At 43.2% G+C, this 54,638-nt stretch carries 46 protein-coding genes, 1 tRNA gene, 1 rRNA gene, 1 other RNA gene and 3 pseudogenes; 30 read left to right on the forward strand and 22 right to left on the reverse strand.

What is annotated here, in order from left to right; all coding sequences use genetic code 11:
* Positions 1 to 332, forward strand: a 332-nt coding sequence (locus LC586_RS24895) for a hypothetical protein (RefSeq protein WP_229487369.1), incomplete at its 5' end; no start/stop codon positions are given.
* Between the two features lie 88 nt (positions 333 to 420).
* On the opposite strand, the gene LC586_RS24900 is transcribed toward LC586_RS24895, so the two are convergent.
* The 4 genes from LC586_RS24900 to LC586_RS24915 all read right to left on the reverse strand — a co-directional run bounded on the left by LC586_RS24900 (position 421) and on the right by LC586_RS24915 (position 5,680).
* Complete coding sequence (locus LC586_RS24900; RefSeq protein WP_229487371.1) at positions 421 to 627, reverse strand: phycobilisome linker polypeptide; 207 nt, start codon at positions 625 to 627, stop codon at positions 421 to 423.
* Positions 628 to 850: 223 nt separating this feature from the next.
* Entirely contained in the window at positions 851 to 1,339 is a 489-nt protein-coding gene (apcB, locus tag LC586_RS24905; RefSeq protein ID WP_229487373.1) for an allophycocyanin subunit beta, read from the reverse strand.
* A 65-nt stretch (positions 1,340 to 1,404) separates the two neighbouring features.
* Entirely contained in the window at positions 1,405 to 1,890 is a 486-nt protein-coding gene (gene apcA, locus LC586_RS24910) for an allophycocyanin subunit alpha (RefSeq protein WP_229487389.1), read from the reverse strand.
* A 514-nt stretch (positions 1,891 to 2,404) separates the two neighbouring features.
* Positions 2,405 to 5,680 carry a phycobilisome rod-core linker polypeptide gene (locus LC586_RS24915; protein ID WP_229487398.1) on the reverse strand — a complete coding sequence of 1,092 codons (3,276 nt, stop codon included), beginning with the start codon at positions 5,678 to 5,680 and terminating at the stop codon, positions 2,405 to 2,407.
* 538 nt (positions 5,681 to 6,218) lie between these two features.
* Between LC586_RS24915 and LC586_RS24920 the strand changes: the two genes are divergently transcribed.
* Positions 6,219 to 6,749 carry a hypothetical protein gene (locus tag LC586_RS24920; protein ID WP_229487400.1) on the forward strand — a complete coding sequence of 177 codons (531 nt, stop codon included), beginning with the start codon at positions 6,219 to 6,221 and terminating at the stop codon, positions 6,747 to 6,749.
* Positions 6,750 to 6,858: 109 nt separating this feature from the next.
* Here the strand turns inward: LC586_RS24920 and LC586_RS24925 are convergent, their stop codons facing one another.
* Complete coding sequence (locus LC586_RS24925) at positions 6,859 to 7,593, reverse strand: 2-phosphosulfolactate phosphatase (protein WP_229487401.1); 735 nt, start codon at positions 7,591 to 7,593, stop codon at positions 6,859 to 6,861.
* Positions 7,594 to 7,779: 186 nt separating this feature from the next.
* Between LC586_RS24925 and LC586_RS24930 the strand changes: the two genes are divergently transcribed.
* The 12 genes from LC586_RS24930 to ssrA all read left to right on the forward strand — a co-directional run bounded on the left by LC586_RS24930 (position 7,780) and on the right by ssrA (position 17,710).
* A complete protein-coding gene (locus tag LC586_RS24930; protein ID WP_229487416.1) occupies positions 7,780 to 8,196 on the forward strand; it encodes a XisH family protein in 417 nt (138 codons plus the stop codon).
* A complete protein-coding gene (locus tag LC586_RS24935; RefSeq protein WP_229487425.1) occupies positions 8,184 to 8,513 on the forward strand; it encodes a XisI protein in 330 nt (109 codons plus the stop codon). Before LC586_RS24930 ends, LC586_RS24935 begins: the two co-directional genes overlap by 13 nt.
* Before the next feature lie 245 nt (positions 8,514 to 8,758).
* The gene (locus LC586_RS24940; RefSeq protein ID WP_229487427.1) at positions 8,759 to 9,940 is read left to right on the forward strand and encodes a class I SAM-dependent methyltransferase; all 1,182 of its coding nucleotides are present in this window, start codon (positions 8,759 to 8,761) and stop codon (positions 9,938 to 9,940) included.
* 529 nt (positions 9,941 to 10,469) lie between these two features.
* Positions 10,470 to 10,910 carry an ATP synthase subunit I gene (locus LC586_RS24945; protein WP_229487608.1) on the forward strand — a complete coding sequence of 147 codons (441 nt, stop codon included), beginning with the start codon at positions 10,470 to 10,472 and terminating at the stop codon, positions 10,908 to 10,910.
* 60 nt (positions 10,911 to 10,970) lie between these two features.
* Positions 10,971 to 11,732, forward strand: coding sequence for a F0F1 ATP synthase subunit A (gene atpB, locus LC586_RS24950; protein ID WP_181984851.1), 762 nt, complete (start codon positions 10,971 to 10,973; stop codon positions 11,730 to 11,732).
* 149 nt (positions 11,733 to 11,881) lie between these two features.
* The gene (atpE, locus tag LC586_RS24955) at positions 11,882 to 12,127 is read left to right on the forward strand and encodes an ATP synthase F0 subunit C (protein ID WP_012411162.1); all 246 of its coding nucleotides are present in this window, start codon (positions 11,882 to 11,884) and stop codon (positions 12,125 to 12,127) included.
* 322 nt (positions 12,128 to 12,449) lie between these two features.
* Positions 12,450 to 12,881, forward strand: coding sequence for a F0F1 ATP synthase subunit B' (locus tag LC586_RS24960; RefSeq protein ID WP_185585924.1), 432 nt, complete (start codon positions 12,450 to 12,452; stop codon positions 12,879 to 12,881).
* A gap of 193 nt (positions 12,882 to 13,074) precedes the next feature.
* Positions 13,075 to 13,647, forward strand: coding sequence for a F0F1 ATP synthase subunit B (locus LC586_RS24965; protein WP_229487429.1), 573 nt, complete (start codon positions 13,075 to 13,077; stop codon positions 13,645 to 13,647).
* Complete coding sequence (gene atpH, locus LC586_RS24970; RefSeq protein WP_229487431.1) at positions 13,644 to 14,198, forward strand: ATP synthase F1 subunit delta; 555 nt, start codon at positions 13,644 to 13,646, stop codon at positions 14,196 to 14,198. Before LC586_RS24965 ends, atpH begins: the two co-directional genes overlap by 4 nt.
* 204 nt (positions 14,199 to 14,402) lie before the next feature.
* Positions 14,403 to 15,923 (forward strand): F0F1 ATP synthase subunit alpha, encoded by a 1,521-nt coding sequence (gene atpA, locus LC586_RS24975; RefSeq protein WP_190911836.1) that lies wholly within the window; start codon positions 14,403 to 14,405, stop codon positions 15,921 to 15,923.
* Positions 15,924 to 16,044: 121 nt separating this feature from the next.
* Complete coding sequence (locus LC586_RS24980) at positions 16,045 to 16,992, forward strand: F0F1 ATP synthase subunit gamma (protein WP_229487439.1); 948 nt, start codon at positions 16,045 to 16,047, stop codon at positions 16,990 to 16,992.
* 328 nt (positions 16,993 to 17,320) lie between these two features.
* Positions 17,321 to 17,710: a transfer-messenger RNA gene (gene ssrA / locus LC586_RS24985) on the forward strand.
* Positions 17,711 to 18,374: 664 nt separating this feature from the next.
* On the opposite strand, the gene LC586_RS24990 is transcribed toward ssrA, so the two are convergent.
* From LC586_RS24990 to LC586_RS25000, 3 genes are all read right to left on the reverse strand, one after another.
* Positions 18,375 to 18,938, reverse strand: coding sequence for an IS630 family transposase (locus tag LC586_RS24990; protein WP_229487441.1), 564 nt, complete (start codon positions 18,936 to 18,938; stop codon positions 18,375 to 18,377).
* A 10-nt stretch (positions 18,939 to 18,948) separates the two neighbouring features.
* Positions 18,949 to 19,329 carry a helix-turn-helix domain-containing protein gene (locus LC586_RS24995; RefSeq protein ID WP_229487443.1) on the reverse strand — a complete coding sequence of 127 codons (381 nt, stop codon included), beginning with the start codon at positions 19,327 to 19,329 and terminating at the stop codon, positions 18,949 to 18,951.
* A 384-nt stretch (positions 19,330 to 19,713) separates the two neighbouring features.
* A complete protein-coding gene (locus LC586_RS25000) occupies positions 19,714 to 20,169 on the reverse strand; it encodes a helix-turn-helix domain-containing protein (RefSeq protein ID WP_118167290.1) in 456 nt (151 codons plus the stop codon).
* A gap of 1,192 nt (positions 20,170 to 21,361) precedes the next feature.
* Here LC586_RS25000 and LC586_RS25005 point away from each other — a divergent pair.
* From LC586_RS25005 to LC586_RS25015, 3 genes are read left to right on the forward strand one after another with little or no spacing between them, the layout of a single operon-like run.
* The gene (locus tag LC586_RS25005) at positions 21,362 to 23,101 is read left to right on the forward strand and encodes a diflavin flavoprotein (RefSeq protein WP_229487445.1); all 1,740 of its coding nucleotides are present in this window, start codon (positions 21,362 to 21,364) and stop codon (positions 23,099 to 23,101) included.
* Between the two features lie 23 nt (positions 23,102 to 23,124).
* Positions 23,125 to 23,289 carry a hypothetical protein gene (locus LC586_RS25010; RefSeq protein WP_229487447.1) on the forward strand — a complete coding sequence of 55 codons (165 nt, stop codon included), beginning with the start codon at positions 23,125 to 23,127 and terminating at the stop codon, positions 23,287 to 23,289.
* Positions 23,290 to 23,294: 5 nt separating this feature from the next.
* Positions 23,295 to 25,007: a diflavin flavoprotein gene (locus LC586_RS25015; RefSeq protein WP_229487609.1), complete on the forward strand. Its 1,713-nt coding sequence runs from the start codon at positions 23,295 to 23,297 to the stop codon at positions 25,005 to 25,007.
* A 150-nt stretch (positions 25,008 to 25,157) separates the two neighbouring features.
* Here LC586_RS25015 and LC586_RS25020 read toward each other — a convergent pair whose 3' ends face one another.
* Positions 25,158 to 25,412, reverse strand: a complete 255-nt coding sequence (locus tag LC586_RS25020) for a hypothetical protein (protein WP_229487449.1) — start codon at positions 25,410 to 25,412, stop codon at positions 25,158 to 25,160.
* 265 nt (positions 25,413 to 25,677) lie between these two features.
* Between LC586_RS25020 and LC586_RS25025 the strand changes: the two genes are divergently transcribed.
* The 3 genes from LC586_RS25025 (at position 25,678) to LC586_RS25035 (ending at position 31,756) form a co-directional block, all read left to right on the forward strand.
* Positions 25,678 to 26,823 (forward strand): TIGR03032 family protein, encoded by a 1,146-nt coding sequence (locus LC586_RS25025; protein WP_229487451.1) that lies wholly within the window; start codon positions 25,678 to 25,680, stop codon positions 26,821 to 26,823.
* 19 nt (positions 26,824 to 26,842) lie between these two features.
* The gene (locus tag LC586_RS25030) at positions 26,843 to 31,066 is read left to right on the forward strand and encodes a beta strand repeat-containing protein (protein WP_229487453.1); all 4,224 of its coding nucleotides are present in this window, start codon (positions 26,843 to 26,845) and stop codon (positions 31,064 to 31,066) included.
* Between the two features lie 510 nt (positions 31,067 to 31,576).
* Positions 31,577 to 31,756 carry a hypothetical protein gene (locus tag LC586_RS25035; RefSeq protein WP_229487455.1) on the forward strand — a complete coding sequence of 60 codons (180 nt, stop codon included), beginning with the start codon at positions 31,577 to 31,579 and terminating at the stop codon, positions 31,754 to 31,756.
* Positions 31,757 to 31,776: 20 nt separating this feature from the next.
* On the opposite strand, the pseudogene LC586_RS25040 reads toward LC586_RS25035, so the two are convergent.
* Positions 31,777 to 33,073: pseudogene (locus LC586_RS25040) on the reverse strand (dicarboxylate/amino acid:cation symporter).
* 193 nt (positions 33,074 to 33,266) lie between these two features.
* Between LC586_RS25040 and LC586_RS25045 the strand changes: the two are divergent.
* The 4 genes and pseudogenes from LC586_RS25045 to LC586_RS25060 all read left to right on the forward strand — a co-directional run.
* Positions 33,267 to 35,897, forward strand: coding sequence for a DNA polymerase III subunit alpha (locus LC586_RS25045; RefSeq protein WP_229487534.1), 2,631 nt, complete (start codon positions 33,267 to 33,269; stop codon positions 35,895 to 35,897).
* Between the two features lie 11 nt (positions 35,898 to 35,908).
* Entirely contained in the window at positions 35,909 to 36,130 is a 222-nt protein-coding gene (locus LC586_RS25050; protein ID WP_229487542.1) for a hypothetical protein, read from the forward strand.
* Between the two features lie 210 nt (positions 36,131 to 36,340).
* The gene (locus LC586_RS25055; RefSeq protein ID WP_229487558.1) at positions 36,341 to 36,580 is read left to right on the forward strand and encodes a hypothetical protein; all 240 of its coding nucleotides are present in this window, start codon (positions 36,341 to 36,343) and stop codon (positions 36,578 to 36,580) included.
* A gap of 265 nt (positions 36,581 to 36,845) precedes the next feature.
* Positions 36,846 to 36,956 (forward strand): annotated as a pseudogene (locus LC586_RS25060) (LD-carboxypeptidase); the annotation flags it as partial.
* Positions 36,957 to 36,976: 20 nt separating this feature from the next.
* On the opposite strand, the gene LC586_RS25065 reads toward LC586_RS25060, so the two are convergent.
* Positions 36,977 to 37,276 (reverse strand): hypothetical protein, encoded by a 300-nt coding sequence (locus LC586_RS25065; protein WP_229487560.1) that lies wholly within the window; start codon positions 37,274 to 37,276, stop codon positions 36,977 to 36,979.
* A gap of 16 nt (positions 37,277 to 37,292) precedes the next feature.
* Here LC586_RS25065 and LC586_RS25070 point away from each other — a divergent pair, with 16 nt between their 5' ends.
* A complete protein-coding gene (locus LC586_RS25070) occupies positions 37,293 to 38,546 on the forward strand; it encodes an acetate kinase (protein ID WP_229487618.1) in 1,254 nt (417 codons plus the stop codon).
* Here the strand turns inward: LC586_RS25070 and LC586_RS25075 are convergent.
* From LC586_RS25075 to LC586_RS25095, 4 genes and pseudogenes are all read right to left on the reverse strand, one after another.
* Positions 38,449 to 38,775 carry a hypothetical protein gene (locus LC586_RS25075; protein ID WP_229487562.1) on the reverse strand — a complete coding sequence of 109 codons (327 nt, stop codon included), beginning with the start codon at positions 38,773 to 38,775 and terminating at the stop codon, positions 38,449 to 38,451. The two genes, LC586_RS25070 and LC586_RS25075, sit on opposite strands and share 98 nt — an antisense overlap.
* 712 nt (positions 38,776 to 39,487) lie before the next feature.
* Positions 39,488 to 41,140, reverse strand: a complete 1,653-nt coding sequence (locus tag LC586_RS25085) for a vanadium-dependent haloperoxidase (RefSeq protein WP_229487564.1) — start codon at positions 41,138 to 41,140, stop codon at positions 39,488 to 39,490.
* A gap of 267 nt (positions 41,141 to 41,407) precedes the next feature.
* Positions 41,408 to 42,580, reverse strand: a complete 1,173-nt coding sequence (locus LC586_RS25090; protein ID WP_229487567.1) for a calcium-binding protein — start codon at positions 42,578 to 42,580, stop codon at positions 41,408 to 41,410.
* A 596-nt stretch (positions 42,581 to 43,176) separates the two neighbouring features.
* Positions 43,177 to 43,485: pseudogene (locus LC586_RS25095) on the reverse strand (IS4 family transposase); the annotation flags it as partial.
* Positions 43,486 to 43,679: 194 nt separating this feature from the next.
* On the opposite strand from LC586_RS25095, the gene LC586_RS25100 reads away from it, so the two are divergent.
* The 4 genes from LC586_RS25100 to ftsH3 all read left to right on the forward strand — a co-directional run bounded on the left by LC586_RS25100 (position 43,680) and on the right by ftsH3 (position 47,749).
* The gene (locus LC586_RS25100) at positions 43,680 to 44,465 is read left to right on the forward strand and encodes a hypothetical protein (protein ID WP_229487569.1); all 786 of its coding nucleotides are present in this window, start codon (positions 43,680 to 43,682) and stop codon (positions 44,463 to 44,465) included.
* 97 nt (positions 44,466 to 44,562) lie between these two features.
* Positions 44,563 to 44,982, forward strand: a complete 420-nt coding sequence (locus LC586_RS25105; RefSeq protein ID WP_229487579.1) for a GNAT family N-acetyltransferase — start codon at positions 44,563 to 44,565, stop codon at positions 44,980 to 44,982.
* Positions 44,983 to 44,999: 17 nt separating this feature from the next.
* Positions 45,000 to 45,794: an aminotransferase class IV gene (locus LC586_RS25110; protein ID WP_229487581.1), complete on the forward strand. Its 795-nt coding sequence runs from the start codon at positions 45,000 to 45,002 to the stop codon at positions 45,792 to 45,794.
* Between the two features lie 113 nt (positions 45,795 to 45,907).
* Positions 45,908 to 47,749, forward strand: coding sequence for an ATP-dependent zinc metalloprotease FtsH3 (gene ftsH3 / locus LC586_RS25115; RefSeq protein ID WP_229487591.1), 1,842 nt, complete (start codon positions 45,908 to 45,910; stop codon positions 47,747 to 47,749).
* A gap of 570 nt (positions 47,750 to 48,319) precedes the next feature.
* On the opposite strand, the gene LC586_RS25120 is transcribed toward ftsH3, so the two are convergent.
* From LC586_RS25120 to rsmA, 7 genes are all read right to left on the reverse strand, one after another.
* Positions 48,320 to 48,538, reverse strand: a complete 219-nt coding sequence (locus LC586_RS25120; protein WP_196528241.1) for a hypothetical protein — start codon at positions 48,536 to 48,538, stop codon at positions 48,320 to 48,322.
* Positions 48,539 to 48,937: 399 nt separating this feature from the next.
* Positions 48,938 to 50,119, reverse strand: a complete 1,182-nt coding sequence (locus LC586_RS25125; RefSeq protein ID WP_229487593.1) for a low temperature requirement protein A — start codon at positions 50,117 to 50,119, stop codon at positions 48,938 to 48,940.
* 274 nt (positions 50,120 to 50,393) lie between these two features.
* A tRNA-Gly gene (locus LC586_RS25130) sits at positions 50,394 to 50,465 on the reverse strand.
* 167 nt (positions 50,466 to 50,632) lie between these two features.
* Complete coding sequence (locus LC586_RS25135) at positions 50,633 to 51,250, reverse strand: sporulation/spore germination protein (RefSeq protein WP_229487595.1); 618 nt, start codon at positions 51,248 to 51,250, stop codon at positions 50,633 to 50,635.
* A gap of 265 nt (positions 51,251 to 51,515) precedes the next feature.
* Complete coding sequence (locus LC586_RS25140) at positions 51,516 to 51,845, reverse strand: DUF3082 domain-containing protein (RefSeq protein ID WP_229487597.1); 330 nt, start codon at positions 51,843 to 51,845, stop codon at positions 51,516 to 51,518.
* Between the two features lie 84 nt (positions 51,846 to 51,929).
* Positions 51,930 to 52,883, reverse strand: a complete 954-nt coding sequence (ispE, locus tag LC586_RS25145) for a 4-(cytidine 5'-diphospho)-2-C-methyl-D-erythritol kinase (protein WP_229487604.1) — start codon at positions 52,881 to 52,883, stop codon at positions 51,930 to 51,932.
* Between the two features lie 97 nt (positions 52,884 to 52,980).
* Complete coding sequence (rsmA, locus tag LC586_RS25150) at positions 52,981 to 53,829, reverse strand: 16S rRNA (adenine(1518)-N(6)/adenine(1519)-N(6))-dimethyltransferase RsmA (protein WP_229487606.1); 849 nt, start codon at positions 53,827 to 53,829, stop codon at positions 52,981 to 52,983.
* A 683-nt stretch (positions 53,830 to 54,512) separates the two neighbouring features.
* Here rsmA and LC586_RS25155 point away from each other — a divergent pair.
* Positions 54,513 to 54,638 (forward strand): 16S ribosomal RNA (locus LC586_RS25155); the annotation flags it as partial.

The following is a 54,638-nucleotide window of genomic DNA, read 5'->3' on the forward strand; positions in this document are numbered from 1 at the left end:
GTCTCGGCGTTTTTTTGTGCCTTTTTTGCTCATTCTCAATCAATTTTAGCGATCGCAACACCTGTCTAGTTTCTCATGTTTCATATCTAGCAAGCTTTTTGCCGTTTTCTATCCGTCGAACTCACGTTGTTGAGCGTACGCATTTACTTGTTGAGCGTACGCATTTGCTTGTTGAGCGTACGCATTTGCTTGTTGAGCGTACGCATTTACTTGTTGAGCGTACGCATTTGCTTGTTGAGCGTACGCATTTGCTTGTTGAGCGTACGCATTTGCTTGTTGAGCGTACGCATTTGCTTGTTGAGCGTACGCATTTGCTTGTTGAGCATGTTTAACTTTTGATTTTCAAAAATCCTAGCCACAAAAAAGAGGTCTTTACTGACCTCTTACAAATTCTCTAAAATAATGTTTTATCTACAGCAATTAAATCAAGCCAGTATTAGCGCCTTGCTTACCAGTTGCTAGTTCTACCTTGATGATTGTGCCACCTGCTTTTTGAATGCGTTGCTGTTCACGGAACCAGTTTTCATAAGGAACTAGCTTAGTGAAGTAAGTATTTTGGAGTTCGCGTTGAGTACGAATTCTGGTTTGGCTGGGAACTAGAGCAGTAATTTTAAACAAACGGGCCATGTTTTGAAAATCTCCTGTAAATTTTGTGAAAACTTTTTTTATCTCAAAATCTTGAGTGCAAATCTTTTAATCATTCAAAGGCTGGAAATCAAACATCAATACTAGACCACCAACACTCATCAGTGATAATTTACCAAGATAAGCAATATAACGTTCTAGCACTCACGGCTGATTTCCAGACCTTAATAAAGTCGCACCTAAATTCTTAAGCGCAAACTAGTTCTTAGCTTAAGCCAGAAGAGATATAGTCTAAGTAAACACCCATTTCCTTACCAGCATCAGAACCAACCAAGCTAGCGGTTACTTCCTTGATTGCTTGGATAGCTTGCACGGTAGCACCAACAGGAACTCCTAAAGAGTTGTAGGTTTCCTTCAAGCCATTTAATACACGCTCATCCAAAATGGAAGGATCGCCAGCTAACATAGCATAGGTGGCATAACGGAGGTAGTAGTCCAAATCACGGATGCAAGCAGCATAGCGGCGGGTGGTATACATGTTGCCACCGGGACGGGTGATGTCAGAGTATAGCAAAGATTTTGCTACAGCTTCTTTAACGATCGCAGCAGCGTTAGCGCTGATGGTGCTAGCAGCACGTACTCGCAGTTCGCCAGTAGAGAAATAGCCTTTTAGCTTCTGTAAAGCAGAAGAGTCTAGGTATTTACCTTGAACGTCTGCGGAGTTAATTACAGCGGTAATTGCGTCTTGAGCCATGTTGTTAATTCCTTATTTCCAACCGTATTGCAATACTTGTGTTTCGCCAGAGAAACAGCATCACCCTATAGCAGGGCACCAACTAAGTAGTCGAAGTAAGTACCAGCTTCAGCAGCATCATCACCAGACAGCAATGTACTAGCTACATTCTTCAGTCCACGGATACCTTCAGCAACACCATCGATAGGAGTTCCCAAGGACTTGTACAGTTCACGGGCACCGATAACACCAATTTCTTCGATGGGGGTAACATCACCAGCAACGATACCGTAGGTAACGAGGCGGAGGTAATAATCTAGGTCACGCAGACAAGTCGCAGTCAATTCTTGACCGTAAGCGTTACCACCAGGAGACACAACATCAGGACGCTTTTGGAACAGTTGATCGCCAGCTTGTTTAACCAGGCGTTCACGATTTTCTGTCAAAACTTGAGCAATCCGCACACGGCGCTCACCACTAGCAACAAAGGATTTGATCCGATCCAATTCACCAGGGCTGAGGTAGCGAGCTTCTGCGTCAGCATTCACGATAGCTTTCGTGACGATACTCATTAATGGATTCCTCCAAATACGAATGAAACCAGGATTTGATTAAACTAGTGCGACTTTAAATTCGGTTCACTGAGTTTCTTTTCTCGTTCTTTTAGATACAACAGTTTAATAACTGTTACGGCTAATGAATTACGAGTTTTCTTGAGTCAACACAAGTAAACAAGCCTTGAAACTCAGTTACCTTCCGCAAAACATTTTCCGGCATTCTGTTGAGCATTCATTACTGCTCTTAACACTTTGTAATATTGTTTTTCAGAATTTCGGGTTTTAGCTGTAATCTGAGAGCAATATTACGAAAGGTTACGAAGGGGGCAGGGGGCAGGGGACACAACGACTTGCTCAGTGCATCGCTGGGGACTGGGGACACAACGACTTGCTCAGTGCATCGCTGGGGACTGGGGACACAACGACTTGCTCAGTGCATCGCTGGGGACTGGGGATTGGGGATTGGGGGAAGGGAGCAGGGGGCAGGGGACAGGAAATAATCTGTTCCCTATTCCCTATTCCCTGTTCCCTATTCCCTATTCCCTATTGAGAAGCGGTTATAAGGTACAACATCTTCACCGAAGTAGCGGCTATATTCTGGGCTATCGATTATTGCTTCTACAGCAGCCGACAAACCACTATCAGCTAGCAGATTGTTATACTGGCGAATTTCTTCCTGATCTGCGGGTGTACGCCCCAACAAGTGACGGAAGAGGAACTCAATCACCTTGGCATGAGGATAAGGTGATAAGAAGCGTTGGCGATAGATTTCGGAACTAGCTAGTTGACGCACAAACTCCCGCACGGAAATTTCACCATTCTGGAGTTTGCCCTCTAGGTCAGTACGGCGGAAATTATCAGGCACTTCACCGCTAAATACATCCAACACTTGACAGTAAATGGCGTTAATTGCCTGTTGTCTTTCGGCTTGGTTTGTGGTTTCAGTTAGACGGTAAATACGTGCATGTTTACGCACACTCACTTCCACAGATTGTCCGTTCCCATCGTTGTAGGAACGACCCAGTTCAGCAAATGAGAGCTGACCATTTGTTTGCGTTGCTATATCTGCGATCGCCTGTGTCAAAAGCGGCGTATCGCTAGCTCCAACGCGGGCTTGCACTGGCTTGAAGCTCGGTACAACTACCTCATCGTTTTGCTTGGTAAGCTGGTTATACAGCTTCTCTGTATTCGGGAAGTTTGCCGCAGGTAGGGTCGGGAAGCGACGGTAAGGCACCGTATCCTCACCAAATACCTCGTTATATTCCACACTATTTACTAAAGCAGCAATAAAGGCACGAATACCTTGAGTAGCCAAAATCTGGTTATACTTGCGGATTTCTGCTTGGTCTAGTGGCGCACGTCCCAAGAAGTGTTTGGTTCCCAACTCAATCACTTTGGTGTTGGGGTAAGGTGTGTAGAACTCTTTCAGGTAGAGGTTCGAGTAACCCAAACCTTCAATAAATTCCTTCACACTAATTTCGCCGTTACCCAGCTTGCTTTCCCATTTTGTAAATTCGTTTTTGGCGATATAGGGTGCAATATCCCGTTCAAAAATCTGACGATACGCAGCGCTGATCAAAGTTTTTACAGCAACTTTGTCACTGGTATTCGCCACTAACTTGAAGATTTTGGTTTGTTCGCGTTGCTTGCTGACGCCTTGGTTAATGCGGAACTGAATATCTGGTTCTGACCGATTTTCTGTGACTGTACCCAGTGTCACAAAGCTCGGCGTTACTTCCTTCTGAACTTTCGCCGCAACATCTTCACGAATACTACCAACGCGCAATTGTCGCCCTGATACACCACCTGGAGTTAGATACCGTTCGTAAGGAATTGTATCTTCACCAAATGCTTCGCTGTATTCTACGCTGTTAATAATGGCATCAACCACCGCGTAAAAGCCCTGTTTAGCAGCAATGTCAAAGTACTTGTTGATTTCTTGACGACCATAAGTAGGACGACCCAACAAGCGACGGTGAATATACTCGATCGCTTTACAAACATAGAGCGATGACCAGTACAGATTGCGGAATACATCTGACTTAGCCAAAGCACGGATAAACTCCCGTACAGAGATGTCGCCGTTTTCCAGCTTGATTTCCAATACCTTTGGGCGCTGACCTTCGTAAAGATCACGACCGAAAACTTGCAGGTAAGCAGCTTTAATCAGTGCTTGCGTGGAGCTTTCAGAGAATCTGACGCTAGAACCTTTGGCTGCTTTTCTACCAATAGTACCAGGCAGTTGATCTAACTTGAACACCTTGGGGCCAAGAGTACCAGGAGCTTCACCCCGCGCGTTAGGATTGCTATTTTGGTTATTAATCCCTGCCCCTTGGTGAATCAGGATGCGCTTGGTATCCTTGCCAAAAGGAGCCGGACGGGTGCTGGGGTTGCGAGTTTCTTTCGGGAAAATCGCCCCAAATTGAATTTCCAAGGGGTCATTACCAGAACCGTAAGGATGTTGGTCTGGTAGTGGTTGTTCGTAAGCAGCAAATGTGGTAATAAACTGAGGTATCTTGCGGAAAGGCGCACTGTAGTTGAACAGGTCTTGCTGCGGCCCCCAGTTGCGACATTCTTGTGCTTCTTGACCAAGACCCCGGAGGTAGGGTACTGTCTCTTCGCCAAAATAGTCGCCGTATTCAGCAGAATCTACTAAGGCATCTACTAAGGCTGGCAGACCACCGTTAGAAATAATCGAAAAGTATTTTTGTACTTCTTCACGGCTACTTGGCCCCCGTCCCAAAATGTGACGGAAAGCCAGTTCGATGACTCGGCTGTTAATAAAAGGCTGGTAAAACTGTTTTTGGTAAAGGGGAGATTTAGCTAGACGACGGACAAATTCCTTTACGGAGATGTCGCCATTTTTCACCTTAGATTCTAGGTCAGATATAGACAAGCTATAAGCACGGGTAATATCGCGCTCAAAGATTTGCCGATAGGTCGCTTTCACGACCTCATTTTTTTCGCTACTTGACAACCCAGTTTTCATTACAAACTTGGGACGCCGTTCTGAGGCATTAAAGTAAATTTGCGGCAGTTCCAACCCTTGCTGGTCGCTAGAAGGGCGTTGGCGGACTTTATTTGAAGGTGTGGCTGCTTTGAATTCTGTTAGCAAAACATCCATGTACTGAGACACAATCTCTGTAGCCTCAGCATCCTTGCGGAAAAAGGAAAGTGACCCGGCTTTGATTTCTTGCAAAGCTACTAGCGTTGCTTCACCAGAGCAGGCATTTTCAATTATTTCCCGCAAACCCCGTGTGTTCACCGCTATGATGTTGGGGTCGCCAGCAACGATCGCATAGGTAGCGTAGCGCAAGAACCAGGATAAATCCCGCAAGCTCTTGGCCATGTTACTTGGCCCATATCGAGCAATGTTAATTGGTCTGAAACCCGGAGGTGTCGGGCCACTGGGGGATGAGTTAAATATTGATCGTAAATTTTCTAGGAACCCACCACGACTTTCAACGTAGGTTACAGTTCCCAGTTGCATCCCTTGCTGAACATTCGCACCAGCACTAACAGGTACTATTTCTATTTCTCTGGGCTTTTCTAAAAAAGCCATTGGCGAACCACCGACAAAAATCCGGTTGGCAGCGCGAGATACAATAATCTCGGCATTATCCGTCAGCGTCTGGGAAATTTCTAGACGCTTTGCACCAGACGCAAAATAGCTTGCCAGTTCATCTAATTCACCACTTCCCAAAAAGCGGTCTTGCTGCTCGGCTTGGGTAATTGTCGCTACAGCTAGGGTTTGATATAGTTGCGGACGCGCAACTGAGCTTCCACCACTTGCCTTAACACTCATCGGATTTCTAAAACTCCCATCATAATCATTTATGTGTTAAGTCTGGGTCGCTTTGAGGCTTGACACATCGGTGTGTCTGTGCTTTATAAGCTTGAGAGTACTGCCTGCAAAACTGCCAGTAAATTAACCCGGTTAGCTTTTAGATTAGAACGTTTTGCGTTCTCAAAGCTGGTTTATTAAGAACTGTGTAGAACCTGTAGCTTAGATACATCCAGTCTTAAGAGTACATACTCTTGTTTGGCTGAGACAAAATCTAAGTTTTGTAACTATGTAATAGGGTAGGCATGGTCTACTGATGCCGAAAACCTCTATTTTGATGTTTGTGGCAGTGTCCACCCTACGATTATTACAACTTATACAAAATTTTAGTTGAAAGCAAATTGCTTACAGCAATGTCGGTGGACAGTAGTCATTAGTCGATGTTAAGTTGTTTTTGCTACTGGCAAATGAATATTAATAAATAACGTAACCTGGAAATAATTCTTATTTTGTGGTGGTTTAAGCATTTGCTATTAGCATTCTTAAACCGGAAAATACGATGCATAAAAGTTCTAAATTTAACTATTTATTTAATGCTACCCTGTCCGCGATCGCAGTTATTTTGGCTGTCACTCCTGCAAATGCGCTTCCAGAGCAAAATATCAGTACCGTTGTGAGGTGGGCAAAGACCAGACCTCAACTACCAACTCTGAGATACAACAGCGAAGCCCACGGCTACGACGGTACAAAGGGAAATTTATACTTTTATGCGGATGTCACTTCTCAAAATGGGATAGTGACTAAAGAAGGTATAACCGTTAGTGGTAGCGATCGCCTCAAATTCACCACAAAAAATGCCAATGCAGTGAAACTGTTACAAAATATTTATAATTCTAATATTGCTAATGACTTCCAGAAATCCCGATCTATCACCAAAGTTGGACGTGATCAGTATTATCGCGGACAAAAGTTTGCTTACATCGCTGCTGAGGTACAGGGTGGGTCATCATTGCAGATAATTCCCTTGAATAAGTTGCAAGAGTTTATAGATAATGCCAAATATTGCCAAACCAATCAGTGCGACGTTTAATTAAGGATTTTCAAGAAATAAACTAACCACAGAGACGCAGAGAACACAGAGAGAAGAAATAGAGAGGATTTTTGTGTCAGTTTTGGGATATTTTTTATTTGGAAGTCTCTTAAGCCTGTAGCCTGGAATCTACATAAGCATTATCAGTAAACAAAGGCACGCAATTACTAACGTTGTAAGCGGCGGACAGTTCAACATCTGACTCAAAACCTTTTTCAATCAACTCTTTACCCGAACTGCATTTTTTCAAGTACCCCAGTAAATCCTGCTGGAAAGCTTGAAATGTTGTCACAGCCACTTCGGCTTCTGGTGATAGACTGCCATCTAAATAACTGAGAATTGCCCCAGCACCAATTAAATCTTCAAATGCAGGGCGGAGGCTACCATCTTTTTTCCACCTTTCACCAGCAGGAATCACAGCGATTTTATAACCATACTTTTGAGCAAACTGTGCTACAGCTTGGCAATTTCGCAAGCAACCAGCCAAAGTTGGTGTATTCCCTGTATGTAAAGTCAGAAAAGAACCATTAGGTGAAGGTAAAACTAGTCTAGTTCCAGTAGGAATCTGAGTCACCGATTTTGGCGAGAGAGAATATCCAGTTGTAGTCCAACGTTGTCTATGACTTGCTAACTCTGCTTGTACTGACTTGGCATAATCTATGACAGATTCATCTCTCATTGCGTAGGGAAAAATTATCGCGCCGTTGTTGGTGGCAATTTCTACGCAGGTAGAAAAAGATAGAATGTCAACTATTACAATTACATCACTGATAGGAGCAAGTTGAGCAACTCCTTGTGGGCCCCACTCACAGCGTAAATGGAATTCTGATTGGTTGTAAATCATTAGGGGTATATTTAAACCCTGGTTGAGTTAGACTAGAAACAATAACATTGTATAAATAAATGCCAGACATATTGATCAATAATTTGATTTAGGTAAACTTTAATTAGAGTAAGATAGACCCCTGAATTAATCAACATTAATTTATGAGCCAAAATATTTATATTGTTATTAAATATTAATTTTATTATGCCATCTAAAGATATATTTCATCAATCTGTCCGCACTGCTTTAGAAAAAGATGGTTGGATGATTACCCATGATCCACTGCATCTAAAAGTTGATGATATTGAATTTTTTGTGGATTTAGGAGCAGAAAGAGTATTAGCAGCACAAAAACAAGGTCAAAAAATAGCTGTAGAAATTAAATCCTTTGTAGGTGCATCTGGAGTAACGGAATTTCATCTCGCTTTAGGTCAAACCCTGAATTATCGGCTAGCATTAAAAAAAGAAGAACCAGAACGCATTTTATATCTATCTATTAGCCAAGATACATACCAAGACTTTTTTTCACGTCAATTTATTCAAGATTCTTTAAAAGAATATCAAATTAAACTTTTAATATTTAATTCCTTAAGCCAGGAAATTGTTTTATGGAAGGAATAAATTACTCTCAAATCATTCAGGATATTTTAAGTAACCATTCCGCTAATGACGTGGCTAATGGCACAGAGGTTCAATTGTTGTTTGACGCAGAACGCCATCATTATCAAGTTTTAAATATTGGCTGGAAAGAACAACGGAGAATTTATGGAGTCATCATTCATGTTGATATCAAAGACAAAAAAATTTGGATACAAAGAGATGGTACAGAAATTGGCATCGCTAATGAATTAATTGCTGCTGGTGTACCTAAAGAAGATATTGTATTAGGATTTCACGCTCCTTATAAACGCCAATTTACTGACTTTGCTGTTGGATAAATAGCAGGAAATAAACAATAGTAATCTTTGCCCTAAGAGACCATTTATAAGGTAAACCTTAAATTGCCGGGTGCGTTAAAGCAGCGCCAGAGGCACCTGGAAATATGGTGCGTTACGGCTAAATTAGACTTTCTCAAACCCTCAAATTACTCAGCCGTAACATACTTTACTTAATATTTACTTTATAAATAGGCTCTAATCATCCACTATCCGCTAAACTCAGAAATGCTGCGTTATTCCTCATCATGTCCGATTCCCAAACTGTTAGTGCTGCTGTTGCCAAACTCTACAATACCTACCCCTTTCCGCCAGAAGCTTTGTTGGATGAACCACCTCCAGGTTACAACTGGCGCTGGAATTGGCTAGCTGCTCATAACTTCTGCACCGGTCAAAAACCCCAAAGGCAAGATATTCGGATTTTAGATGCAGGTTGCGGTACTGGTGTGAGTACAGAGTACTTGGTTCACCTCAATCCTCAAGCTTCTGTTGTGGGAATTGACCTCAGTACTGGCGCTTTAGCTGTAGCAAAAGAGCGTTGTCAGCGTTCAGGGGCTACCCGCGTTGAATTTCATCACCTCAGCTTGTTTGATGTGGAACAGTTACCGGGTGAGTTTGATTTAATTAACTGTGTTGGTGTTTTGCATCATACCTCCGATCCAATTCGTGGTATTCAAGCTTTGACCAAGAAGTTAGCCCCAGGCGGCTTAATGCACATTTTTGTCTATGGGGAGTTGGGACGCTGGGAAATTCAACTCATGCAAAAAGCGATCGCACTTCTCCAAGGTGACAAAAAAGGCGACTACCGCGATGGCGTCCATGTCGGACGACAAATATTCGCTTCTCTACCAGAAAATAACCGAATTGTCAAATACGATAAACAACGTTGGTCATTAGAAAACCACAAGGATGAAAACTTTGCGGATATGTACGTTCATCCCCAGGAAATTGACTACAACATAGAGACGCTGTTTGAATTAATAGATGCTTCGGGATTGGAGTTTATTGGTTTCTCGAATCCGAGTTTCTGGGATTTGGAGAGACTTTTAGGCAAAGCACCAGAGTTAGTAGAACGGGCAAAAGAATTGAGCGATCGCCAGCTTTACCGCCTGATAGAATTACTAGATCCAGAAGTAACTCATTACGAGTTTTTCCTCGGTCGTCCTCCCCTTATCAAAGCTGATTGGTCAGACGATAACGCCCTATTGGCAGCGATTCCCGAACTTAATCCTTGTATTGAAGGATTTCCCAGTCAATGTTTCTTTAATTACGATTACCAGATTGTTAATTTATCTGTACCAGAGTTTGAGTTTATGCAAAAGTGTGATGCAAATTCAACAGTTGCGGAGATTTTGGCAGGTGGGCAACTGGGATTAGATGGGGTAAGAACGCTTCTTCAGCAGCAGCTAATTTTATTGACACCTGCTTAATTACACTGGATTTCGATACTGGGTTAATATTCGTCAATTTATACTCGTAGTGATGAGCGATCGCCCATCACCACTTTTAGCAAATTAATGTAAATTAAGAAAGTGCCTAAGAAACTAGGGTATTGTACATCCCAAAAGTTGGAGCTTTCTGGAATTCAGCAGTGGTGCGATCTTTAATGACTTGCCGCTACTTTACGATTTCTGATTTGCGGTACGTTCATACGCTCCTCAAGCACCAGTTGATTCTATTGACACCAACTTACTTCAAACTTTGGAGGATAATTATTCACTCAAAAAAACTGGAATTGGAAGAAATTTTGAATTTTTAGGCAGTATTTATTGATTATTCGCCTACACACTCCCTCACATGATCAGCCGCTCTCTCGCTTCTGTGAGCGCGATTTTACTGACTGCCTGATGTTGACAAGAAGTTAATTGTTTTTTCCTAAAGTATTGTTACCGGATCGTGATATGATTCAGCTGACTGAATGTGCAGTCATCATATTTAACTGTACTGGTTTCAAGTCCCGTGAGCTTGTCAGACGAATCAATTGCGCCCACTCCGACAACGCAACAAGATGCTAAAACTGGTTCTGGAGACACAGAATCAGGTAACTCCATGCAAGAGTTCCATGAACTCTTCCAGCGATTGTTGGTAATCACGCTTGTCTTGACGGGGGTTATTTTTATCTCTGTGTGGATTTTTTATTCCTTAAACATTGCCCTAAATTATTTAATTGGGGCGTGTACAGGTGTGGTTTACTTAAAAATGTTGGCTAGAGACGTTGAGCAGCTCGGTAGTCAGAAAACCAGTCTGAGCAAAACTCGTTTTGCTCTCTTTATTGGAGTAATGATCGTGGCAACTCAATGGCGTGAGCTACAGATTCTGCCCATTTTTTTGGGATTTCTAACTTACAAAGCCACGCTCCTCGTCTATATGGTGCAAATTGCGTTCATTCCTGATTCTTAAAAAGTTAGGCTCACAAAGATAGTAATCCCATCCTCGCTCGTTGGGGAAAATGCTTGAAGAATGCAAATGCTTAGTGTCTTAAACGCCTTTAATTCTTTTCCCCTCGCCGCATTAGAAGTAGGACATCATTTCTATTGGCAGTTGGGCAATCTTAAAATTCATGGGCAAGTTTTTCTCACCTCATGGTTTGTGATTAGTATTCTAGTAGTGGCTTCAATAGCTGCTACTCGCAACGCACAAAGAATTCCCAAGGGCATCCAGAATTTGATGGAATATGCCTTAGAATTTATTCGTGATTTGGCAAAAAACCAACTTGGTGAGAAAGAGTACCGCCCTTGGGTGCCATTTATTGGCACACTGTTCTTGTTTATTTTCGTATCGAACTGGTCAGGCGCACTAATTCCCTGGAAGCTCATCAGGCTACCTTCGGGCGAATTGGCAGCTCCCACCAATGACATCAATACGACTGTTGCATTGGCATTGCTGACCTCCTTAGCGTACTTTTACGCAGGTTTTAGCAAACGGGGTTTAGGCTACTTTAAGAAATATATAGAGCCAACACCTGTTTTATTGCCGATCGCAATCCTAGAAGATTTCACCAAGCCCCTCTCCCTAAGCTTCCGGCTATTTGGTAATATTTTGGCGGATGAATTGGTAGTAGCGGTGCTGGTGCTGCTAGTTCCTCTATTTGTACCTCTGCCTGTGATGGCCTTGGGTTTATTTACCAGTGCCATTCAAGCCCTGGTTTTTGCCACCTTAGCCGGAGCATACATTCATGAGGCAATGGAGGGGCATGGCGGAGATGAACATGAGGAGCATTAAACTTCTCAGTTGATAGCACAGTTCCAAGAGCATATTCGCTCAAAACATCGCAAAGCGCGATCAAAGAACTCATGTGCAGCGTGAAAACCACGTTTCTAATTGTTAACGTAATGTCTGTTAGTTTTGTAATCAAAGCAAGGAAAATCAACATGGATCCATTAGTTCAGGCTGCTTCAGTTCTCGCTGCTGCTTTAGCGATTGGTTTAGCTGCAATTGGCCCTGGTATTGGTCAAGGAAATGCTGCTGGACAAGCAGTAGAAGGTATTGCTCGTCAACCTGAAGCAGAAGGTAAAATTCGCGGTACTCTGCTATTAACCTTGGCATTCATGGAATCCTTGACTATTTATGGTCTAGTAATTGCCCTGGTATTGCTGTTTGCTAATCCTTTCGGCTAATATCTGAAAATTTTTGTGAGTGTGGAGACGTGAATCATCACGCCTCTACAATCAAACAAAATATTTGGGGAATTTAGTCGTTCTGATGTAATTGATTATCAATTTTAGATTTTGGGTCGCACCTTTGGTGCGCTTCCAGCGCAACTTGGATTATCAAGAGTTTTCGGTACATGCCTCTGAGCGATGCCTGCTCTAAAATCCCAAATTGCCAATCTAAAATCCAAAATTACTTGACCCTTGTTGGCTATGGGTCTCTAAAATATGAAAGGTTGGATGACGTTGCTAGCCATGAAAACTGCTACTCCAGCCAAAGAGGAGAGAAATGTTTGATTTCGATGCTACCTTGCCCTTCATGGCATTGCAATTCCTGCTATTAGCAGCTTTGTTGAATGCAATTTTTTATAAGCCACTGACCAAGGTACTAGACGATCGCGATAATTATATCCGAACGAATACCCTTGAGGCGCGGGAGAGCTTGGCTAAAGCCGAGCGCTTGGCTACCGAATATGAGCAACAACTCGCAGACGCTCGCAGACAATCGCAAGCTACCGTAGAAGCAGCTCAACTTGAAGCTAAGAAAATTACTGCCGAAAAAATTGCTGAAGCCCAAAAGGAAGCTCAGTCTCAACGAGAACAAGCTTCTGTTGAAATAGAACAACAAAAGCAAGAAGCTTTTCGCACCTTAGAGCAACAAGTTGATGCTCTAAGCAGGCAGATTCTAGAAAAACTATTGGGGCCAACTCCAGTTAGATAAGCTAACTAGACTGGTTCTGTGAAAGCATACGCGCAACTGGGCCCTAGTCCAGAGCGCAAAATTTAAGTGTCAAATAAAGGCACTTTTTCCCTTCGGGGGAAAGATACTTAATTTCCTTACGGGGAAAAGATACTTAAATTTCCTTCCCTTGGGAAAAATACAACGTATTAGCAAGCGAGCAGCGCACTTGTAAATGGGTATCATGGGGACATTCTTATTACTTGCCGCAGAAGCGAACGCTGTTCACTCTGAATTGGCAGAAGGCGCAGGAGAAGGTGGTTTCGGTCTAAACCTAGACATTTTTGAAACCAATCTGATCAATCTAACGATTCTGGTTGGCATATTATTCTACTTCGGACGTAAAGTTTTAAGCAATATCCTGAACGAGCGACAATCCAATATTGCCACCGCAATTCAGGAAGCAGAAGGGCGCTTAAAAGAGGCTTCAACTGCGCTTTCCCAAGCGCAAGAGCAGTTGAAGCAATCTCAGGCAGAGGCAGAACGCATCCGCCAATCTGCCCAAGAAAATGCCCAAAAGGCGAAAGAAGCCTTGTTGGCGAAGGCAGTGCAAGACGTAGAACGCTTGAAACAAACAGCAGCAGCAGATTTAAACACCGAAACAGAGCGAGCGATCGCTCAACTACGGCAACGAGTTGCTACACTAGCATTGCAAAAAGTCGAATCGCAACTCAAAGGCGGGATTGCCGACGATGCTCAACAAAGTTTAATTGACCGCAGCATCGCACAACTGGGAGGCAATGTATGACAAGTCAGGTAGCGGCAGCCGAAGTAGCCCAACCTTACGCACAGGCACTTTTGTCAATAGCGCAATCGAAAAATTTGACAGAAGAGTTCGGGGAAGATGCGCGTACTTTCCTGGGACTGCTTAGAGGAGACAAACAGCTACACAATTTCTTCAGCAACCCGTTTATTCAGGCTGAGAACAAAAAAGCTCTCATCAAACAAATACTCGGTGAAGGCTCTAACCCCTACTTACGTAACTTTTTGTTGATATTAGTAGACAAACGCCGCATTGCATTCTTGGAATCGATTTTTCAACAATATCTGGCGCTGTTGCGGCAGCTGAATCAAACCGTATTAGCGGAAGTAATTTCAGCCGTTCCCCTCACAGAAGCTCAACAGCAGGCAATCATCCAAAAGGTCATTGCCATCAGTAATGCTCGCCAGGTAGAACTAGAAACCAAGGTAGACAGTGAGTTAATTGGTGGTGTGATCATTAAAGTAGGTTCGCAAGTAATTGATGCCAGTATCCGGGGTCAGTTGCGTCGCCTTTCATTGCGCTTAACTAATAGCTAGAAAGTTAGGAGTTAGAGAGACGCGATTAATCGCGTCTGTACAGGAGGTGGAGAGACGCGATTAATCGCGTCTGTTAGGAGTTAAGTAAATAGTAATTTATTTTGACTTTTAACTTGTAATTTTTGCATTTTTAACTCATCACTCCTAACTCTTAACTCCTAACTGAACTAATTTTTCCGTCTCCAAAGCAAACAAGATAGACACATGAGCATATCAATTAGACCTGACGAAATTAGCAGCATTATCCAACAACAAATCGAGCAATACGATCAAGAGGTCAAAGTTGCTAACGTTGGTACTGTCCTACAAGTAGGTGACGGTATTGCCCGGATTTATGGTCTGGAAAAGGCTATGTCTGGGGAACTTTTGGAATTTGAAGATGGTACAATTGGCATCGCCCAAAACTTAGAAGAAGACAATGTGGGCGCGGTGCTAATGGGTGAAGGGCTGGAAATTCAAGAAGGTAGTTCTGTAACTGCTACTGGTAGAATTGCCCAAGTACCCGTAGGAGAAGCCTTAATTGGACGAGTTGTAGACGCATTGGGTCGTCCCATTGATGGTAAGGGAGACATCAAGACTTCAGACAGCCGTTTGATTGAATCTCCAGCACCCGGTATCATTGCTCGTCGGTCAGTACACGAACCCATGCAAACGGGTATCACAGCTATTGACTCAATGATTCCCATCGGTCGTGGTCAACGGGAATTGATTATTGGCGATCGCCAAACCGGTAAAACTGCGATCGCAATCGACACAATCATCAACCAAAAAGAAGAAGATGTAATTTGTGTTTACGTTGCGATCGGTCAAAAGGCTTCCACCGTTGCTAACGTGGTGCAGACATTGCAAGAAAAAGGCGCGATGGATTACACCATCGTTGTCGCAGCTAGTGCCAGTGAACCAGCAACACTACAATACCTAGCTCCTTACACAGGCGCAACTATTGCTGAGTACTTTATGTACAAAGGCAAAGCTACCCTGGTAATTTATGATGATCTCTCCAAGCAAGCCCAAGCTTATCGCCAAATGTCACTACTGCTGCGTCGTCCACCCGGACGCGAAGCTTACCCTGGAGATGTATTCTACATTCACTCCCGCTTGCTAGAAAGAGCCGCCAAGCTGAGTGATGAATTAGGTAAAGGCAGTATGACCGCCCTACCAATCATCGAAACCCAAGCTGGTGACGTTTCAGCATACATCCCCACCAACGTAATTTCCATTACCGATGGTCAGATATTCCTATCTTCTGACTTGTTCAACGCTGGTATCCGTCCGGCTGTAAACCCAGGTATTTCTGTATCCCGCGTGGGTTCTGCGGCTCAAACCAAGGCAATGAAAAAAGTTGCCGGTAAGATTAAATTGGAACTAGCCCAATTTGACGACCTGCAAGCCTTCGCTCAATTTGCTTCTGACTTGGATAAAGCCACTCAAGACCAGTTGGCACGGGGTCAACGGTTACGCGAACTTCTCAAGCAGCCACAAAATTCGCCACTTTCAGTATACGAGCAAGTAGCAATTTTGTATGCTGGTATCAATGGTTACTTAGATGACGTTCCTGTAGATAAAGTCACAACCTTTACTCAAGGTCTGCGGGAGTACTTAAAGACTGGTAAAACCCAGTATGCCGAAGGAGTAAGAGCCTCCAAAGCACTAGGTGATGCAGAAGAAGCTGCCTTGAAGGAAGCACTTACCGAATACAAAAAGACCTTCAAAGCAGCAGCGTAATTAAAGTGAGGAGTGAAGAGTTAAGAGTTAAAAGTTAATGAAATACTCCTAGCTCTTAACTCCTAACTCCTGTACAGACGCGATTAATCGCGTCTCTACTCCTAACTCCTAACTCAAGAATATGGCCAATCTAAAAGCAATACGCGATCGCATTCAGTCGGTCAAAAACACCAAAAAAATCACAGAAGCCATGCGCCTCGTAGCGGCAGCTAGAGTGCGCCGGGCGCAAGAACAAGTGCTAGCGACTCGCCCCTTTGCCGATCGCTTGGCACAAGTATTGTATGGTTTGCAAAGCCGCCTGCGGTTTGAAGAAGCAAACCTGCCACTGCTGAGAAAAAGAGAAGTTAAGTCAGTCGGGCTATTGGTAATTTCAGGCGATCGCGGTCTATGCGGCGGCTACAATAATAACGTTATCCGTCGTGCAGAAAACCGCGCCAAAGAAATCAAGGCAGAAGGTTTAAACTATCAATTTGTGTTAGTCGGACGCAAAGCTACGCAGTACTTTCAACGCCGAGATCAGCCTATTGATGCTACCTATAGCGGCTTAGAGCAAATTCCCACCGCAGCAGAAGCCAATCAGATTGCCGACCAACTACTTTCCTTGTTCCTTTCGGAAGAAGTTGACCGCATCGAATTAATCTACACCAGATTCCTTTCCTTGGTTAGCTCCCGTCCTGTGATACAAACCTTACTGCCCCTCGATCCGCAAGGACTAGAAGCAGGCGATGACGAAATCTTCCGCTTGACAACCCGTGGTGGTAAATTTGAAGTCGAGCGGGAGAAAGTGACTAACCAAGTCCGCACGTTGGCTCCTGACATGATTTTCGAGCAAGATCCAGTGCAGATTCTCGATTCTTTGTTGCCCCTGTATCTGAGTAACCAGCTATTGCGAGCGCTGCAAGAATCGGCGGCTAGTGAACTAGCAGCCCGGATGACAGCCATGAGTAATGCTAGTGAAAATGCTGGTGAATTGATTAACACCCTCACCCTGTCTTACAACAAAGCCCGACAAGCTGCAATTACCCAGGAACTCCTAGAAGTTGTTGGTGGTGCTGAAGCACTAACTTAGGGTATAGCTAATTATTTATTTGTAGTGCGTTGTAATATATAGCCAATTGCTAATTATTTTAAGATTAGCAATTGGCTATTTTTAGTATTTGAGACTTTGATAGATGACATTAACGGCATACGGGGGTTTGGACGCGACGAATTTATGATGTGTTTACGGGAAAACGGCTACAAAGACATCACCCTATGCGCCAACTATACTGATGGTCTAGAGCCAAGTTCCTATAAAGATACCATGTGTTTCTCAGTAGTACTGACATGAACCAAAAATTTTTTGCCCGATAACACATTTTCAAAACCGCGTATTATAATTAGATTATGAAGCGCATGGGTCCGTCACGGTTTCGACAGGTTGGCGAACGCTGCTCTGTGATTCAGGTCGAGAGTGAGTCTCCTCTCGGAAATCAAAGGCTCGAAAAAAAAGTAAATGCGAATAACATCGTTAGATTTGCTCGTCGGGAAGCTCAAGTAGCTGCCTAAACACCTCTTACAGGTTCGAGCGTCTTTAGTTTGACTCCGTTAAGGACTGAAGACCAAACCCCAACGGATGCTCTAGTAAGCGTTCTCTGGTTGGCTTGCTAGCTAAGATTAAATCAGAGCATCCTACGTTCGGGATAATGAACGATTCCCGCCTTGAGGATCAGAAAGGCTAAACCTGTGAATGAGCGGGGGGTTAATACCCAATTTGGACAGCAGTTCGACTCTGCTCGGATCCACTAAAAATAACTAACTAGTCCGCCAAACACTTTAATGTTTAGGTGGATTTTGTTTTATAAGAAGAATTCAGAACTTAGGAGCAAAGCCGGAGACGCTGCGCCTCAGGTCAGAATTCAGTATGAATTTTGTACGACTCGCTGGCGCAGGCTCAACTCTTGAAGAGGCTGCACCAACCAGTCCGCGTCCCTTGCGCGTCTAGTAGAGAGCGTCTAAATATTGGTTTAAAACCGTACTTCGTCTTGCTACGCGCTTTCGCTCCTGACGATGCCCTGAGCAAGCCGTTGGGTGGGCGAAACTAGCATTAAAAATTTTCGCATTAAAACTCTATCCCTTTATGGGTCAATACGCTTGGGTTAAGAAGAATAGTAGGTTGGGTTGAGCATAAGCTTTACCTAACAAAGGCTTGATAATGTTAGGTTTCGTTCCTCAACCCAACCTACGCCGATTTAGTTTTTAACCTTAACTAAACCGTATTGCTTTATGGGTAGAGTATTCATCAATTCTGAATTCTGTATTCTGACTCCTGTTTATTACGCAAAAGTGTCCCTCTCCGACGGGCTACCGTGTATACACAAGTCGAGTTGGGAATCAAATGGACAGAAAAGAACGGAAAATTATTTTTAAAACCTTTGATTTTCCGTTATACCTCTATCAATATAGCGGTTCTCAGTTGGGTGCAATACAATAGCCACAATGTTTAAACCAACCAACAATATCACTTAAATTAATAGTTTCTAAAGCATCTGTAATAGCTTTATCTAAATCGGGGTAAGTTCTCGTTTCTTGTGAACGTAAAAATTCTTTAACTTTTGACCAAAAGTTCTCGATTGGAGAAAAGTCTGGTGAGTAGGGTGATAAATAAATGAGATGGGCACCAGCAGATTCAATAGCTTCTTTGATACCTGCGACTTTGTGAGAGCTAAAATTATCCATTACTACACAAGCTCCCTCCCATAAATTAGGCACTAAAACTTGGTTAATATAAGTTTCAAATGCATTTTTATCATTTCCACCCTTAAAACTCATTGCCGCAACAATTCCACGCATTGCGATCGCTCCAACTATAGTTACATTTTTACCCCGTTTATCTGGACGAGAGCCATGTGCTCTTTTCCCCTTTAACGCCCTAGCATACAGTCTGGTCATAGCTATATTCACCCCAGATTCATCAACAAAAACCAAATTATTCAAGTCAAATGTACGAATAATTTCCCAAAACTCTTGTCTCAATTTTTTTACTCTATCCGTATCCTGCTCCGCTGCGTGTAAGGTTTTTTTTTCGGGTCAATTTGAGCTTTTGTAACGTTTTACTCATTCCTGAGCGACTAATTTTTACCTGAGTTTTCAACTCCATTTGTACGCATAATTCTTCCAGAGTGCTATCATTATTCTCTTCTACCAATTTTTGTAAAACTGGATAATGTTCCTCTCTTATTTTGGGTGGATTACCACTTTTATAGGGTAATGGTTCTATACTTCCTGTGTCTAAATAGCGTCCTAGTAACGTTTGTATAAAACTGAGACTTACATGAAAGCGTTTTGCCAGCTTTCGATATGAACCTTCTCGATTCCGAAAAGCATCAATAATTTTTTGACGCAGGTCTTGGTCGTAAGCTTTCATAAAAATCTGATTAATACACGCTAGTCAAATGTTACCAAAGTGTGTTGGACTCAACCGAGAACCGCTATAATCTATCTGACACTATTGATAATCAGCAAGATTTAACTCAAAACCTTGCCCAATAAAGCTTGTATCTCACCAGGCAAGGATTTTAGGACTTGTGTATACACCGTAGCTCCGACGGGGGAGAGGGACAGACTTGAATAAAAGTTCAAGACAGGGAGAGGTTTATCGAACTCATGTTAATTAGGACTTACGCAAAATATCTCTCAAACTCTGATTTCTCCGTGTCGCGCCAGTTGCTTCAAGTCGGGGAACCGCAAGGGCGCACTGGCTTCTCTGCGCCTCTGCGGTTCGTTATTCCGTAACTCGTGGTAAGTCCTATTAATTATTCTGTTCTTGGGGTTGTTTGCGTGCGCTTCCAAACCTCCTTCCCCTTTTTTTAAGTACCCGTCGTAATCGATCTGCACTCAAGTTGACTTGACGCTCAGATGCCAGTTTATTTGCTAATTGTTTAGAGTTATAAGTCTGTGACTCTTGAGCTAAACAATTTTCTAAATAAGCCAAGTCTGATTCCGAATATCGGGGTTTTCCTCCTCGACCAGGAGCATCCCAAAGACCTGCTAAACCCATCTTTTCCCAGCGATGAAGGGTTTGACGTACTGTTGAAATCGCCCAGTTCAAGCCTTTAGCAATTTGCTCATTTTTTAAGCCACGAGTATTCAGCAGTAAAACTTGAGCACGATCCTTGGTACGTTGTGGAACATCTTTGGCTTTTCTTAACTCTTCTAAAGTCAGCTTTTGTTCGTCAGTTAGAAAGACTTTTAATCGGCATCCCATAAACAATAACCTTTTACACAGTCAGTCAATTTTTGCCATTTTTTTATGTCTATTCACGCCTATATACTTAATTGCTTACGTATTTAATAGCACGTTTTAAAAGCTGAACTATAAGCATTAAGGATGTCGGCGTCTAAAAGGCTGCTACGCGAGAAGTATTGGCTTGTGAACACGTAATCATTGTTTGCAATTTATCATCGAGAATGGATTTTTATAAAAAGTTAAGTACATCATAAATGACACCATTAACATGTATAGGCAAATTTCTTAGATAGTCAGAAGCTGTAGCTTTCAGCTATGACAATAAGAATTTATTGGCGTTGTCCTGATTAATGTTTAAAGCCCATAATCAAGGACTGTATCATTAAATTTATTAGATTATTCGTATGCTTACGGAGATTTATCGAAACTTTAAAAATGATTTGTAAGCTAGTTTACATTTGAATAGCCAGGAAAAGATATACAAGCCTAGTTTCTTTTTATCCTCGTCATCTATGGAAATTTGTCTTCATTATCTCCATACAAATATTTGTTTTCTCGGCTTTACATAAAGTTTATATTTCACATGACAATATTCTTGGTTGAGACAAAAATATATTATATATCCATTATAAAAAACAGTGCTAACAGGTTATTTGATGCGCGATGAAAACGGAGATAAAGTTTTTATTACTTTTCCTACCTTTCCTACTTTTCCTACCTTTCCTACTTTTCCTACCTTTCCTACTTAATAAAAAAGGGTTTTATAAAAAAGTAACTTTTGATGATTGATAGATGATTGATATTTAAATCTATTCTATTAATACCTCGATTTTGCGACATCTCAATATTTTATACCACAATTATAAAATATGTTTGTGAACCCTGTTATTTCCTTAGCATTCATACCTCATGTCAAAAAAAAGGTTACAATAAAAGTTCTGGATATGTTATTTAAATTTTTAATATAATAAGTATGGTCTTTTTGAATTAGGATAAAATCAAATAAATAGCAAAATCAAATACTCAGTAAATCCTGAGGAATAAATTAATATTTAGTATATTTTTTGAGTCATAATTTTTGCTAAAAAACAGCAATAATTGATACAAGTTAAATTTTTCAAAAACTGATATTCATTACAACTTAAAAAAAAAATAATAGGGACAATGGGGGCAGAAGAAAAACCTGTTAATTTGCGCTTGGAGACGAATAATGGTAGCGATGTCTACGACCGGCTACGCCCACGCAGAGAACGTTCAACATCGGCTAACTATACAAACTGTAGAAATTGCCCCTAACACAACGGCGATTCGCTCTCTTGATTGGGACCGCGATCGCTTCGATATCGAATTCGGACTGCAAAACGGCACAACCTACAATTCATATCTAATTAGGGGTGAACAAACAGTTTTGATTGATACTTCTCACCAGAAGTTTCGCGATCTGTATTTAGAGACTCTAAAAGGTCTTGTCAACCCCAAAACAATTGATTACATAATTGTCAGCCACACAGAGCCAGACCATAGCGGCTTAGTAGAAGATGTTCTTCAGTTAGCTCCTAGAGCTACCGTTTTAGCATCAAAAGTTGCGCTTCAGTTTTTAGAAGGCTTAGTTCACGATCCTTTCTCAAAGAGGGTTGTAAAAACCGGCGATCGCATAGATATCGGTAAAGGTCACGAAATGGAATTCGTGAGTGCGCCTAACCTGCACTGGCCGGATACAATCTTTAGCTTTGACCGCAAAACCCAAATTCTCTACACCTGTGATGCTTTTGGGATGCATTTTTGTGACGATCGCACCTTCGACGAAGATTTAGAAGCGATCGAAGCTGATTTTAGATTTTACTACGATTGCTTGATGGGCCCTAACGCTCGTTCGCTGCTGAATGCGATGAAGCGGATGGGTGATCTTGGAAAGATTAATATTATCGCCAACGGTCATGGCCCATTATTATACCACCATTTAGATGTTCTAACCGGGTGCTACGAAAATTGGAGCCAAAAACAAGCTAAAGCAGAAACAACAGTTGGCTTGTTTTTTGTCTCAGATTACGGCTATGGCGAACGCCTCGGTCACGCAATTGCCGAAGGTATACTGAAAACTGGCATTGGGGTAGAAGTACTGGATCTGAGTACTGCTGAGAGCCAAGAAATTCAAGAACTAGCTGGGAGAGCATCTGGCATCATTATTGGTATGCCCCCGACTACTTCCGCCGCCGCCCAAGCTAGTATCAGTTCGGTGCTAGCTGTCGCCAAGAACAAGCAATTTATTGGGCTGTTTGAATGTTACGGTGGGGATGATGAACCCATTGATACACTCCGCAGACAATTTCTTGACTCTGGCATCAAAGAAGCTTTCCCACCCATTCGGATTAAAGAGGCTCCCACCGCATCTACATTCCAGTTGTGTGAAGAAGCGGGTAAAGACATCGGACAATTGCTGGTGCGCGATCGCAACATCAAGCAAATCAAGTCCCTTGATGTCAACATGGAAAAGGCATTAGGTCGGATTAGCAGTGGACTGTATATAGTCACCACTAAAAAAGATAATGCCTCAAGTGCAATGCTGGCATCCTGGGTAACGCAAGCGAGTTTGCAACCCTTAGGATTGACAATTGCCGTTGCTAAAGACCGCGCCATTGATTCCTTAATGCAAATAGGCGATCGCTTCGTCCTCAACGTTTTGGAAGAAGGCAATTATCAAGAACTCAAGAAACACTTTCTCAAGCGCTTGCATCCCGGTGCTGACCGATTTGCTGGGGTGAAAACTCAAACCGCGAAAAACGGTTCCCCAATTCTAACTGATGCTCTGGCATACATGGAATGTGAAATACAGAGCAGCATGGAATGCAGCGACCACTGGATTTTATACTGCACCGTCCAAGAAGGTCGTGTCTCCAAAAACGATGGATTGACAGCCGTTCGCCATCGCAAAGTAGGTAATTACTACTAAAGATTGGGCATGGGGCATAGGGCATGGGGCATGGGGCATGGGACATAGGGAATGAGTTATTTTCCCTGTCTCCCTTATCCCCCTTATCTTCCCCAATGCCCAATTCCCAATTCCCAATTCCCAATGCCCAATGCCCAATGCCCAATGCCCAATGCCCAATGCCCAATTCCCAATTCGCCAACTTTTAACAGCTATGACCAATTCCAAGCCACGCGACGTACAAGTTTTACCAATTGCTACAAATACTAAGGCGATCAAAGCACGTAGTTGGTCACGTCTGCGGTTTGAAATTGAATATGCACTTGAAAGAGGTACTACCTCCAATTGCTATTTAATTGAAGCTGATAAAACCGCACTTATCGATCCACCGCCAGAAAGCTTTACCGAAATTTATTTAGAGGCATTGCGGCAGACTTTAGATTTGCAAAGTTTGGATTATATAATCCTGGGTCATTTTAGTCCCAATCGAGTTGCAACCCTCAAAGCAATTTTAGAACTAGCACCACAGGTAACTTTTGTCTGTTCTCTTCCCGGTGCGAACAATTTGCGTGCTGCTTTCCTAGATCATGATTTGAAAGTCTTGGTGATGCGGGGGAAAGAAACTCTGGATTTAGGCAAGGGTCATGTTTTGAAATTCTTGCCCACTCCCAGTCCGCGTTGGCCGGAAGGACTTTGTACCTACGATCAGCAAACCCAAATTCTCTACACAGATAAGTTATTTGCAACTCATCTCTGTGGTGATGAAGTGTTTGATGATAACTGGGAAGCGCTTAAAGAAGACCAGCGTTATTACTTTAACTGCCTAATGGCTCCCCAAATTCCTCATGTGCAAGCAGCTTTGGAGAAAATCTCAGATTTGCAGGTGAGAATGTATGCTGTGGGTCATGGGCCCTTGGTACGCACCAGCTTAATCGAACTCACTAAAGCTTATGCAGAGTGGAGCCGTTCTCACAACGATCGCGAGATTTCTGTTGCCCTACTTTATGCTTCAGCTTACGGAAATACGGCGACTTTAGCACAAGCGATCGCTCTGGGACTAACTAAAGGTGGAGTTGCAGTCAAATCGATTAACTGTGAATTTGCTACTCCTGATGAAGTTCGCATCAACCTAGCACAGTCAGAGGGTTTTATCATTGGTTCTCCTACCATCGGTGGTCATGCGCCAACTCCCATTCATACAGCTTTAGGTATTGTGCTATCAAGCGGTGACAATAGCAAACTCGCTGGGGTTTTTGGTTCCTACGGCTGGAGTGGCGAAGCATTTGACTTAATTGAAGGTAAACTCCGGGATGCTGGATATCGCTTTGGTTTTGACACCCTGAAGGTGAAGTTTAAACCTGATGATGTCACTCTCAAATTCTGTGAAGAACTAGGTACTGACTTTGCCCAAGCACTGAAAAAGGCTAAAAAGGTACGCGTACCACAACAAGCGGCTACTCCAGTAGAACAGGCTGTTGGTCGGATCGTTGGTTCCGTCTGCGTGGTGACAGCTAAACAAGGAGAAGTGTCTACCGCAATGTTAGGCGCTTGGGTTTCTCAAGCCACCTTCAACCCACCCGGATTAACTGTTGCGATCGCCAAAGACCGAGCGATCGAATCTTTGATGTATCCAGGCGGTAAGTTTGCCTTAAATATTCTACCTGAAGGCAATCATCAAGATTACATGAAGCATTTTCGTAAATCTTTTGCGCCTGGAGAAAACCGATTTGCCAACTTTAGTACAGCAGTTGCAGATAACGGCTGTACCGTTCTCACCGACGCTCTAGCATATTTGGAATGTTCAGTCAACCAACGTCTGGAATGTGGCGATCACTGGGTTGTGTATGCAACTGTGGATGAAGGTAAATTACTCAAGCCTGATGCTGTGACTGCCATTAACCATCGCAAAACCGGCACTCATTATTAAATAGTGAGACATTTAACTTAGGGGAAGCGCTTTAGCTTAAATATAAGCAAGGCAAAGCGTTTTATGACAAAAATTCTCTTTTTTATTGTGGGATGGACAAGATGTCCATCTCATTTTTTTGTCAAGATGCAGAGTCCGCCCAAGAGAATTTTAGTTATTGACTAAGTACAGCATTTTATTAATTCGTAGCGAATTAAATTTGGCAATACCCTGCAATGCCAATGCATTGACTGACAATGCCAATGCATCGACTGACAATGCCAATGCATCGACTGACAATGCCAATGCATCGACTGACAATGCCAATGCATCGACTGACAATGCCAATGCATCGGCTAACAATGCCAATGCATCGACTGACAATGCCAATGCATCGGCTAACAATGCCAATGCGTCCCCTTGCATTAAAAACGCTACGATTTTACGCAAAGCTGTACTAAGCTATCTATCTTTAGACAGATATTGGAAGTTTTAAGTTTTAGATTACATAAAATATACTTTTATGTTACAAAAACATCTATTGTTTTAAAAGGACTCCGAGAATACTCTGGTAGATTCCTGAAATGAGCAACCACTGGCTACGAAATGTGTCGAGTGCGATCGCTCAAAGCAGATGACGGAACCTCTATTGCTGGTATATTGCGTAGCTTAGTCCAAGAGTAGGAGCATCGTGCCCTGCGGCGAAATTATCACCGACCGAACACCAGAGTTATTAAGGAGTCAAAACCAAGTGAATCCCAATGAAAGCACCATTAACAAACCATCTTTAGAAATCAATGCTTCTCGTCAGTTTACTGCTTGGCTGTATGAGCAAAACCTCAGTTTGTCCTTCACTACCTATCAAGCGGGGAAGTTATTCTTTATCGGCTTGCAACCAAACGGCAAATTATCTGTATTTGAACGTAGCTTTGAGCGATGCATGGGGTTGTATGCCAATGGCAGCAGCCTCTACATGAGTTCCCTGTACCAACTGTGGCGATTTGAAAATATCATCCAACCCGGACAAAACCACCAAGGCTACGATGCTCTTTATTTGCCCCAGATGAGTTATGTGACGGGAGATTTGGATATTCACGACATCGCTTTGAGTAGAGCAGAAGAAGATTTAAACTCACAAAAATTAGTATTTGTCAATACCTTATTTAGTTGTTTGGCAACAGTCAGCGAAACCCACAGTTTCGTTCCCTTATGGCAACCAACCTTTATCAGCAAGCTAGCGGCAGAAGATCGATGTCACCTGAATGGGTTGGCAATGCAGCAAGGAAAACCCAAATACGTCACTGTCGTCAGCCAGTCAGATGTGGGAGAAGGCTGGCGGGAGCATCGGGCAAATGGCGGCTGTGTCATTGACGTAGAAAGCAATGAAATCGTGTTGCAGGGGTTGTCTATGCCCCACTCCCCCCGATGGCATCAGGAAAAACTCTGGCTGCTCAACTCAGGCGCGGGAGAGTTTGGCTTTGCCGACTTAAACCGGGGAGTGTTTGAACCAGTCGCCTTCTGTCCGGGATATCTGCGCGGTTGTGTTTTTCATGGCGACTTTGCGGTAGTGGGAATTTCCCAACCCAGGCATAACAAGACCTTTAGCGGCTTACCCCTAGACGAGAAATTGCAACAGAAAAACGTTGAGCCTCGCTGTGGGTTACTAGTGATTGACCTGAGAAGCGGCGATATTGTCCATTCCCTGCGAATAGAAGGGGTGGTACTGGAATTGTACGACGTGGTAGCACTTTTGGGGGTACGTCGTCCAATGGCGATCGGATTTCGCAGCGACGAAATTCGGCGGGTAGTGACGGTGGGATCGGATCAAAATTTATAATTCAGAGGAATCAACAATAATGGCACCTAATCCAGCAGTTTTCGACCTTTCTGACCTCGATGGCAACAATGGTTTTGCGATCGATGTCTCTAGCCGAGCCGGCACCGACAGCAGTGCCGGAGATATTAACGGCGACGGCTTCGATGACCTGATTCTTAAGGCGGGAGCAGATAACTACGTAGTATTTGGCAGCAGCGGCTTTGGAGCAGTTTTCAACCTCTCGTCCCTGGATGGCAACAACGGCTTCGTTATCAATGTAAGTGAAGAAGATTTCGGCTCCTCTGTCACCAGTGCCGGAGACATCAACGGCGACGGCATCGACGACCTGATTATCGGGGCATCGTTTGCCGATCCCAACGGACAGTTATCTGCTGGGGAGACCTACGTAGTGTTTGGCAGCAGCAACGGTTTTGGAGCAGTTCTCAACCTCCCGTCCCTCAATGGCAGCAACGGCTTCGTAATCAACGGCATTGATGAGGGTGACTACTCAGGCTCCCGTGTTAGCAGTGCCGGAGACTTCAATGGTGACGGCATCGACGACTTGATTATCGGGGCGACAGGTGCCGACCCCAACGGTAAAGAACGTGCTGGGGAGAGCTACGTAGTGTTTGGCAGCAGCAAAGGCTTTGGAGCAGTTGTCAACCTTTCCGACCTCAATGGCAGCAACGGCTTCGTGATCAATGGTATTGATGAGCGTGACTTCTCAGGCTCCTCTGTTAGCAGTGCCGGAGACTTCAACGGCGACGGCTTCGATGACCTGATTATTGAAGCACCAGGTGCCGAGTCATTTGCTGGGGAGAGCTACGTGGTCTTTGGCAGCAGCAGTGGCTTTGAATCGGTCTTTAGCCTCTCATCTTTGAACGGCAGCAACGGCTTTATCAACGACATTGATGGAACACTCAGCAGCGCCGGAGACTTCAACGGTGACGGTTTTGATGACCTAATTATCTGGACAACAAATAACATCCGCGGACCGGAGACTGTTGGGGAGAGCTACGTAGTGTTTGGCAACAGCAGCGGCTTTGGAGCAGTCCTCAGTCTCTCAGACCTCAACAGCAGCAACAGCTTCGTAATCAACCCCATTAATCCAGGTCAGGGTTTAGGCTCCTGGGTCAGCAGTGCCGGAGATTTCAACGGTGACGGCTTTGATGACCTAATTATCGGCGCAAAATATTCTGAGCAGAACTACGTAGTGTTTGGCAGCAGCAGTGGCTTTGGAGCAGTGCTCAATCTCTCGGATATCAACGGCAGCAACGGCTTGGGGATTAAAGCCATTAACGTAGATAGCTACTCACGCTACTCCGTCAGCAGTGCCGGAGATTTCAACGGCGATGGCTTTGATGACGTGAGTATCGGGCAAGGTTTTGATCGAATCTACTATGGAGGTAATGGAAAGAGATACGTCATTTTTGGCTTTGCCACTACTACAACTCCTAATCAACCTCCAGTCGCAGTTGCCGACACAGCTACTACTAACGAAGATACTGCCCTTAACATTTCAGTCTTAGCCAACGACAGCGACCCAGATAGCAATCCCTTAACGGTGACAAATGTCAATGGTAGTACGGTGACTGTTGGCACTCCTATTACCCTAAGTTCTGGTGCTTTACTGACTCTCAATGCTGATGGCACTTTTACTTACAACCCCAACGGTCGATTTGAAACTTTGGGTGTAAATGAAACCGACAGCGATCGCTTCACCTATACTATTAGCGATCGCAGTTTTACCAGTACAGCTAGCGTCAACCTGACCATCAACGGCGTGAATGACGCACCCGCCTTAATTTCTGCTTTCAACCTATCCGACCTCAACGGCAGCAACGGCTTCGTAATCAACGGCATTAACGCAAATGACAACTCAGGCGAATCAGTCAGCAGTGCTGGAGACATCAACGGTGACGGCTTCGACGACCTAATTATCGGGGCATATAGTGCCGACCCCAACGGCAAAGACCGTGCTGGGGAGAGCTACGTAGTGTTTGGCAGTAGCAGCAGCTTTGGAGCTAGCCTCAATCTCTCGTCCCTCAATGGCAGCAACGGCTTCGTAATCAACGGCATTGATATGGATGACTACTCAGGCTTATCCGTGAGCAGTGCCGGAGACTTCAACGGTGACGGCTTTGATGACCTAATTATCGGGGCGAAAGGTGGCGACCCCAACGGTAAAGACCGTGCTGGGGAGAACTACGTAGTGTTTGGCAGCAGCAGTGGCTTTGGAGCTAGCCTCAATCTCTCGTCCCTAAACGGCAGCAACGGCTTCGTAATCAACGGCATTGATGAGCGTGACTACTCAGGCGAATCAGTCAGCAGTGCCGGAGACATCAACGGTGACGGCTTCGATGACCTGATTATTGGGAGACGTTTTGCTTTCAACTACCCAATCGCTGGGGAGAGCTACGTAGTGTTTGGCAGCAGCAAAGGCTTTGGAGCTAGCCTCAACCTCTCGTCCCTGGATGGCAGCAACGGCTTCGTAATCAACGGCATTGATAACTATGACTTGTCAGGCGGCTCCGTTAGCAGTGCCGGAGACTTCAACAGTGACGGCTTCGATGACCTGATTATTGGGGCAATAAATGCCAACCCCAACGACAAGTTAAACGCTGGGGAGAGCTACGTAGTGTTTGGCAGCAGCAGCGGCTTTGGAGCCAGTTTTGACCTCTCGTCCCTCAACGGCAGCAACGGCTTCGTAATCAACGGCATTGATCCGTTTGACCGCTCAGGCTTCTCCGTTAGCAGTGCCGGAGACTTCAACGGCGACGGCTTCGACGACCTGATTATTGGGACACCATATGCCGAGTCATTTGCTGGGGAGAGCTACGTAGTGTTTGGCAGCAGTAATGGCTATGGAGCTAGTCTCAACCTCTCGTCCCTCAATGGCAGCAACGGCTTCGTAATCAAAGGCGATCTGTTTGACCGCTCAGGCGAATCAGTCAGCAGTGCCGGAGACTTCAACGGTGACGGCTTCGATGATCTGATTATCGGGGCAAGAGGTGCCGACCCCAACGGCAAGCAACGTGCTGGGAAGAGCTACGTAGTGTTTGGCAGCAGTAATGGCTATGGAGCTAGCCTCAACCTCTCGTCCCTCAATGGCAGCAACGGCTTCGTAATCAACGGCATTGATATGGATGACTACTCAGGCTCTTCTGTTAGTAGTGCTGGAGACATCAACGGCGACGGCTTGGATGACTTGATTATCGGGGCATTCCGTGCCTCCAATGCTGGGGAAAGCTACGTCATCTTTGGCTTTACGACTACGACCGTAGCTGAAGAAGATACCGCTCTTAAGATCCTTGCTAAGACGATCTTGAGCAGATATACAGACGTTGATGGCGATATCTTAAGCATTAGTAATTTTACCAATCCTGCCAACGGCACACTGACTTTAAACGACAGCGGCACTCTAGGGGATGCCAGCGACGACTACTTTATTTATACACCCAAGCCCAATTACAACGGCGCTGATAGCTTTACCTACACTGTCATTGACGGTAATGGCGGCAACATTACTGCTACTTTTAACTTGAACGTTAAGCCAGTCAATGACGCACCAATTGCAGTCAATGATACTGTTACGGCTGCCAAAAATACTGCTGTGAACATTCAAGCTAATACCCTGCTGGCGAATGATACTGACATCGATAGCACCAACCTCAGCATAACTGATATCAGTGGTGCGACCAAGGGTACTGCGCTGCTGAAAAATAACGGCACTCCCAGCAACTCGGCAGATGATTTTATTGTGTTTACCCCAAATAACGGGTTTAGTGGTGCGGCCAGTTTCAACTACATTATCACTGATGGTCAACTCACCAGCACTGCTAAGGTTACTATCCAAGTGGGCGATCGCCTTTTAGGTGGCAACGGCAATGATGTCCTCCACGGCACTCCTGGTAATGACTACCTCAATGGCGGCAATGGCAAAGACAACCTTTACGGTGGTAATGGCAAAGACACCCTCAATGGCGGCAATGGTAACGATCTCTTGTGCGGTGGTCTTGGTAGCGATATCCTCACAGGTGGTAATGGCAAGGATAAATTTGTCTTCACTGATGGAGAAGGTACTGATATTATTACCGACTTCTGCAAGGGCAACGATTTGATTGGCTTGTCTGGTGGTCTGACTTTCAATCAACTAAGTTTCACTGGTAACAACATCATAGTGGCTGCTACTGATGAAATCTTGGCAACGCTGACTGGCATTAGTACCACAACGCTCACTGCCGCTAATTTCACTATTCTCTAATATTAAGGGGAGCAAGAACTTGCTCCCCTAAAAAACCAATAATTACTGTAGAACCAGCCTTCTCGTCAAATTGAATATAAATTCACAGTTAGTAACAGAAATCACAAGTCTTTTGTAAGCCATAATTCGACACCTCAACGCCACACTACCCGATTTACTAACAGGCTACCGAGTTAAGATTCTGGATGGCAATGCGATCGCTTCTAAAAATCTTTGCAACAGATGAATTGACTGTAGGGGCGTAGAAATCTACGCCCCTACCAACGTATCTGTACCAGAAATGTCATGAAATGGTATGACTTGTCACGGGATGTGGAATCAGAAAAATGGTGTGTGCAATTTCAGTATTAAAGCGGAAACAACATAAACTCACTTACTGAAATTCCGCAATTGCCACCAAGACAATTGCAGAAACCCAGTGTAGCCTTTAACTAGAAAAACAGTATCAGGCAGTTGTTAAACAAAATGCCAACTATTACCACTAAACTTTTATAATATTTTGTTGTTCTTATGACTCCAAAACACACCAAAATTCAATTTCCCCTTTGGCAGTATCTGAATCAGCCTTTATTTAGTGACGATACTAAATTAGTATTGAATCCCCAACGCTTTGCATTCATCTGGCGTCTTCGACTTCTAGAACGCTGCTGGGCTAAAGAATGTGATGCCAAAGGGCCTCAACAGCATTAGATACCTCAAAAGCCGTAAAATTAAGCCTCGTCTACAGAACGAGGCTTTTTGCCATCTAGTAAAGCACTGACAGTCATATCTCCCATAACATTAATCGCGGTGCGGCAGCGATCCAGAAACCAGTCTACAGTAACTAGCAAAGCGATGTACTGGGTAGGTAAGCCTACAGAAGTGAACACCAGTGTCATCGTTACCAGTCCAGCATTGGGAATATTTGCCGCACCTACAGATGCAAAAATCGAGGTAAGGATGACAATTAACTGCTGTCCCAGACTCAGATGTTGCCCAATTAGTTGGGAAATATACAACGCAGACATTGCTTCATAAAGGGCAGTGCCATCATTATTGAAATTTGCCCCGACTAATGCCCCCAAGGCAGCAGAAGATTCTCTTAAACCGACTTTTGTTTGCAAAACCTCAAAGGTTATGGGCATTGCCGCCGCAGAGGAAGAAGTTGAGAAAGCTGTCAAAAAGGCATCAGAACCGCCAGCTAGGAATTTTAGCGGGTGTACCCAAGAACCAAATTTTACTCTGGTGAGGTAGTAGCACGCTTGCAATAACAGTGCTAACAGCACCGCTACGATAAATGCACCCAAAGATTTAAACGGTGCAAATCCTTGCATAGCAACGGTTTTAGCAACAATCCCAAAGACTGCCAACGGCACTAAGGCAATTACCCAGTTGAGGACACGGACTACCGCTTCAAATAAAATCCCGATGACATCCTCTATCGGCTGGTATCCGTTCTTGCTTTGGGCGATTTGTTCAGATTTTAATCCTCGTAAGACGATGCCAAAACTCAGGGCAATCACAATTAGTTGGATGACATTATTATCAACTAATGGCTTCAGGACAGCTTCCGGTACAGCATCTTTGACTATTGCCCAAGGATCAAGACTCTGAGTAGTTATTTCTGTAGTTGTTGAGGTGGCTACATTGCCCCAAGTTCCCGGACGCAGCACATTTGCTACGAGAAGCCCGACTAAAATAGCTACGGTAGTGTTAGTTAAAAGTAGCACTGCCAGCCGTCGTCCGGCTGTACCGGGGATATTCGTAGTCATTAAGGTGTGCAGCACCGCTACCAAAATCAGGGGCGTAGCTAGGGCGCAAAGAGCCTTTAGCACCAATTCAGCCGGAATTGCTAAATTATTGATTAAGGTGGCATTGCTTGGATTGGGATTCCCCGCACCAAGGGCAATTCCAACGCTGACTGCGGCTACTAGGGCGATGAGAATTTGCAATGTGTGTGAGAGGGATACGCTGCCACCAAGGGCTAGCTTTGGTTTCAGGCGAAGTAGTACTCTCTTTTTGACTCATTAGTTAGATGCTGATGAACTGCTGTAACTATTAAAACAACACTTATGACAGTGACAATTTCGGAAAAAGAACAGCTTTAATTTTAGGTAAAAACTGTTAATCTAAGATTCCGTTGCTTTGCAAAATCTAGCTCGAAAGGGTAGACCACAAGGTAGGCCCCTAGAGATATCTTGGCTTGTGGTTGGAGATGCTTATGTCCTTTGTCCCTTTACATATTCATAGTGACTACAGTTTACTCGATGGGGCAAGTCAGCTACCAGAGTTAGTGGATCAAGCGATCGCACTGGGAATGAAAGCGATCGCTCTTACTGATCATGGTGTCATGTATGGAGCCGTTGAACTGATCAAAATCTGCCGTAGTCATAATATTAAGCCGATTATCGGCAATGAAATGTATATAATTAACGGCGATATTGAAAAACAAGAACGCCGTCCGAAATATCATCAAGTCGTTTTAGCTAAAAATACCAAAGGTTACAAAAATTTAGTCAAATTAACCACTATTTCTCACCTCAAAGGTGTTCAAGGCAAAGGAATTTTTTCTCGTCCTTGTATTAATAAAGATTTACTCAAACAATATCATGAAGGCTTGATTGTCACTAGTGCTTGCTTGGGTGGAGAAATTCCCCAAGCGATTCTCAGTAATAGACCAGATGCAGCCCGAAAAGTTGCTCAGTGGTATAAAGATGTATTTGGTGATGATTATTATCTAGAAATTCAAGACCACGGCTCCCAAGAAGACCGGATTGTGAATGTTGAAATCGTCAAAATTGCGCGGGAACTAGGGATTAAAATTGTTGCTACCAATGATTCGCATTTTATTTCTTGTTTTGACGTTGAAGCCCATGATGCCTTGCTATGTATTCAAACTGGCAAGCTAATTATTGAAGATAAGCGGATGCGTTATAGCGGCACAGAGTATCTCAAATCTGGTGAGGAGATGCAGCAGCTATTTCGTGACCATTTGCCGGATGATGTAATTGCCGAAGCGATCGCCACTACTGAAGAGGTTGCCGATAAAGTTGAGCCTTACTATATTATGGGTGAGCCTCAGATCCCTACACCCCCAATTCCCTCTGGTCATACTGCTGACACTTACGCCGAAGATGTTGCATGGAGCGGACTTTTAGAACGGTTAAATCGCAAATCTCGCAATGAAGTCGATTCCGTCTATAAAGAAAGATTGGAATACGAACTGAAAATGATTCAGCAGATGGGTTTTTCTAAATACTTTTTAGTTGTATGGGACTACATCAAATTTGCTAGAGATAATAACATTCCTGTGGGGCCAGGTCGTGGTTCGGCGGCTGGTTCATTAGTTGCCTATGCGATGCGAATTACCAACATTGACCCTGTGCATCATGGGCTACTATTCGAGCGCTTTTTGAACCCAGAACGTAAATCCATGCCTGATATTGATACAGATTTCTGTATTGAACAACGCGATAAAGTTATTGAATATGTAACTGAAAAATATGGTGCAGATAGAGTTGCCCAAATTATTACTTTTAACCGCCTAACTTCTAAAGCCGTTTTGAAAGATGTCGCCAGAGTATTAAATATACCCTATGGTGAAGCTGACAAAATGGCGAAATTAATTCCTGTAGTGCGCGGTAAACCAACGAAACTCAAGGTGATGATTTCTGATCAAACCCCAGAACCAGAGTTTAAACAGAAATATGATAAAGAACCCCATGTTCGCCATTGGCTTGATATGGCGATGCGAATTGAAGGAACTAACAAAACTTTTGGTGTTCATGCAGCAGGTGTCGTAATTTCTGCCGATCCACTTGATGAGATTGTCCCGCTACAAATGAATAATGACGGTTCGGTGATTACCCAATATTTCATGGAAGACCTGGAATCAATGGGTTTATTGAAAATGGATTTTCTGGGTTTACGGAACCTGACGCTGATTCAAAAGACCGTTGATTTGATTCAAGAAACCAGAGGATATCGGGTTGATCCTGATGAAATTCCTCGCCAGGAAAGAAAAGCGCAGAAGATATTAGCTAAAGGTGAACATAGTACTCTGCCAAAAGATGTACAAAAAACTTATGAGCTACTAGAAGCAGGTGAGTTAGAAGGAATATTTCAATTAGAATCCTCTGGAATGCGTCAGATAGTGCGAGATTTGAAGCCTTCTAATATAGAAGATATTTCTTCAATTTTGGCACTGTATCGACCGGGGCCATTAGATGCAGGACTGATTCCTAAATTTATTAACCGCAAACATGGTCGAGAAAATATTGATTATCAACACACCATTCTGGAACCAATATTAGACGAAACCTATGGAATTATGGTCTATCAAGAGCAAATCATGAAAATTGCTCAGGATATGGCTGGATATTCTTTAGGACAAGCTGACTTGCTGCGTCGGGCGATGGGTAAAAAGAAAGTTTCTGAGATGCAAAAGCAGCGAGAAAAATTCGTGGATGGCGCAGCGAAAAACGGTGTTCAGAAAAAAGTTGCGGATGAATTATTTGAGCAAATGTTAAAGTTTGCTGAATATTGTTTAAGCTATGATACGGAAATATTGACAGTAGAATATGGATTAATGCCGATTGGAGAGATTGTAGAAAAAGGCATTGAGTGTACTGTGTACAGCGTTGATAATAATGGAAATATTTACACGCAACCTGTAGCACAGTGGCACGATCGCGGACAACAAGAGGTGTTTGAGTATTGCTTGGAAGATGGTTCAATAATTCGGGCAACAAAAGACCATAAATTTATGACTGTTGATGGTCAAATGTTGCCAATTGATGAAATATTTGAACGCGAATTGGATTTGATGCGGGTTGTGGGGAGTGGGGGATGAGGAGCACTTGAGTGGAGTTCAAAGCCTCGTTAACGGAGTTCAAAGACTCGTTAACGCAGTTCAAAGACTCGTTAACGCAGTTCAAAGACTCGTTAACGCAGTTCAAAGCCCAATGCCCAATGCCCCATGCCCCATGCCCAATACCCAATGCCCAATGCCCCATGCCCAATGCCCCATGCCCAATGCCCTTGACGTTAAAAACAGTTAAAAAAAGCAATCAACAACATCTTTGACATTTGTCTACCTGCTAATGATAGTTGTTATTGGAAATTAGCAAGTTATAAAGTCTAATAGCATTTAGACGCGTAGTAAGCTGTCCCGTCTACAAGTTGCTCTGGCAGGTAACAAAGTTCTTGTGGGATGGGCCGGACAGCCCGTCCAAACAATGCAAGTTAAAAGCGCGACAGCTTATCACCTTTACACATGTTTCGAGAGGCAAACAAATGAATTTACAACGTCATAGCCTAGTCATAGAAGATATGGAATGGCAAGAGGAACTCACGGATGCGGATTTACAGGCAGTGGTAGGGGGAACAGGAGGTACAGTAGATGTCGTAGTAGAAGAAACTACGGACAGTGCAAGTGAAATAGGTCGGAATACAAGTCGTGTAATAGATCAGGTTCAAGAAATAGGAGGGACAGCAGGTCGGGCTGGAGCCGGATTGTTAAGGGGACTTACTTGAATAGTTTCCGGGTAATGTCAAAGTTATCTCGTTAAGAGTCAGAGACTCTTAATGCCCGTCGTTGAGGCTCCGCCTCCCTTGCTGGCGGCAGAGCCTTCTTGAGCAGCATTTCCAGCCTCTGGCTGTAAACGAGGTTTTTTATATAAACTACTCACACTTAGAATATTTTTCAGCAAAAGGGCATCTAAACAGCGATCGCTTTGAAAAATGATTCAACAAAATTTTATGGGAGTTATAGTCTTTATCTTGACTCCTAACTTTTTTCATGCCATCCAAAATCTTACCATCGCTCCTGAAACCCGGTGACTTGCTACGAGTAATTGCCCCTAGTGGTGCTTTGCGAGAATTTGAGGCATTTGGGCGGAGTGTAGAAATTTTGAATACTGAATCGGTGTTCTAGAAGCATGGGGCTAAACTTAGTACAGTTTTGCGTAAAAGCGTAGCGTTTTTAATGCAGGGGAATGCATTGGCATTGTAAGCTGACGCATTGGCATTGTAAGCCGACGCATTGGCATTGTAAGCTGACGCATTGGCATTGTAAGCTGACACATTGGCATTGTAAGCTGACACATTGGCATTGTAAGCCGACGCATTGGCATTGTAAGCCGACGCATTGGCATTGCAGGGTATTGCCAAATTTAATTTGCTACGAATTAATGAAATGCTGTACTTAATGACATGATCAAAGCAGGTCATGTTTTTATGTTGTCATATGAAGATATTGGTGCTAAATGCCGGTTCGAGCAGCCAAAAGAGTTGTCTATATGAGATTGCAGATGAGGTTCTCCCCACCCAAGCACCCCAACCCCTTTGGGAAGGTAAAATCAACTGGACTCAAGATCGGGGTGTGGCAGAAATTGAGGTGAAAACTGCTACGGGTGCAACGCTGCAAGAATCAATCTCTGGTGATTCCCCACAGGCACACGTCACCTATATGCTCCATACACTTAGTTATGGTGCTACCAAGGTAATTGATCAGTTGTCAGAAATCGATGTGGTGGGGCATCGGATAGTGCATGGTGGACAGGATTATCGAGATAGTGTGGTAATTACGGAGGATGTCAAAAAGGCGATCGCTCGTCTGTCTAACCTTGCTCCCGAACATAATCCAGCCGCTTTGTCAGGCATAGAAGCAATTGAAAAAATCTTAAAAGATGTCACCCAGATAGCAGTATTTGATACTGGTTTTCATGCCACTCTACCCGATGCAGCAGCAATCTATCCCGGCCCTTATGAGTGGGTAGAACAAGGTATCCGTCGCTATGGGTTTCATGGTATCAGTCACCAATACTGTTCTCAACGTGCTGCCCAAATTCTCGGTCAAGATGTTCCCCCTGAGCGCTTAATTACCTGTCATCTGGGTAATGGCTGTTCTTTGGCAGCGATAAAAAACGGTCGCAGCATTGATACCACAATGGGATTCACGCCCCTAGAAGGATTGATGATGGGTAGTCGTTCTGGTTCAGTTGATCCAGGGATTCTGATTTATCTGTTGCAATACTGCAATTACTCCGTCGAAAAGTTGGATCATATATTAAATAAAGCTTCTGGGTTAAAGGGAATTTCGGGTGTATCTAGCGATATGCGTGAGGTGAGAGAAGCGATCGCTCAAGGTAATTCCCGCGCTCAACTGGCATTGGATATCTACGTGCATCGTCTGCGTTCTGGTATCGGTGCAATGCTTACTAGTTTGGGCGGATTAGATACTTTGGTATTCACAGCAGGCGTGGGTGAACATTCCCCGGATATTCGCCAAGCCGCCTGTGAAACCTTTGGTTTTTTGGGATTGAAAATAGACCTTGAAAAAAATCAGCAACAGCCTGTTGATGAGGATATTGCGACACCCGATTCAGCAGTGCGTGTATTAGTTATTCATACTCAAGAAGATTGGGCGATCGCCGGCCAATGTTGGCAATTATTGAAAAACTCAGAACTTGCACCAGTCCCAACAACCGCCTCAGAATAGACCTCTTGCAAAAGTCTATCCCCTTTTCCACATCCCGTGAAAAGTCAGGTTGAGCGATGGCATTTGCTTGTTGAGCGATGGCATTTGCTTGTTGAGCGATGGCATTTGCTTGTTGAGCGATGGCATTTGCTTGTTGAGCGATGGCATTTGCTTGTTGAGCGATGGCATTTGCTTGTTGAGCGATCACATTTGCTTGTTGAGCGATCACATTTGCTTGTTGAGCGATCACATTTGCTTGTTGAGCGACAGCATTTGCTTGTTGAGCGACAGCATTTGCTTGTTTGGAAGTAGGTACGGTACTCTCTCTCTTTTTCCAACGTCATCAACAATTGGTCTTTTAAGCTTAATTTACCTGGTCGGGAAAGTTTTTTGTTTTGTTGCCTTTTGCGGTAAGCTCCCGCTATGCCGTTAGGCTTATCGCACTATCTCTAGCATCTGCTTGAAAGTCTCGCTCGCGTACACCACACATTGCTGTAAAGTCTTCTAGCTTTAGGTTCTTTACTTGGAAAGTAGGTCATCAATGCTACCCAACTCTAACCTACTTGTCCCACACATCTAGGATTTTTGCAAGAGGTCTAATGAATTTTGAGGCTGATAGCTAAAGTCTATCTATTGAAGACTGGGTAAGGTTTATAGTCCAATACAGTTCAGTTAAGCATTTTTTCCTTCTTTTTCTTCTCTTCCTTTGCGTTCAACTCTTGGAGACACACTCGTGTTTGCGTCTTCTCTGCGAGAGGCTTTGCCAACGCGGTTCGTTAAAAAAATTAACTTTGACAAAGAGTTAAGCCTTAACCCAAGCGTATTGGTTTATAGTCCACTAAGCGTGGACTTGTGCTAATTCTCACGTTTAAATTCGCTTGCTCTGGGACCTTTTTAAACTTTGGATTTTGAATATTCAATCCAAAATCCAAAATTTAAAATCTAAAATTCTGTGAGTATATCTAAACTGGAGTCAAAAAGTTATTAAACACGGAACTGGCAACATTCCTACCTACTTGCACCCCGTCTATAGTGGCCGCTTCAATATGGACGCCACCATAAATCCGGCTATCGGCATCCTCTTGGGCTGCCTGTGAAAAGCTACCGTAATAGCGAGCAACGCCAGGTAATTCTTGTGAAGGAATGTCAAAACTGATGTCGTCGGTGCCGTAGAAAAGTTTCAGAATTTCGGCTGATGCACCACCGAATACAGAATGTCCTGAGATGTAATCTGGGAATGGTGGGGTATCTAGCAGAGGTTCCCAATTAGGATTGGCAATCGTATCAGGATTATTATCTTGATCGGCATTGCGGATTGCAGTAATCGGGCGCAATTGCTCATAGACGTACTTGGCATCCCACCCAACAATACCCGCATCAGCTTGGGCAATGTTCAGCAGCGCAAATAAACGGGCATTCTCCTCGAGGGTATTGCTTTGAGCCAATGCTACTTCTTGCGCGAGTTCGTTCAACTGACCTGGTGGTCTGAAAGTATCGCCGCGATCGTAAGCCCAGAATTGGGCAATTTCCGTCTGATCTGCGGTGCGAACAGTGCTGTTTTCAGCGCCAAGCGCCTTAACCTGATTAAAATTTCTCGTATACCGAGGGCTACCATACTCAGGGAAAGTATCTGGACGGAACAGGATAACACTGTCTATAGCAAAGGGAGTTACTAGACCCCACTGGGGCAATAATGCTGGTGCAAAATTGGTAGTATTATTTGTTGTTTCACCATCGGTGAAAGTTCGCTTCCAATCCCCAAAGCCAGTTCCCGGCGTGTATGGTTCTTGTGCAGTACTTGAACCATCATTTTTCCGGTTATCGAGTATTTGCTGGGCAACCTTGTTTCCGATCGCAATGCCTTTGTCCTCAGCCGTACCATCCGGGATTGCTGCAAGAGACCTTTGCCGTTGTTCATCGAACGTAGTTTTTTGTTTTGGGAACAAATTGACCAGCGTTCGGTAGGCTGCTTCAACTGCCGCAGCTTCTTTCGATGCCCCCGCAGCTTCCGATGCGCTAATGTTCACTAAATAAGGCTTGTAACTCCGGTCAATTGCGTTGACGGCATCATAAACTGCCGCTTGAACGATCGCCTGATTGCGTGCCCCCAGTGGAGGTGCTGTTCCCGATGCTTGTATGGCATTTAAAAGAATTGAATTCCATTGGATCACAACGTCACCTCCAGTAATTAACTGGCTGGCTACATTGTTGGCTGTATTACTTTCAGTAACGTTATTACCTGGTATTACCTGTCCAATCAAATAGTAGAGTCCTGGAGAGACAACACTTGCAGTGCGGAACTCAGATCCAGCAAAATCCACAGTAAATGTTTTAGATTGACCAGGCGCTAAATTAACCCTTTGATCGTTCAAACCGCCCAAAAGCTCATCTTTGCCCCTGAGTAAATCCCTTGCACCCCTTGATTGTTCGAGTGTGTTTAGAGAATTGATGTCAAGAACTTTATCGGTTGATCCATACAGTTTAAGGTTTACAGGGCCGTTGAACCGTGTATCACCTTGATTTTTAACTACAATTTTCAGTTTTCCCTGTTCATCGGGAAAGATTGTCGGATTTTCGAGAATTTCAGCAAACTGAATAACGATATCTGAAGCCATAAAGCTTTTGTTCCTTTTGTTGCAAATAGGAATAAGATAGTTTTCCTGCCTTTTGCTATTAAAGGACTACCAAAAAATAAATTATCCAATCTTAATTTGTAGGGTGCATTAATAAAGTAACCACAATTTCGATCTAATCTGTCATGGTGCATTAACCAGAGATATAACGCATCCTACAAGTTGGATATTTTTTTAATTGGAGTCCTTTAGGCGTGCAGTAACGCCCAGATAAGATTTTGGTTGAATACCCTGAGCCTGAACTTCTAATCAAACAAAAATGAATTGATTGCTATCGGAAAGACTTAGATTGGAGAGCGAAATTCCCTCAACAATACCAATGAGTTCAGGCACAACTTGGCCTGGGGTAAAAAATATTCCCGTACCAGATATCGAGCTAACAGGAGATGCACTCAGCAAATACTGACTTGCTGAACCTGCTAGCTGGATTTTATCTACACCACGGTTAACACCATCGTTCTTGGAGCCAAAGTCTTTAATCAGAGCGTAGTCTTGAGTCCCACTGGCTTTAATATTGCCGTCATTGTATAAAACTACATCAAAGACAACACTATCATTACCTTTTACATCTCTAGCATTTGCTTGTGCAAGTCCTAGAACAAATGTGTCGTTATTTTTCCCACCGATTAAGGTATCTTTTTCACCAAAGCCAAATCCTTGTTGCAGTTGACCAAAGAACGCTGTATCAGTACCAATCAACTCATCACTGCCGGCGCTACCATTAAGGGAGTCGTTACCTTGCCCACCAACAAGTAAATCTTTTCCACTATTAGCGTCGAGGTTATCGTTTCCTCGACCACCATAAATTTTATCGTTGCCACTACCACCAGAGATTGTGTCGTCACCGCTAACGCCAGGATTGCCCTCTATGTCATCACCATAGAGGGTGTCGTTGCCACTTTCACCATAAATGTTGTCGTTATCGGCCCCACCTTCAATATAGTCATTATCCTTACCACCATGAACAGTATCTTTACGGTCTTGACCATAAAGTTTATCGTTTTCTTCACCACCCTTTAAGGTATCATTGCCACTTGTAATTAAGTCTGAATTTCCACTAGGACTATAGTCACCGTAGATTGTGTCCTTCTCCCCATTACCCTCAAGGTAATCATTTCCACTTCCTCCACTAATGATGTCATCTTTTTTTCGACCATAAACTTGATCGTCGCCACCTAAACTGGCAATGATATCAACACCATTCGTGCCATAGATTGTATCTGGGTTGGGCGTACCTTGATTAGAACCAGAGGGTTTTGTAGATGAGCCTGTTTCTACTTGATCTAGTTTTTGTAATTGAGTTTGCTCCTCTATTGAAGGTGACGGTTTAATTATTTGTGCTTCTGAGGTATCGAATCTGCTTGCTGATTGTTCTTTTAGTTCTTCCAATTCTTGTTGGTTTGTGTTCAGTTGCGTTGCCATTTTTTGACCTCATTTCCTTAAATAACTTGGATGACAGAACTATTTTTGCTCAATTAAGACAGAGCTACTTTTGTCTAGAAGTAACGTTGCAGAAAAGAGTGAGCGTTTGAACTATCAAAAGCATTTTTAAGTTGATGAACTCCGTATGAACGTGTGTAAATCCTGGTTGAACTATATGAAACAACACCAACATAGCTATACTTTTATATCGAGTTTAGAGTGTGAGTTTTACGCGAAGTATTAGTTATTGTTACAATTATTTACATAATAAGGAATTAGGCCTACTGAATTCAGCAGTGCAGATATTAGTGATAAATACTCAAGAAGATTGGGCGATCGCTCAACAATGTTAGCAACTTTTCCAAAAGTAAAAATAGGATTTACCTAGTCTGCAACTCTCATAGACAATCTCTAGCAAAAGAGCCAACTCTTTTCAAGGGTTGGCTAAACTCACAGTATTTTTTTAGGAATTTCCTCTTAATAATTTGGTATAGCAACCCGCGCCATGAGAGCATCTAATCTACGTACCTTAGCAAGCGGTGCATAATAAATCTAACAACTCGCCTCCGTATAAAACTTAAAATATACTCCACAAAATTTATCCGACTCCAATTAGTTCTATCAATTGCTATATAAATAATTTTTTCATCGCTTAAGTATGTTTCTAGCCATTCTTTAACAATGGGAAACCAAACTTTTTCAATAGTGAGATTTGGTAATGATAAAAATCTTTGTATTCTTTTTCTTCTACTCTCAAATTTAATTGCCAACGGTAGAGCGTTGGCTAACTTTTCTAAAGTTACTTCTTTTACTGACTGTAAGAGATTCAGCAAAATTTTTAGAAACAGGTATTCTGCTAAACTCAATTGACTTTTTAATTGGTTTTGGTAGAATGTAGGTAACATTATCATTAGGTAGGTCTTATTGACAAAACTAGACCTATCTTTTTCTATCACAAAATGTTACCCGCCTTACATACAAAGCTTTTTAGCCTGTTTCGTCGCCCCTTCAGGTAAACTCTATGACTATATAACTAGGTCATTTTACAATAAGCACATTGTATACAATAATTTAGTCTGCTTGGGAAGATAAGAAAAATATGTTGTTATCGCGTAAAGCTATTGTCACACCTTTTTTAGTCTGTGCGTGTATTTTAGGAGTTGGCTTAATTCAATTCCCTCGACTGCAAGAATTGATAAAGAGCAAAGAATCTGCCTCTTTAGAAGCTTTAGAGAAAGAAATAAAATCAGAAAGCATCCGTCTTAATTTTCTCGAAAAAATGCCTAGTTTTGGTTATGATAACTTCATTGCAGATTTGGTATATCTCAATTTTTTACAATATTTCGGAGATGATGAAGTTCGGGATAAAACAGGTTACAGTTTAAGTCCAGAGTATTTTGAAGTAATTCTAGAACGTGACCCGCGATTTTTAGCAGCGTATCGCAGTCTTTCTATCAGTACTTCATTATATGCTGCTATGCCAGAACGTGCGATCGCATTATCAGAGAAAGGCTTAAAATCACTCTCTGCTTCAGTTCCCGAAAAGTCTTATTACGTTTGGCGTTATAAAGGAGTTGATGAGTTATTATTTTTAGGCAACGCTAAAGCTGCCCAACAATCTTTTGCAACTGCGGCAAACTGGGCTAGTAACTTCTCAGATGCAGAGAGTCAGATGATCGCTCATACTTCCCAAAAAACTGCTGAATTTCTGAGTCGAAATCCCAACAGCAAATATGCTCAAATTGCTACCTGGGCAATAGTTTTGAATAATCAAGTTGATGAGAGAAATCAAAAACGTGCAATTAGGGAAATTGAAGCTTTGGGAGGGAAAGTTATTACAACTGATGAAGGGACTCACAAAATTGTATTCCCCCCAAAAGATTAATTTATTAGTTATAACGGGTTGCTGCAAGTGTAGTAGCAAATTATATTCGCCCAATCGGGTTCAAATTTCTCACATATGATTGAGTAGGTTAACACTGATGTCAATACAATTGGCAGAATCTGACTTTCAAATATTAGGGTGTTTTCCTGTTATTTCCCAGTTGCGCCCTCACCTTGAGCAAGATAAGTTTGTAGAACAAGTTCGATATCAAATGAAAGAAGGATATCAACTTGCATTCTTAGAAGTAGAAAAGCAAGCTGTAGCAGTCGCTGGATTTCGCATTTATACTTGTTTAGCTTCGGGAAAATTTTTATACATTGATGATTTAGTTGTTGATGAGTTTAAACGGTCAAATAGCTATGGACAACAGTTATTTCAGTGGCTGATTGAATATGCAAAAAATCATAGCTGTGAACACCTGAGTCTTGATTCTGGTGTTCAGCGATTTGCTGCTCATAGGTTTTATCTCATGCAGCGTATGAGCATTACAAGTCATCACTTTTCAATTGAGTTGTAGCAACAAGCAATCTAGTTGTGACAAATAATATTTTTTGGTATGACGGTAAATTAATTCACTCCCAAACCCTAGAATTAGATATTAATGATCCGGGTTTACTTTATGGGGCAACTGTTTTTACAACATTGCGGGTTTATCAGAACTCGCTAGATAGTAATTTAACTAATTGGCAAGCACATTGCGATCGCTTACTCTTCTCAGTACAATCTTTTGGTTGGCAGCAACCAGATTGGAACCGTCTACGTCAAGGCGCTCAAATTCTCCTCGCACACTTTCCTATTCTCAGAATTACTCTCTTTCCCGATGGACGGGAGTGGATAACTGGCAGATTCTTACCGCAAGATTTGACAGAAAAACAAAATAATGGTATTTTATGCGCCGTTGCCAGTTCGGAATTTTATCGCTCTCTCCCCTCTCATAAAACTGGAAACTATTTGAGTGCTTGGTTAGCAAAAACTAGTTTAGATGCTCAAGAAGCAATATTAGTTGATGCTCAAGGAAATTGGCTAGAAACCAGCACAGGCAACCTTTGGGGATGGCGCGATCGCAGTTGGTACACGCCGCCAATGAAGGCCGGAATTTTACCGGGAATTTTGCGATCGCAACTTCTAAACTGGTTGCAAAACCACCAGATGCCAGTGCGGGAAGAAATTTGGACGGTGGAGCTAGTCCAGAAATTTGAAGCGATCGCCTACACTAATAGTGTGGTAGAAATTATTCCCATTCATACCGTTCATCAGCCTTCAGGGTCGCTACAATATAATCCCTACCATCACAGTTTTCAGCTAATAAGGGAGCTTTTTTTAGCATGACAGCCACGCCAAATTTGTTATATCTTAAGATAAGTTAACATAATTCTTAATAATCACCTTTGTGATCAGAGACGCTAGGCGATCGCGCGAAAAATACCGGAGGATAGACCTTAGTGAATAAAAGATGGAGAAATGCAGGGCTGTACGCACTGCTGTTTATTGTCGTCATTGCGCTGGGAACAGCATTTTTCGACAAACAACCCCAAAGCAGAGAGACATGGCGATATAGTCGCTTTATTCAAGAAGTTCAACAAGGCAGAGTAGAAAAAGTCAGTTTGAGTGCAGATCGCTCCACAGCACTGGTTACACCCAAATATGACCCGGCTAAACGGATTGTGACCTTAGTCAACGATCCAGACTTGATCAATACTTTGACTTCTAAAGGCGTTGATATTTCTGTTTTGCCCCAAACCGATGAAGGATTTTGGTTTAAGGCACTGAGCAGCTTATTTTTTCCTGTATTGCTTTTGGTTGGCTTATTCTTCTTGCTACGTCGCGCTCAAAGTGGCCCAGGCAGCCAAGCGATGAACTTTGGCAAATCCAAAGCTAGAGTCCAAATGGAACCACAAACTCAGGTAACATTTGGCGATGTTGCTGGTATTGACCAAGCCAAGTTGGAATTAAACGAAGTTGTAGACTTTCTGAAAAACGCCGATCGCTTTACCGCCGTTGGTGCAAAAATTCCTAAAGGTGTACTGTTAGTTGGCCCTCCTGGTACAGGTAAAACTCTCCTAGCTCGTGCCGTAGCTGGTGAAGCAGGTGTACCCTTCTTCTCAATCTCCGGTTCAGAATTTGTCGAAATGTTCGTCGGTGTGGGTGCATCCCGCGTCCGCGATTTATTTGAACAAGCTAAGACCAATGCTCCTTGTATCGTCTTCATCGATGAAATTGACGCCGTAGGTCGTCAACGGGGTGCAGGTTTAGGTGGTGGTAACGATGAGCGGGAACAAACCCTCAACCAGTTGCTCACAGAAATGGATGGCTTTGAAGGTAATACTGGCATCATCATTATTGCCGCTACCAACCGTCCTGATGTCCTAGATGCAGCCCTATTGCGTCCTGGTCGCTTTGACCGTCAAGTTGTGGTAGACCGTCCCGACTATGCCGGACGCAGCGAAATTCTCAAGGTTCACGCCCGTGGTAAGACCTTGGCGAAAGATGTGGATTTGGATAAAATTGCCCGTCGTACCCCTGGATTTACTGGCGCAGATTTATCCAACCTGCTCAATGAAGCCGCAATTCTGGCAGCACGCCGGAATTTGACTGAGATTTCGATGGATGAAATCAACGATGCGATTGATCGGGTCTTAGCTGGCCCAGAGAAGAAAGACCGAGTAATGAGCGAAAAGCGCAAAACCTTGGTAGCATATCACGAAGCTGGTCACGCCTTAGTTGGTGCTTTGATGCCAGACTACGATCCTGTGCAGAAGATTAGCATCATCCCTCGCGGTCGCGCAGGTGGTTTAACTTGGTTTACTCCCAGCGAAGACCGGATGGACACAGGTTTATACAGCCGCGCTTATCTGGAAAATCAAATGGCTGTGGCTTTGGGTGGTCGGATTGCTGAAGAATTAATCTTTGGTGAAGAAGAAGTTACCACTGGTGCTTCTAATGACCTCCAACAAGTAGCACGGGTTGCACGTCAGATGATCACCAGATTTGGCATGAGCGATCGCTTAGGCCCTGTTGCTCTTGGTCGTCAGCAAGGTAACATGTTCCTCGGACGAGATATCATGTCAGAGCGTGATTTCTCTGAAGAAACCGCCGCCGCCATTGATGAAGAAGTCCGTAAACTTGTGGATGTAGCCTATACACGCGCTAAAGAAGTGTTAGTGGGCAACCGCCACATTTTAGATGAGATAGCGCAAATGCTGGTTGATAAAGAAACGGTAGACGCTGAAGAGTTGCAAGAAATTCTGTCGAATAACGATGTGACAACTGCTGCCTTTGCCTAATTTAATGAGTAGTTAGGAGTTAAAAACAATTCCTAACTCCTAATTGTCAATAAAAGCCCGGTCATGAAGACCGGGCTTTTAATTTGGGGTTATATACCCCGAAGGTTTCGTTATAGAGTTTCAGTATAAATCGCTAATCTGATAGAGACTACCACCTGAGCATAATCAATTCCGGAAAATTAGAAAAAATTTTTTAGATACACCTAAATTAAAAAAGCTAGAACTCTGGCTTCAAAAGGAAAAAGATACAATCTAGCTACAATTTAAGAAGTCTGGATGGTGAAAAAATCACCCTAGTTTACTTAAAGCCTTACTAGCTATGGCATGGGCAAATCGAATAGACTGGTTTTTCGGGGCTGATATGGCAGTTTAGTATGACCCCAATGTACCAGCGCTCGTGTCAGATGCATTTTTAAGAATGGAAGTCAAGCAATTTTTTGGTGAAAACCTCCGCCTCTGGTATGCAATTTGGGAAGAAGAAAAATTTCCCATATTGTTACTGGAGATAAGTTTCCGAATCTTGACATGACTAGCATCAAAAGTGACTCGATACTCAACCAGTCGCCGATCTTAAACTCTAGATGTCGGTTTCAAAAATAGCCACGCCACAAAGAACGTAGCGGCTGTGAATAGTTGCGTCAAATCCAAAGCAGATAGATAGCCGTCCGCAAATGAAGCAATGCTGCGATCGGTAATGCCGAATACCCAAGATGACAAGCCAAACAGCCAGATTCCATTCTTGAGATTTCCGACGAATTCTTTAGAGTCTGATGGTTCTTTGTCTTTCATTATCTTCTGTTCTATTGGTGAAAAACTTGATGATTGATGCGAAATACCTGCCATTAAGAATTTTTTCTGACTCCTGACGCTGAATTTACACTTCCTATTAATAATATTAATAAATATTTCACCTACTTGACTTACCTGACCAAAGGTACATCTACTAATGATGACATTCCTCCTTTGGTTCTGTAACCTCCGATAGACGGCAATGTGTTGAGTTATCAGCTTTACAACGTCATGTTTGAATACTAAGATTACATAATCTTTAAATAACTATATGAATATTTATTTATATTTTATTTAAAATCTTTCGTAGGATAGATACCTTACAGATAAATCCTCAGATTTAAATTGCGTGGATACATAGTAGTAGCACATATCTGTGCACTACTACTACGCTATGAGCTAGATTTCAGGGTCAACCAAGCGGGTAGTGGGGCGACTCTGATATAAATCTTGAACGACTTGGACAGCAGAAACTACAGCTACAAGGGCAATGACTGCAACAGGTAACAAACCTTTGCCAAAGATAGCGATCGCTAGCAGCATGACTGCACCCCCAAGTCGATACTGGGAACGGATTTTGCAATAACGGATCACCCCAAATCTGTGGAGAATACTGACAGCTAGAGAGCATAATCCTACTGAACCACAGATGAGCCATCGCTGGGAATCGGGTAGTGCTAAAGTTGGCTTACTCAACAAAATTTGTTCTACGCCAACTCCAGCAGCAGCAATCCCAATCACTAGTGGTAAATGGGTGTAGAGCCAGAGATTGACAACACCAACTTTTCCATGTGTCCGCGCTATCTCAATAGGTTTACCGCCCAAGTTATCAAAATAGACCCACCACCAGCTAAAGGCAATAATTAGACCAAACACGCCAGAAATTACAGTTAAAACATCCCATTTCTGCTCAGAAACACCATTGACCACCGCAATGATTGCTTCACCCAAAACAATAATGGTAAATAGCCCGAAACGTTCTGGTAAGTGGGAGGCGTGGGGAAGTAACCCGACCTGAAACTTACGTCCTGTTAAGGGTGTAGCAAAGTCAATAATGATTCCCAGTGTCCAAAATCCGAACCTCCAAGGGATGGGTACAGATGCTGATATTAACCAAAGCAAGGCTGCGATCGCAAAACCAATAGCGTAGCGAGTAGTCAAAGGACGTGCTGAAGGGATATGTCTTCCAGCCCGGACATACTCTATTACCAGCACAGCCCGACCGAGAGCATAGGAAATTGCAAAACCAGGGGAACTCTCACCCAAACCGTGGTGGATGTTAATAGCCATTGCTGCTGCTGTCAGCATTTGTATACCAATCAACAGTCGATGTCCCACATCATCGCTGTCAAAGCGGTTGGCGTAGAATGTAGTGCCAATCCATGACCACCAAACTGGTATAAATAAAACTACAAACCCAAATAATCCTGATAGAGAGATATCCTCGTTGAGATTGTGGGCGAGTTGAGAAACTGCAACTACAAAAACCAAATCATAAAACAGTTCCAGCCAAGTGGCGCGTCGTTCTTCTTCAGTGTCTTCACCAATGCGTAATCTTGGTGGTTGGAGAAAATTTGCCATAGTGCTAATTGCGAATCGCTAATTGTTTTTTACCATTAGCTGTCATCCATTAGCGAGTGCGTAGACATTTCTGCGTAAATTTCTAAAAACCTGCTGAAAAATTCCCAATAGAAATATCAGTCTAACGTCAGTCCTTTATCGGCAACCTGTAGTATGTGCAGTGTAATAACAACGCCCGCAGGCTCTAGATGCCTAGTAAAGTCTGGCTCAACAAATTCATAGGCAAGTGTACCAACAGAAGCAATCACATAGGTAGCTTAGGTTCTGATTTTAAAGCGGGCGATGGGACTCGAACCCACGACGTTCACCATGGGAAGGTGACATTCTACCACTGAATTACACCCGCGAATTGCTGCCATAAACTTAGGGCTAAAATCAATAATACCACTATTTACAACTGTTTTAAATTGACTAGAACATACACTATTTTGGCAACTACTGATGCATGAGTCCTGTGGCTGTTCAAATTGGAAAATCTTTTTAGCTAATGACGGCACTGACTACCATATTTAACTAAAGAACAATGTCTTCACCGAGCGAGGTGAAGCGAACCTCTTTAATATTCCATTGGGCATTACTTGTTAGGGTTTTGCGGAGACTGCCAAACAGAGCAAACTGTTCACAACTAGAAAGAGAAGCTATTTGTCGCTTTGAATCAGGGGATATTCGCAAATCAACTGTAGCAATGCCATTTTTGATGTTGACACGATACCCAGACAAGCTCAAGTCGCTTGTATCTCGTTTTTCTAAAATTTTACTCACTACATTTGTCACTGGTTCCTCAGCTGGCACTGAAACCTTTTCTGGAATGAGTTCTTGACATTGGGTATCACTTGTATACATCGTGACGTTGGTAGTTTTGCTAGTGACAGCTTTAGGAGTTGATGAGGAAGGCGTATTTTCCTTAGGAAATTTTTGATTAGGAGATTTTTCGCTTAATTGAGCTACGCTAGGAATTTGGCTGGGAGTCTGAGACGATGCCCTATTCGTCCGTGTTGTAGTAGGGGATGGCGTTTCACTGTCAATATTACGAGTGGTGGGGTTAGAACTACAACTGCTCAAGCTGACAACGATTGTCACAAAAATAAGGGGTAAAAAATATCTCTTGGTTGTGTTCATAATTTTGCTCATAAGTGATGTTGCTGCTATCAACTTCAGTGTAACTGGTATCAATTCCACATATATTTGTGAATATTGAGCCAGTTTATAAAGTGTCAACCCGAAATCTGTTAAAGTCGAGGGCTATACTATACACCGAAATTACAACATCTGCTGTTCAAGGAGCGATCTCTGACAACAAGCCGCTTTGCGTCTACGCCAATTCCAAAAAGCTTAACCAGAAGAAGCAGAGGTGCAGGAAACAAAAATATACTGAACCTTGATTCAAAGCAAATTACTAGTTTTCACTACTTTTCTGCTTGCTCAACTCCTGCACTAATAATTGCACTCCCAAAGCCAACAAACCAATTGCTACTATACCAAATATCCCGCTTCCTAAAGCAACTACACCAACAACCAGAGTCCTAACAGCAGAAGAAATCTTAATTACCAATGGATTAATTGAATGGAGAGGTTTAGTAGCAAAATTTGTAGCGATCGCAATCATCAGCGAATACATTGCATATCCCATTCCTCCAGAAATAATCGCCCCACTTAAACAGCGTAAAGGACTCGCACTCGCCTGTATTTTAGTATCTGTTTGTGGCGTTAAATTTTGATCACTCATACGATTTTGGATTTTAGATTTTGGATTGGGTCATTAGGAATAATTCTTGTCTATCCCCTATGCTTCATTAACGAAAAAAATTATTTAAACAGACGATACCACTTTAATCCCATGTGTGATTATCCGAGTTACAAACAATTCTAAGTCCTCATCAATAATTGCTTCTCTCACTTGCAGCTTAATTTGTTCTGCCTGCTGTTGAGACTCAAAAAGAGCAAATACTGTTGGCCCAGAGCCAGACATCATTGTTCCTAAAACGCCTTCTTGATTTGCAAAAACTTCTCGCAGTTGCAATACTTGGGGATAGGCTGGCAATACCACGCGCTCCAAATCATTGTGCAGTTTTTGGGCAATTTCTCCCGCATCTTTATTTACGACAGCTTTTACTATTGCTCCTGAATGAACTGCATTAGCACGCACTGCCAAGTTGTCGCTATCTCTAATATAAGAATGACCAAACTGCTCTCTATAGGTTTTGTATGCCCAAGCGGTGGAAACTTCCAGGCTGCGGTATTTTGCCAACACTATATAAATATTATCCAAACTTGGCAGAGGAGAAAGTTGCTCACCTCTACCTGTTGCGATCGCAGTTCCACCCGCTACACAAAACGGCACATCTGAACCAAGTGTACCTCCCAAATCCTCTAATTCGGACTGAGTTAGCCCCAACTTCCACAGTAAATCTATTCCTACCAAGACAGCTGCTGCGTTTGTCGAACCCCCAGCCAACCCAGCAGCTACAGGAATCTGTTTATTAACGGTAATCTCCACACCCCCATATTTAGCAAAGGCTTCGGGAAATTGCCTTACCATTAATTCTGCTGCGCGGTATGCCAGATTACTTTTATCTGTCGGTACTTGTGGGTGGTTGCAGTGAACGCGAATGCTGTCAGTGCTGATAGAATGCACATCAATTTGGTCTGCTAGTCCAATACTTTGAAGTATCATGGCTAATTCATGATAACCATCGGGGCGATCGCCAATGATTTCCAGATACAAGTTGATTTTGGCAGGGGCAATTAGGCTGTAAGAACGCATTTTCTGGGAATGGAGAATGGAGAATGGAGAATGGAGAATGGAGAATGGAGAATGGAGAATGGGAAAAAATTTGCCTTATCCCCTTGTCCCCTACTCCCTACTCCCTACTCCCCACTCCCAATTCATTTGCTAGGATTATCCATTGCTGAACGCCGAGGTCTTCGGCTCTAGCTTGGGGATTTATTTTTAATTGTTCCAGTAAGTGGCTCAAGCGATCACGTTCTATAACTGATTGCAAATTATTTCGTAACATTTTGCGCTTGGCACCAAACCCCAACTTTAAGAAATTCTCTAACTGTCGAGGATTAAGCGCTGGTATTTCTATTTTTCGGGGACGCAATCGTACCACTGCTGAATCGACTTTTGGCGGTGGATGAAATGCGGCCGCTGGAACGGTGCAAATTAACTCACACTCAGCCAAATACTGTACCCGCACACTCAACGCCCCAAAGGCTTTTGACCCCGGCTTAGCATACAACCTTTCTGCAACTTCTTTTTGTACCAGCAACACTATAGAGTCAAATGGTTCGGAGTTGGGGTTAGCGATCGTACCCAGTAGTTTCTCAATGATTGGCCCTGTAATGTTGTAGGGAATATTGGCTACTACCTTATTTGGCTTGTGGAAATTGGGAAAGGCTGCCAGATAAGATGGTAAATCTAGAGTGAGAAAATCGCCTTGCAGCAGTAAAAAATTTTCAGTCTTACCAAGCTGCTTTGACAACAGTTGGCATAAGTCTCGGTCTATTTCAACTGCAACCAGAGATTGCACTAAAGGTAATAAACGACGAGTCAGAATGCCGGTTCCGGGGCCAATTTCCAGCACGCGATCGCCTTTGCCGTTGGCGGAGCCATCGCTTTCTGTACACTCTGCTGCTTTAATAATTGCGTCGAGTGCCTTTTCACTTTTGAGCCAATGTTGAGCAAAGACCTTACGCGGTCGGATCATCTGTATTTCTTGCCTAGTCTAGTTTTTAGCTTTTTCTCAAAAACTCATTATAAATTTTGAAGTCCCTCTACAGCGCTAGACTCACTGTAACGCCTATCTTCTCTTCCAAACGATCCGCGAACGTAGTGATGGCGATCGTGTAAATGCCGATATAAGCGTCACCTGTAGGATAGGAGTCTTAAACCGCAAGCTCCGCAACAATTATGCTCTTATATATATAGTTAGTTTGAGCATTTGGATTCAGGATAAATGCCTCCACCAAGACTACCTCCTGCCATTTTCGATAATCATTACTATAATCACTCAACCTGCATCAGATCCCATTTAGAGACAAGCAACGTGCATTATTCATACAGTCCGGTTTAGCCACTTCGTTCTTGCCTCCCTCCTATTGCTTAACCCATTCACCTGAAAGCAAGTGCAGTCAAGCGATTTGCCCTTTTAGAAAAAAAATAAATTTACCCCTTGACAAACTAGGGGATGACTAGTTACTCTAGTTAAGTGGAAAGGCGAAAGAAGCCAACCACGGCTGAACCTGAAAAACATAATACTTTGAAAGCTTAAGAAAAAACCAATCCTCGTCAAAAGATTTTACTTTTGGGGTTTCTCAAAAGGATAGTCAAAATTAATAACTAGGATTCCGGGAAATATTTTTTTTCGGAGCCACAAACTCGAAACAGAACAAAACGGAGAGTTTGATCCTGGCTCAGGATGAACGCTGGCGGTATGCTTAACACATGCAAGTCGAACGGTGTCTTCGGACACAGTGGCGGACGGGTGAGTAACGCGTGAGAATCTGGCTTCAGGTC

The organism is Nostoc favosum CHAB5714 (genome assembly GCF_020829495.1).
In the GTDB taxonomy this organism is placed as follows: domain Bacteria; phylum Cyanobacteriota; class Cyanobacteriia; order Cyanobacteriales; family Nostocaceae; genus Nostoc; species Nostoc favosum.

Excerpts from the sequence above, each read along its gene's own strand:
- LC586_RS25135 (WP_229487595.1), bottom strand. The coding sequence starts at position 51,250 with ATGAGCAAAATTATGAACACAACCAAGAGATATTTTTTACCCCTTATT.
- LC586_RS25010 (WP_229487447.1), top strand. The coding sequence starts at position 23,125 with ATGGGGCATGGGGCATGGGACATAGGGAATGAGTTATTTTCCCTGTCT.
- LC586_RS24940 (WP_229487427.1), top strand. The coding sequence starts at position 8,759 with ATGTCCGATTCCCAAACTGTTAGTGCTGCTGTTGCCAAACTCTACAAT.
- LC586_RS24930 (WP_229487416.1), top strand. The coding sequence starts at position 7,780 with ATGCCATCTAAAGATATATTTCATCAATCTGTCCGCACTGCTTTAGAA.
- LC586_RS24935 (WP_229487425.1), top strand. The coding sequence starts at position 8,184 with ATGGAAGGAATAAATTACTCTCAAATCATTCAGGATATTTTAAGTAAC.
- LC586_RS25125 (WP_229487593.1), bottom strand. The coding sequence starts at position 50,119 with ATGGCAAATTTTCTCCAACCACCAAGATTACGCATTGGTGAAGACACT.
- LC586_RS25055 (WP_229487558.1), top strand. The coding sequence starts at position 36,341 with ATGAATTTACAACGTCATAGCCTAGTCATAGAAGATATGGAATGGCAA.
- LC586_RS25140 (WP_229487597.1), bottom strand. The coding sequence starts at position 51,845 with ATGAGTGATCAAAATTTAACGCCACAAACAGATACTAAAATACAGGCG.
- apcA (WP_229487389.1), bottom strand. The coding sequence starts at position 1,890 with ATGAGTATCGTCACGAAAGCTATCGTGAATGCTGACGCAGAAGCTCGC.
- LC586_RS25030 (WP_229487453.1), top strand. The coding sequence starts at position 26,843 with ATGGCACCTAATCCAGCAGTTTTCGACCTTTCTGACCTCGATGGCAAC.
- LC586_RS25120 (WP_196528241.1), bottom strand. The coding sequence starts at position 48,538 with ATGAAAGACAAAGAACCATCAGACTCTAAAGAATTCGTCGGAAATCTC.
- LC586_RS25020 (WP_229487449.1), bottom strand. The coding sequence starts at position 25,412 with ATGCAAGGGGACGCATTGGCATTGTTAGCCGATGCATTGGCATTGTCA.
- LC586_RS24900 (WP_229487371.1), bottom strand. The coding sequence starts at position 627 with ATGGCCCGTTTGTTTAAAATTACTGCTCTAGTTCCCAGCCAAACCAGA.
- LC586_RS24960 (WP_185585924.1), top strand. The coding sequence starts at position 12,450 with ATGTTTGATTTCGATGCTACCTTGCCCTTCATGGCATTGCAATTCCTG.
- LC586_RS24915 (WP_229487398.1), bottom strand. The coding sequence starts at position 5,680 with ATGAGTGTTAAGGCAAGTGGTGGAAGCTCAGTTGCGCGTCCGCAACTA.
- LC586_RS25085 (WP_229487564.1), bottom strand. The coding sequence starts at position 41,140 with ATGGCTTCAGATATCGTTATTCAGTTTGCTGAAATTCTCGAAAATCCG.
- LC586_RS25045 (WP_229487534.1), top strand. The coding sequence starts at position 33,267 with ATGTCCTTTGTCCCTTTACATATTCATAGTGACTACAGTTTACTCGAT.
- LC586_RS25000 (WP_118167290.1), bottom strand. The coding sequence starts at position 20,169 with ATGGGATGCCGATTAAAAGTCTTTCTAACTGACGAACAAAAGCTGACT.
- LC586_RS25070 (WP_229487618.1), top strand. The coding sequence starts at position 37,293 with ATGAAGATATTGGTGCTAAATGCCGGTTCGAGCAGCCAAAAGAGTTGT.
- LC586_RS24980 (WP_229487439.1), top strand. The coding sequence starts at position 16,045 with ATGGCCAATCTAAAAGCAATACGCGATCGCATTCAGTCGGTCAAAAAC.
- rsmA (WP_229487606.1), bottom strand. The coding sequence starts at position 53,829 with ATGATCCGACCGCGTAAGGTCTTTGCTCAACATTGGCTCAAAAGTGAA.
- LC586_RS25015 (WP_229487609.1), top strand. The coding sequence starts at position 23,295 with ATGACCAATTCCAAGCCACGCGACGTACAAGTTTTACCAATTGCTACA.
- LC586_RS25035 (WP_229487455.1), top strand. The coding sequence starts at position 31,577 with ATGACTCCAAAACACACCAAAATTCAATTTCCCCTTTGGCAGTATCTG.
- LC586_RS25090 (WP_229487567.1), bottom strand. The coding sequence starts at position 42,580 with ATGGCAACGCAACTGAACACAAACCAACAAGAATTGGAAGAACTAAAA.
- atpE (WP_012411162.1), top strand. The coding sequence starts at position 11,882 with ATGGATCCATTAGTTCAGGCTGCTTCAGTTCTCGCTGCTGCTTTAGCG.
- LC586_RS24920 (WP_229487400.1), top strand. The coding sequence starts at position 6,219 with ATGCATAAAAGTTCTAAATTTAACTATTTATTTAATGCTACCCTGTCC.
- LC586_RS25100 (WP_229487569.1), top strand. The coding sequence starts at position 43,680 with ATGTTGTTATCGCGTAAAGCTATTGTCACACCTTTTTTAGTCTGTGCG.
- LC586_RS24925 (WP_229487401.1), bottom strand. The coding sequence starts at position 7,593 with ATGATTTACAACCAATCAGAATTCCATTTACGCTGTGAGTGGGGCCCA.
- apcB (WP_229487373.1), bottom strand. The coding sequence starts at position 1,339 with ATGGCTCAAGACGCAATTACCGCTGTAATTAACTCCGCAGACGTTCAA.
- LC586_RS24965 (WP_229487429.1), top strand. The coding sequence starts at position 13,075 with ATGGGTATCATGGGGACATTCTTATTACTTGCCGCAGAAGCGAACGCT.
- LC586_RS25105 (WP_229487579.1), top strand. The coding sequence starts at position 44,563 with ATGTCAATACAATTGGCAGAATCTGACTTTCAAATATTAGGGTGTTTT.
- atpA (WP_190911836.1), top strand. The coding sequence starts at position 14,403 with ATGAGCATATCAATTAGACCTGACGAAATTAGCAGCATTATCCAACAA.
- LC586_RS25005 (WP_229487445.1), top strand. The coding sequence starts at position 21,362 with ATGGTAGCGATGTCTACGACCGGCTACGCCCACGCAGAGAACGTTCAA.
- LC586_RS25065 (WP_229487560.1), bottom strand. The coding sequence starts at position 37,276 with ATGACCTGCTTTGATCATGTCATTAAGTACAGCATTTCATTAATTCGT.
- LC586_RS24995 (WP_229487443.1), bottom strand. The coding sequence starts at position 19,329 with ATGAAAGCTTACGACCAAGACCTGCGTCAAAAAATTATTGATGCTTTT.
- ispE (WP_229487604.1), bottom strand. The coding sequence starts at position 52,883 with ATGCGTTCTTACAGCCTAATTGCCCCTGCCAAAATCAACTTGTATCTG.
- atpB (WP_181984851.1), top strand. The coding sequence starts at position 10,971 with ATGCAAATGCTTAGTGTCTTAAACGCCTTTAATTCTTTTCCCCTCGCC.
- atpH (WP_229487431.1), top strand. The coding sequence starts at position 13,644 with ATGACAAGTCAGGTAGCGGCAGCCGAAGTAGCCCAACCTTACGCACAG.